Source organism: Pseudomonas sp. S2_H01, assembly GCF_054668305.1.
This window is the reverse complement of record NZ_CP162756.1, coordinates 5,058,066-5,115,232: the sequence shown is the minus strand read 5'-3', so window position 1 is coordinate 5,115,232 and position 57,167 is coordinate 5,058,066. Positions and strand designations below refer to the sequence as shown.

Sequence of the window (57,167 nt, the reverse complement as noted above, 5' to 3'; positions counted from 1 at the left end):
CGCAGTGCCGGCAATCGTCGTCTTGCGACGGGAAACAGGTGAAACGTGAGCCGAGCCGTTGTTCACGGCCATCATCAATGCTTGTATGCAGCGGCCGAGCAGACTGAACAGATCCCCCGCGCCGACCTGACGGTTGGCCGTCTTCAGCACACGCCCCAATGCCGCATCATCATCCCGGCTGGAGGACGAGGAATTAAGCATGTCTCGCAGTGATTCTTCAAACGGGTCGTGCATAGGCACCTCACGTGATGTCACTGGAAGACGCAGCCCGTTTTGCCTGAGTCACACACCACACCATAAACGACGTCGTTTTTTTTCATCAGACCCACCGCAAACGCTTGAACAGCCACATCTGCCCCACCGCAACCACAATCATCAGCGCGCAGGCGAACACGAAGCCATACGGATTATCCGAACCTGGAATGCCGCCAACGTTGATGCCCAGCAATCCGGTCAGGAAGCTCATGGGCAGGAAGATTCCGGTGATGATTCCGAAGCGGTACATGGTGCGGTTCATGCGCTCGTTGAGGCGTCTGTCTTCAGCCTCCAGCACCAGCCCCACGCGCTCTCGGGTCAGTTCCAGCTCCTCCAGATACCGCGTCAGGCTGTTGTTCAATTCGTTCCAGTAATCCGCATCGTCGTCCACGAACCACGGCATCTTGCTGCGCGTCAGCTGCGCATAGATTTCCCGCTGAGGGTGCAGAAACCGACGCATGCCTGCCGCCCTGCGCCGGATGTGAACCATGTTGCCGTGCTCAGGCATGTACCGTTCGTCGGCATCTATGCGTTCTTCCATGTCGTCGACCAGTTCGGTCAGCTCGCTGACCACCGCCTGGACCTTGTCAGTGAGCAATTGCGCGAGATAAACCAGCAATTCGGACGCCGTTTTCGGCCCTTTGCCCTCGTTGAGCAGGTCAATCAACTCATCCGTCGCTCGCAACGAGCGAAGCCGCAGGGAGATCACACGCTGCGCCGCCGCGAAAATCCGCACCGACACCATGTCTTCAGGTTCGGCGCCGGGGTTGAGATTCACTCCGCGCAAAAACAACAGCAACTCATTGTCCGGCAGCGGCAGCAGGCGTGGCCGGGTATTTTCCTCAAGCATCAGGTCGCAAACGAATTCGCTGAGGCCACTCGACGAACGCAGCCACGTCTGCGTCTGCGGGTGACTGCGGTCCCAGTGAAGCCACACACTTTCGTGCGGCTCCAGCTGCAGGCAATCCAGTTCGGTTCGAGCTATTGAACGCGCCCCGCCTTTTCCGTCCAGCACGAAGGCATGAACCAGCCCCCACTGCGCGTTTGTCTCATCGAACATTCACTGTCCTTGGTGTCCTTGCTGTTTTCTGAATGGAGAAACCGGTCAATCCGGCATTTTCAAGGGACTTGGGGAAACGATAATGCCGTTGTTGTCGGCGTACACGTATTCGCCCGGGCGGAAGGTCACGCCGCCAAATGTCACCACCACGTTCAGATCACCCAGCCCGCGCTTGTCGGTCTTGAGCGGGTGACTGGCCAATGCCTGCACACCGAGATCGGTCTGCGCCAGGACATCGACATCGCGCACACAGCCATAGATGACCATGCCTTCCCAGCCATTTTTCGCCGCTTTCTCCGCCAGCAGGTCACCCAGCAACGCCCGCCGCAGCGAGCCACCACCATCGACCACCAGTACTTTGCCTTTGCCGTTCTGGTCGGCTTGCTCACGCACCAGCGAATTGTCTTCGAAACACTTGAGGGTGACGATTTCGCCACCGAACGAATCGCGACCGCCAAAATTGCTGAACATTGGCTCGACTACCTGAACCAGCTCAGGGTAGGCGTCGCACAAATCCGGAGTGATGTAGTGCATGGGTAACTCCTGTCAGTGATTCGTTTCAAGGATGAACCTGGGGCTGGCAGGTTCGGGCGGCTCGCATGTCAGACCATGACGAGCGCCACAATGCTTCCTTATATAGAACAAAATACTGACCGACGAGTCTTGATCACCTGCCGCACACCGTGGCCACTCGAACGGGGGTAGCTTAGCGCCACACGACGCCCATAGGAACGCTTATGGGCGCGCAACTCAGGGAGTTGCCACCCTATTCAGCGTTGATTCAGCATTTAAGGGCGTGATCTGCCGGTTGAGCCAGTCAGCGACCTTTGGCCAGACCTGCGCCTGAGCAGCCTTGCTGACCAGCATCTGCACATGACCGAAATCTTCGCTGAAGCCTTCCTGGCGCCCCAGGCACCAGAATGCTTTCTGCTCCGAGCCCATTTGCTCGAACAGCTCACGACATGCCCACTCGGGGTCCTGATGGTCACCAGCGCCCGCGACACACAGCAGCGGCACCTGCACGTGACGCAGGCCTGACCACCAATCGTCCTTCTTGTCGCCGAAGCGACCGAACAGGCCGTGCCAGCGCATGCTTTCAAGCAGTATGCCCATCGGTTCGTCTTCCGGGCCTCGCTTGAAACGCGGGCCGGACACATGCTCGAAGCGCTTGAGCAGCAGTCGCGTACTCCACTGCAATGGCGGCACCTTGAGCGGCCAGTACGTGCGAGAGACCTGACTGCCGAACAACGCCGCCGAGGCCACCTGCCCTGCGTCCAGGTAGTGACCGCCCAATGCCGCGGCGAGCGTCGTGCCGCCCAGAGAATGACCGATCCAGTGCGGGACCTGCCCGGTCTGCTCACAGACGAACGCCGCGATGGCCGGCAGGTCGTAGCGCGCGTAATCGGCGACCCGGTTGTGCCGGTAGGCTTCATTGCGCGCAGACAACCCGTGCCCACGCATCTCCGGAATCCAGACGTCGAACCCTGCACGTGCCAGATAAGCCCCTAGCCCGATGCCTTTGGGCGAGTACCAGAAACGTCGATTGGAGAAGCTGCCATGCAGCAAGATCACTGGAACGCCGCGTACATCGGGGGCGTTGACCTGCCCCAGTCGGGTGACGGCCAGCTCGACCGTGAAGTCCATGCTGTTGCCGGGTTTCAGACGGTAGACGTCCTCGATCAGGTCGCCACGTCGTTCGGCGCTGATCAAGGCCACTGGAAAAAGATCGCTGCTGCTTTGCATATTGCTCTTGCTTGGCTCTGAGAAAGGCACATTGCCGGAATAGCACGCAGAGGCTGTCCCGGGGCTGAACCCTTCGCTTGGAAAATTCGCATGAAAAAGGGCGGAACCGTTAAGGCCGCCCTTCTTTGGAAAGCCGACCCGTTGAAACGGGCCAGCATCTTACTCGATTGCTCTACCTGCCGGGTATCAGGTTGGCGCATCCTCCTCGGAGAGGAAGAACCAGGTTTCCAGTACCGAGTCGGGGTTCAGCGACACGCTTTCGATGCCCTGCTCCATCAGCCAGCGCGCCAGATCCGGGTGGTCGGACGGGCCCTGACCGCAGATGCCGATGTACTTGCCCGCCTTGTTACAGGCCTGAATGGCGCTGGACAGCAGCTTCTTGACCGCAGGATTCCGCTCGTCGAACAGGTGCGCGATGATCCCGGAGTCGCGGTCCAGGCCCAGTGTCAGCTGGGTCAGGTCGTTGGAACCGATGGAGAAGCCGTCGAAGAACTCGAGGAACTCCTCAGCCATCAGGGCGTTGGACGGCAGTTCGCACATCATGATCACGCGCAGACCGTTTTCGCCGCGTGCCAGACCGTTTTCGGCCAGCAGGTCGATCACCTGACTCGCTTCACCCAGGGTGCGCACGAACGGCACCATGATTTCCACGTTGGTCAGGCCCATCTCGTTGCGCACGCGCTTGAGGGCACGGCACTCGAGCTCGAAGCAGTCACGGAAGTTTTCGCTGATGTAACGCGACGCACCGCGGAAGCCCAGCATCGGGTTCTCTTCTTCCGGCTCATACAGCTTGCCGCCGATCAGGTTGGCGTATTCATTGGACTTGAAGTCCGACAGGCGCACGATGACCTTCTTCGGCGAAAACGCCGCGGCCAGGGTACTGATGCCTTCGACCAGCTTCTCGACGTAGAAACCGACCGGATCGTCGTAACCGGCAATACGCTTGTCGACGCTTTCCTTGATGTCCAGCGGCAGATTCGGGTAGTTCAGCAGCGCTTTGGGGTGCACGCCGATCATGCGGTTGATGATGAACTCCAGACGCGCCAGACCGATACCGGCGTTGGGCAACTGGGCGAAGTCAAACGCACGGTCAGGGTTACCGACGTTCATCATGATCTTGAACGGCAGTTCCGGCATGGCATCGACCGAGTTCTGCTTGATGTCGAAGCCCAACTCGCCTTCGAAGATGTAACCGGTGTCGCCTTCGGCACAGGACACAGTCACGCCCTGACCGTCTTTCAACAGCTCGGTGGCGTTGCCGCAGCCCACGACGGCAGGAATACCCAGTTCACGCGCGATGATCGCGGCGTGGCAGGTACGACCGCCACGGTTGGTGACGATGGCGCTGGCGCGCTTCATCACCGGTTCCCAATCCGGATCGGTCATGTCGGAGACCAGCACGTCGCCGGCCTGAACCTTGTCCATCTCGGACACGTCCTTGATGATCCGCACCTTGCCCGCGCCGATGCGCTGACCAATCGCACGGCCTTCTGCCAGAACGGTGCCCTTCTCTTTCAGCAGGTAGCGTTCCATGACGTTGCCCGAGCTGCGGCTCTTAACGGTTTCAGGACGCGCCTGAACGATGTAGAGCTTGCCGTCGTCACCATCTTTCGCCCATTCGATGTCCATCGGGCACTGGTAGTGCTTTTCGATGATCATTGCCTGGCGAGCCAGGTTGCTGACTTCTTCGTCGGACAGGCAGAAGCGTGCGCGATCAGCGGCGTCCACGTCGATGACCTTGACCGACTTGCCGGCCTTGGCTTCGTCGCCGTAGATCATCTTGATGGCCTTGCTGCCCAGATTGCGGCGCAGGATCGCAGGGCGACCGGCTTCAAGGGTGTTCTTGTGAACGTAGAATTCGTCCGGGTTGACCGCGCCTTGTACGACGGTTTCGCCCAGGCCATAAGCACCGGTGATGAAAACGACGTCACGGAAACCGGATTCGGTGTCCAGCGTGAACATCACGCCCGCCGTACCGGTTTCGGAGCGGACCATGCGCTGCACGCCAGCGGACAGTGCGACCAGCTTATGGTCGAAACCTTGGTGCACGCGGTAGGAAATGGCGCGGTCGTTGAACAGCGAAGCGAAGACTTCTTTCGCCGCGCGGATCACGTTCTCGACGCCGCGAATGTTGAGGAAGGTTTCCTGCTGGCCGGCAAACGAGGCGTCAGGCAGGTCTTCTGCAGTGGCGGAAGAACGCACGGCAACGGCGATGTCCGGATTGCCCGCCGAGAGCGCGGCGAAAGCAGTGCGGATTTCAGCGTTGAGCTTCTCGGGGAATTCGGCTTCCATGATCCACTGACGAATCTGCGCGCCGGTTTTCGCCAGTGCATTGACGTCGTCGACGTCCAGAGCATCGAGCGCCGCGTGGATCTGATCGTTCAGGCCACTTTGCTCAAGAAAATCACGATAGGCCTGAGCGGTAGTGGCGAAGCCACCGGGAACGGAAACGCCTGCGCCCGCCAGGTTGCTGATCATCTCGCCGAGGGATGCGTTCTTGCCCCCCACATGCTCAACATCATGTTTGCCGAGCTTATCGAGGGAAACTACGTACTCTACCAAGGTGATCTCTCCACTAACCGAATTGTTGTTGGGAAAAGCATGGGTGCTGTCATCACAGGAAAAAAGCGACTCGCTCACGTGAGTGGCTCGGCCCCTGAAAATCTTCATCCTTAAAATCAGAACCTTGAAAAAAGGTAGAATGCGGCCAGTCATGGCTCGCAAGCCCGCCTATGATATCCAAGAATCGTCACCAGCTTAAGGCCCAAGGCGCAAATGAAACGATCCGCTTTCTTTATCTCCGACGGCACCGGCATCACGGCCGAAACGCTTGGTCAGAGCCTGTTGGCGCAATTTGAAAACATAACCTTCAACAAGTTCACCAGGCCCTATATCGACAGCATCGAGAAGGCCCGGGCGATGGTCCAGCAGATCAACAAGGCTGCCGAAAAGGACGAGGCGCGCCCGATCATCTTCGACACCATCGTCAATCAGGACATTCGCGAGATTCTGGCGACGTCCGACGGCTTCATGATCGATATTTTCTCGACCTTCCTGGCGCCACTTGAGCAGGAGCTTAGTTCACACTCCTCCTACTCGGTGGGCAAATCACACTCCATCGGTCACAACTCCAATTACATGGAGCGGATCGAGGCCGTGAACTTCGCGCTGGACAACGATGACGGTGCCAGAACCCATTATTACGACAAGGCCGACATCATTCTGGTGGGCGTTTCCCGCTGCGGGAAGACGCCTACCTGTCTATACATGGCCATGCAATTCGGCATCCGCGCGGCCAACTATCCGCTGACCGAAGACGACATGGAGCGCCTGCAACTGCCGGCAGCGCTCAAGCAGCACCGGTCGAAGCTGTTTGGCCTCACCATCGATCCCGATCGACTGACCGCCATTCGTCACGAACGCAAGCCCAACAGCCGTTATTCGAGCTTCGCCCAGTGCGAGTTCGAAGTGCGCGAAGTGGAAAACCTGTTCCGCCGGGAGAACATTCCGAACATCAATTCCACACATTTTTCGGTTGAGGAAATTTCGGCGAAAGTGTTGGTGGAAAAAGGCGTCGAACGACGCTTTAAATAGCGCGTTTGCAAACTGTAGGAGCGCGCTTGCCCGCGAATGCCTTCTGTTTATAACGAATACGTACCTGACAGAATGCTTTCGCGGGCAAGCGCGCTCCTACAAAAGACGAAGCAAAGCGTCAGAAGCTATCGCCCGGCACACGCACCCACCCTTCCATCAACACCCGCGCACTGCGGCTCATGATGGCTTTGTTCACCTGCCATTCGCCGTCGACCAGCGCCGCTTCTGCGCCGACGCGCAACGTGCCGGATGGATGACCGAAACGGACCGCGCTGCGCTCGCCGCCACCGGCCGCCAGGTTAACCAGCGTGCCAGGGATGGCCGCTGCAGTGCCGATCGCCACCGCCGCCGTCCCCATCATGGCGTGGTGCAGCTTGCCCATGGACATGGCGCGCACCAACAGATCGGCATCCTCCACCGTCACCCGCTTGCCGCTGGACGATACGTACTCGCTGGGGGCCGCAACAAAGGCCACTTTCGGCGTGTGCTGACGCTTGGCCGCCTCATCCACATGGGCAATCAAACCCATGCGCACGGCGCCGTACGCGCGGATGGTTTCAAACCTGGTCAAGGCATTTGCGTCGCTGTTGATCGCGTCCTGCAACTCGGTGCCGGTGTAACCGATGTCGCTGGCGTTGACGAAAATGGTCGGGATGCCGGCATTGATCATGGTCGCCTTGAACGTGCCGACGCCCGGCACCTCAAGCTCGTCCACCAGATTACCGGTCGGGAACATCGAACCGCCCGCGCCCTCTTCTTCGGCTGCCGGGTCCATGAACGCCAGCTGTACCTCGGCGGCGGGAAAGGTCACGCCATCGAGTTCGAAATCACCGGTTTCCTGCACCGCGCCGTTGGTCATCGGCACGTGGGCAATGATCGTCTTGCCAATATTGGCCTGCCAGATCCGGATCACGGCAACGCCGTTATCAGGCACGCGGCTGGCATCCACCAGGCCGTTGCTGATCGCGAACGGCCCGACCGCCGCCGAGAGGTTGCCGCAGTTGCCGCTCCAGTCCACGAACGGCGTGTCGATGGACACCTGGCCGAACAGGTAGTCAACGTCGTGATCGGCCTTGATGCTTTTGGACAGGATCACCGTCTTGCTGGTACTGGACGTCGCGCCCCCCATGCCATCGATCTGCTTGGCATAAGGGTCGGGGCTGCCGATCACCCGAAGCAACAGGGCATCACGGGACGGACCCGGTACTTGGGCGGCCTCGGGCAGATCCTGCAGGCGAAAAAACACGCCTTTACTGGTGCCGCCGCGCATGTAGGTCGCGGGAATCCTGATTTGCGCTGTATGAGCCATGGAATCGCTTTCCTTTCGTTCAAACGCCGACACCACCCTTTGGTGGCGTCGGCACGTCGTCAGGCCACGGAGGCCGATTCGAGGAAGTCTTGAGCGAAGCGCTGCAAGACACCGCCCGCTTCGTAAATCGACACCTCTTCGCCGGTGTCGAGACGGCAGGTGACCGGCACGTCCAGACGCTCGCCGTTGTTGCGATGAATCACCAGCGTCAGGGTCGCACGCGGCGTGCGCTCGCCGATGACGTCATAGGTCTCGGTGCCGTCGATACCCAATGTCGTGCGGTTGGTCCCGGGTTTGAACTCCAGCGGCAAGACGCCCATGCCGACGAGGTTGGTGCGGTGGATGCGCTCGAAACCTTCGGCAACGATGGCTTCCACACCTGCCAGACGCACGCCCTTGGCCGCCCAGTCGCGGGACGAACCCTGACCGTAATCGGCGCCCGCAACGATAATCAGCGGCTGTTTGCGCTCCATGTAGGTTTCGATCGCTTCCCACATACGGGTCACCTTGCCTTCCGGCTCGATCCGCGCCAGCGAGCCCTGCTTGACCTTGCCGCCTTCCTGAACCATTTCGTTGAACAGTTTAGGGTTGGCGAACGTCGCGCGCTGGGCGGTCAGGTGGTCCCCACGGTGGGTGGCGTATGAGTTGAAGTCCTCTTCCGGCAGGCCCATTTTCGCCAGGTACTCGCCCGCCGCGCTGTCGAGCATGATCGCGTTGGACGGCGACAGGTGATCGGTGGTGATGTTGTCTGGCAACACCGCGAGTGGTCGCATGCCCGTGAGCGTACGCTCGCCCGCCAGCGCGCCTTCCCAGTAAGGAGGCCGGCGAATATAGGTGCTCATCGGGCGCCAGTCGTACAGCGGATCGACTTTCGGGCCGGTGTCTTCATGGATCGCGAACATCGGGATATAGACCTGGCGGAACTGCTCCGGCTTGACCGATGCCTTGACCACCGCATTGATTTCTTCATCCGTCGGCCAGATGTCTTTCAGGCGGATCTCCTGGCCATCAGGGCCAGTACCCAGCACATCCTTCTCGATATCGAAGCGGATGGTGCCCGCGATCGCGTAGGCCACGACCAGAGGTGGCGAGGCGAGAAAGGCCTGCTTGGCATAAGGGTGGATACGGCCGTCGAAGTTGCGGTTGCCTGACAGCACGGCGGTGGCGTACAGGTCGCGGTCGATGATTTCCTGCTGAATCACCGGGTCCAGCGCACCGGACATGCCGTTGCAGGTGGTGCAGGCAAAGGCGACGACGCCGAAACCCAGCTGCTCCAGTTCGGTGGTCAGCCCGGCCTCGTCCAGATAAAGCGCGACGGTCTTGGAGCCCGGCGCCAGCGACGACTTCACCCACGGCTTACGGGTCAGGCCCAGTGCGTTGGCATTACGGGCCAACAAACCTGCGGCAATCACGTTGCGCGGGTTGCTGGTGTTGGTGCAACTGGTGATGGCGGCAATGATGACCGCGCCGTCGGGCATTTGGCCGGGCGTTTCTTCCCAGGCACTGGCGATGCCTTTGGCCGCCAGATCCGCGGTCGCGACACGGGCGTGCGGATTGGACGGCCCGGCCATGTTACGCACCACACTGGACAGGTCGAAGCTCAGTACCCGCTCGTATTGGGCAGTCGTCAGGCTGTCAGCCCACAGGCCGGTCTCCCTGGCATAGGTTTCCACCAGTTTCACTTGATCGTCTTCACGGCCAGTGAGCTTAAGGTAGTCAATGGTCTGCTGGTCGATGGAGAACATCGCCGCCGTGGCGCCGTATTCGGGTGCCATGTTGGAAATCGTCGCGCGATCCCCCAGCGTCAGCGCCCGAGCGCCCTCGCCATAGAATTCGAGGTACGCACCGACCACTTTCTGTTGGCGCAGGTATTCGGTCAGCGCCAACACCACGTCGGTGGCGGTAATCCCTGGCTGTGGGCGGCCGTTCAACTCGACACCGATGATGTCCGGCAAACGCATCCACGACGCGCGACCGAGCATGACGTTCTCGGCTTCCAGGCCGCCCACACCGATGGCGATCACGCCCAAGGCGTCCACGTGCGGCGTATGGCTGTCGGTCCCCACCAAGGTATCCGGGAATGCGACGCCATGGAGCGTCTGAATCACCGGCGACATTCGCTCCAGGTTGATCTGGTGCATGATGCCGTTGCCCGGCGGGATCACCTCCACGTTCTTGAACGCCTGCTTGGTCCAGTTGATGAAGTGGAAACGGTCCTCGTTGCGACGGTCTTCGATCGCACGGTTTTTGGCGAACGCATCAGGATCGTACCCGCCACACTCGACGGCCAGCGAGTGGTCGACAATCAGCTGCACCGGCACTACCGGGTTGACCTGCGCCGGATCACCGCCCATGTCGGCAATGGCGTCGCGCAACCCGGCGAGGTCGACCAGCGCGGTCTGGCCCAGAATGTCGTGGCACACCACACGCGCCGGGAACCACGGAAAGTCGAGGTCGCGCTTGCGCTCGATCAGTTGCGTCAGCGATGCCTTCAAGGTCAAGGGGTCGCAGCGGCGAACCAGGTTTTCGGCCAGCACGCGGGAGGTGTAGGGCAGCGTTGCGTAGGCACCGGGCTTGATGGCATCGACCGCCGCTCGGGCGTCGAAGTAATCAAGCGAGGTGCCGGGCAGTTGTTTGCGATGTTCAGTGTTCATCATCAGGACTCGGTCACGGTAGTTTCGGAGGGTGGGGCCTGATCCGGCGTAGCGCGCGCCTACAGGTATTCAGGCATCCCCACCGTTCAGCGCTGTTCGATTGGCACGAACGTGCGCTGCTCGACGCCGATGTACTCGGCGCTTGGACGGATGATGCGGTTGTTGGCGCGCTGTTCGAACACATGGGACGCCCATCCCGTCAGGCGCGAACAAACGAAGATCGGCGTGAACAATTTGGTAGGAATCCCCATGAAGTGATACGCCGAGGCATGATAGAAATCGGCGTTGGGAAACAGCTTTTTCTGCTCCCACATGGTCTTGTCGATGGCTTCAGACACCGGGAACAACACCGTGTCGCCGACCTCGTCCGCCAGTTTTCTGGACCAGCCCTTGATCACTTCATTACGCGGATCGTTGTCTTTATAGATCGCGTGGCCGAACCCCATGATCTTGTCCTTGCGCGCCAGCATCGCCAGCGTGCCTTGAGTGGCTTCTTCGGCCGAGGAAAACTTCTCGATCATGTCCATGGCGGCTTCGTTGGCGCCGCCATGCAACGGGCCGCGCAGCGTGCCGATGGCGGCCGTGACACACGAAAACAGGTCCGACAAGGTCGACGCGCAGACCCGCGCGGTAAACGTCGAGGCGTTGAATTCGTGCTCTGCGTACAGAATCAGCGAGACGTCCATCACCTTGCGGTGCAGTTCGCTCGGCGTTTTGTCCAACAGCAGCTTGAGGAAATGCCCGGCAATGGACACCTCGTCGGTCACGCAGTCGATCCGCTTGCCCTCGTGGCTGAAGCGGTACCAGTAACACATGATCGCCGGGAACGCGGCCAGCAGCCGGTCGGTGGAATCGTGCTGCTGATCGAAGCTGACTTCAGGTTCCAGCGTGCCAAGCATCGAGCAGCCGGTACGCATCACGTCCATCGGATGGGTGTCGGCAGGAATACGCTCCAGCACTTCTTTCAAGGCTGGCGGCAAGTCACGCAGCCCTTGCAGCTTTTCCAGGTAACGGTCCAGTTGCACCTGATTCGGCAGCTCGCCGTACAGCAGCAAATAGGCTACTTCTTCAAAACGGGCATCAGCCGCCAGCTCGCGAACGTCATAACCGCGATAGGTCAACCCGGCGCCGGCCTGGCCAACGGTCGACAGGGCCGTCTGCCCAGCCACCTGGCCACGCAGGCCAGCGCCACTCAATACTTTTGCTTCAGCCATTGCTGTCTCCAATCTTATAGTTTTCGGGGAATCGGCAATTCATGTCAGCGCTCACCGGATCATCAGAACGACGCGGGTCTGTAGGAGCGAATTCATTCGCGAAACATTCAACAGGCACAGAGATGCACCGCCTGAACGGACGTCTCGCGAATGAATTCGCTCCCACAGCGTTGTAGACGCCCATCCAAAAATCAGGGTGAACGCTCAGCCCTTCTTCTGCGCAAACAGCGCGTCCAGCTTCTGTTCAAAAGCGTGGTAATCGATGCGGTCATACAGTTCCATGCGGGTCTGCATGGTATCGACAACGTTCTTTTGCGTGCCATCGCGACGAATCGCCGTGTACACGTTTTCGGCGGCCTTGTTCATTGCGCGGAAGGCCGACAGCGGATACAGCACCAGTGAAACCTCCGCTGCCTTCAGTTCTTCGGTGGTAAACAGCGGCGTCGAGCCAAACTCAGTGATGTTCGCCAGAATCGGCGCCTTCACCCGCGACGCGAACAGTTTGTACATTTCAAGTTCTGTGATGGCCTCGGGGAACACCATGTCCGCCCCCGCCTCGATGCACGCCGCCGCGCGGTCCAGTGCGGATTCGAGACCTTCGACCGCCAGCGCATCGGTCCGCGCCATGATCACGAAACTGTCATCGGTGCGCGCGTCGACCGCCGCCTTGATGCGGTCGACCATTTCCTGCTGCGAGACGATTTCCTTACCGGGACGATGGCCGCAACGCTTGGCGCCCACCTGATCCTCAATGTGCATGGCGGCCGCGCCGAACTTGATCATCGACTTCACGGTCCGCGCCACGTTGAACGCCGACGCCCCGAACCCGGTGTCCACGTCCACCAGCAGTGGCAGCTCGCAGACATCAGTGATGCGACGGACATCGGTCAATACGTCGTCCAGGCCGGTAATGCCCAGATCAGGCACACCCAGCGAGCCGGCCGCCACACCGCCGCCCGACAGGTAAATCGCCTTGAAGCCGGCACGTTGCGCCAACAGCGCGTGATTGGCATTGATCGCGCCGACCACTTGCAAAGGATGCTCGCTCGCGACGGCATCACGGAAGCGTTGGCCGGCAGTCGTTCTTGAAGTCATTGTTCACCTCGGGCAGGAGTGGCTTGATGGCGTTGTTCTTGATAGCGCTGTTCGATATTGCGTTTCGATGCGCCGATATGACGGCGCATCAACAATTCGGCCAATTCCCCGTCGCGGTCGGCGATGGCATCCAGAATGCGGTGATGCTCCGTGAAGGCCTGACGCGGGCGATTGGGCGTGGTGGAAAACTGGATACGGTACATGCGCACCAGTTGGTAAAGCTCGCCGCAAAGCATCTGGGTCAACGTGCTGTTGCGCGCGCCCTGGATGATCCGGTAATGAAAGTCGAAATCGCCTTCCTGCTGGTAATACCCCACGCCCGCCTGAAACGCCGTGTCGCGCTCGTGAGTCTCGAGCACACGTCGCAAGTCGTCGACTTCCTGAGCCGTCATGCGCTCGGCAGCGAGTCGGCACGCCATGCCTTCCAGCGATTCGCGAATTTCATAGAGCTCAACGAGTTCGGCATGACTCAGGGACACCACGCGAGCGCCCACATGCGGAACGCGCACCAGCAGGCGCTGACCTTCGAGACGATGGATCGCCTCACGCAGCGGCCCGCGACTGATGCCGTAAGTACGCGCCAGTTCCGGCTCGGAAATCTTGCTGCCCGGCGCGATCTCACCTTTGACGATCGCAGCCTGAATGCGCCGGAAAACGTTCTCCGACAACGTTTCCGAATCGACCTGAGCAATCGCTGCAGTTTCGATGGATTCCAGCATTGTCGACACCTTTCAATGGAATGCGCCTAAATCTAGTCAAATACTCGCTTTCAGTCAAAGAGAAATTAATGATTGTCGACAATCGTCTAACAACCTCGAAGCAGCAGGCGTTTTCCCACAGGCACTGTCCATCCAACCCGTTACTGGCGCCATAAAACCTTCATGCTAGAATGCCGACCGCATTAGCCTGCCTGACCCTGCGATCAGGGACGTCCTTACTGGCCGTGGCTCTCAAGCCAGTCCGAACCCCGAGCTGACGTCGAACAGCTCCTCGTTTCCCTCCACCATGCCAGGACCTATGAGCCGCCATTCCCTACTTCTTCTCTTATGCCTGCTCCTGTCGGGCGTGCTCCGCCCGGATTCGAGCCTGGCAGCCGACAAGACCGTCTATGGACTGAACGAGTACGCTGAACTGGCCGGCATTGACCTTCAAGTCGCGGCAAAACTGGACACGGGTGCCAAAACGGCTTCGCTCAGCGCGCGCGACATCAAGCGTTTCAAACGTGACGGCGAGTCCTGGGTACGCTTCTACCTGGCCATCGATGATGCCCACGAACACCCGATCGAACGGCCTCTGGCCAGGGTCAGCAAGATCAAGCGCCGCGCCGGCGATGTCGATCCCGACGATGAAAAGAAATACACCGCGCGGCCGGTGATCAGTCTCGATGTGTGCATGGGCAGGGCTTCACGCACCATAGAAGTGAACTTGACCGACCGAAGTGCATTCCAATACCCGCTTTTGATTGGCTCCGAAGCGCTCAAACGCTTCGACGCGCTGGTTGATCCAAGCCTTAAATATGCAGCGGGCAAACCCGCCTGCGTCACTGATGCTCAAACCGCAGAGTAAACACATGCGCTCTCTAACCCTTCATCTGAAAATCCTGATCACAGCCCTGGTGGCACTGGGGATCGCGATCACGGCCTATCAGATATTGGTGCTCGGCATCCCGGTGACCGAAGACGAAACCGACGATTTGTGGAACATCGACGCCAAGGTCGAGTTCGTGGCCAACCCGAAAGACTCGGTCAAGGTCCAGATGTACGTACCGCCGCTCTCGCGCGACTACATCAGCCTCAACGAAAGCTTCATCTCCAACAACTACGGCGTGAACGTCAACCGCGCCGACGGCAACCGCAAGGTCACCTGGTCCGCCCGACGCGCCAACGGCAACCAGACGCTTTATTACCGCCTGGTCTTGACCAAGCGCTACGGCGGCGAAAAAGCCAAGATCAAGGGCCCGATTTTCCGTGACAGCATCGCCGTGGAAGGCCCGGAAAAAATCGCTGCCGACGCCCTGCTCGCCCCGATCCGTCAGCACTCGGCCGACGTCGAAACGTTCGTCAGCGAAGCCATCCGACGTGTCAACAATCTGAGCGACGACAACGTCAAGCTGCTCCTGGCCGGCGACACCTCGGTCCAGAACAAAGCCCGTATCACCGAAATCCTGCTGTCCATTGCTCACGTTCCCGTCGAGAAGGTCCACACCATTCGCCTGGTCGCCGACCAGCCGCAGACACCCGAGCTGTGGTTGCGCAGTTTCAACGGCAAGGACTGGCTGTATTTCAACCCCGAAACCGGTGAAGCCGGCCTGCCGCAGGACCGCCTCCTGTGGTGGATCGGCGACGACAACCTGATCACCGTCGAAGGGGGCAAGAAAGCGGCGGTCAGCTTCAGCCTGAACAACAGCGAGATGAACGCCATTCGCCTCGCCAAACTCACCGACGAAAGCACGGACGCCGACTTCCTCGAATATTCGCTGTACGGCCTGCCGCTGCAAACCCAGCAGACCTTCATGATCATGGTGATGATCCCGATCGGGGTGCTGGTCATTCTGATCCTGCGCAACCTGATCGGCCTGCAGACCCTGGGCACGTTCACTCCCGTACTGATTGCACTGGCGTTTCGCGAGACCCAGCTGGGCTTCGGCATCGTCTTGTTCACGATCATTACCGCGCTGGGGCTGTCGCTGCGCTCCTACCTTGAACACCTCAAGCTGCAGATGTTGCCCAGGTTGTCAGTGGTGCTCACCTTCGTGGTCGTGCTGATTGCCGCCATCAGCCTGTTCAGCCACAAGCTGGGGCTTGAACGAGGCCTGTCGGTGGCCCTGTTCCCGATGGTGATCCTGACCATGACCATCGAACGCCTGTCGATCACGTGGGAAGAACGGGGCGGCAGCCACGCGATGAAAGTTGCCATCGGCACGCTCTTCGCCGCTTCGCTGGCCCACATCATCATGAGCGTCCCGGAACTCATCTACTTCGTGTTCACGTTCCCGGCCATTCTGCTGATTCTTGTCGGTTTCATGCTGGCGATGGGTCGCTATCGCGGCTACCGCCTGACAGAACTGGTGCGTTTCAAGGCCTTCTTGAAGGAAGACGCCGAACGGGAAAACGTCAAATGATCGGCTGGTGGAAAACCTGGAAGGCCCTCGAAGCCAAAGGGATCATGGGCATCAACCGGCGTAACGCCGACTATGTGCTCAAGTACAACAAGCGCAGCCTGTACCCGATCGTCGACGACAAGATCATCACCAAGGAGCGGGCCATCGCGGCCGGCATTCATGTGCCTGAAATGTACGGCATCATTTCCACCGAGAAGGAAATCGAGAAGCTCGACGACATCATCGGCGGGCGCAGTGACTTCGTCATCAAACCCGCGCAGGGTGCGGGCGGCGACGGCATTCTGGTGATCGCCGACCGGTTCGAAGAGCGCTTTCGCACGATCTCCGGACGCATCATCAGCCACGAAGAAATCGAGCATCAGATTTCCAGCATCCTGACCGGCCTGTATTCCCTGGGCGGACACCGCGACCGCGCGCTGATCGAGTACCGCGTAACGCCTGACCAGATCTTCAAGAGCATCAGTTACGAAGGTGTGCCTGACATCAGGGTGATCGTGCTGATGGGTTACCCGGTCATGGCCATGTTGCGCCTGCCGACCCGCCAGTCCGGAGGCAAAGCCAACCTGCACCAGGGCGCCATCGGCGTCGGCGTTGACCTGGCCACCGGCCTGACCTTGCGCGGCACCTGGCTGAACAACATCATCAGCAAACACCCGGACACTACCAACGCGGTGGATGGGGTGCAACTGCCCAACTGGGACGGATTCATGAAACTGGCTGCCGAATGCTACGAGCTGTGCGGCCTGGGCTACATCGGCGTCGACATGGTGCTGGATCAGGACAGGGGTCCGCTGATTCTGGAACTCAACGCCCGTCCGGGCCTGAACATTCAGATCGCCAACGACTGCGGCCTGACGCATCGCACGACAGCCGTCGAGCAGCGACTGGCCGAGCTCGCCGCTCAAGGCAGACACGAGAGCCCGGAAGAACGCGTAAAATTCGCTCAGGCATTGTTCGGGCACGTTTGACGGCATGTGATCAATGCGCCTCAACACAGCTCAGACCCGACATGGCCTCTAGGACTCAACCCTCCCGGAGGACTACAATCGCCCTCCGCTGCCACGACTGATTTACCTCGAATGCCAACCTGCTCCGTACACCCGCTTGCCTATCAGGTCGACCCGACCGGGTACTTCTCGATCATTCGCCACGCGCCCGGCGCCGTGTTGCTGGACAGCGGCCGGCCCGAGGCTGAACGCGGGCGCTTCGACATCCTCAGCGCCTGGCCGCTGGAGACGTTGGCGCCGGCGGCCGATGAAAGCGGTACCGCCTTCCTGCAGAGACTGCGTGACCGCCTTGTCCTAATGGGCGAGGCGGATTTACCGAAAGAAAACCCACTGCCGTTTGCCGGCGGGCTGATCGGCTATCTGGCCTACGATTTCGGTCGGCTGCTCGAACCCCTGCCCTCGCAGGCCGTCGACGATCTGCATCTGCCCTCGGCCCGGCTCGGGCTCTACGCCTGGGCATTGATCAGCGATCACCAGTCAGGCACCAGCCAGTTGGTGTTTCACCCGTCACTCGACGACGAAACACGTAATCGACTGATCGGTCTATTTGAGCAACGACCTGGCAAAGACGACGGGCGTTTCCAGTTGGCGGCTCCTTTTGCTCCGGACATCACTGCCGACCAGTATCAGCACGCCATCGAACGCATTCATGCCTATATCCACGCAGGCGACTGCTATCAGGTGAATTACGCGCAACGCTTCCGTGCCGGATACCACGGAGATCCGTGGGCGGCCTATCAGGCGTTGCGTGTCGCCTGCCCCACCCCGTTTGCCGGCTATCTCGGCCTGCCCGATGGCAACGCAGTGCTGAGTCTGTCACCGGAGCGCTTCGTCAAGGTCAGTCAGCGCCAGGTGGAAACCCGCCCCATCAAAGGCACCCGGCCACGGGGCAAGGATGCGGCCGAAGACGCCGCCTACGCTGAAGAACTGCTGTGCAGCCCGAAAGACCGCGCTGAAAACCTGATGATCGTCGACCTGCTGCGCAACGACCTGGGTCGCAGCTGCCGCATCGGCTCGGTGAAGGTGCCGGAATTGTTCAGCCTCGAAAGCTACCCGAATGTCCACCATCTGGTCAGCGCCGTGACGGGCGAGTTGGCAACGGGCAAGGACGCACTGGACCTCATTGGCGGCAGTTTCCCCGGCGGCTCAATCACTGGCGCGCCGAAAATCCGCTCCATGCAGATCATCGACGAACTGGAGCCCAGCCGTCGGGCGCTGTATTGCGGATCATTGCTGTATCTGGATGTGCGCGGCGAGATGGACAGCTCCATCGCCATTCGCAGCTTGCTGGCCAAAGACGGGCAGATTGCCTGCTGGGGCGGCGGCGGTATTGTCGCCGACTCGCAGTGGGAAGCCGAATACCAGGAAACCTTCACCAAGGTTCGGGTATTGATGCAGACGCTGGAATCGCTGTAATGCCCGTCTCAATTTCACGGTAGGCGCAGCCGGCTGGCGCCTACCGAAAATGACCGCGCGATTACAGACTCAACGCCCGGTTCGACGCCTTGATGAACTCCCTTTTCAACGCCTCGAACGAATGCACGGCCGGGAACTGGGGAAATTCCCGTATGACATTGTCGGGCGCATGAAACAGGATCCCGACATCGGCTTCACCCAGCATGGTTGTGTCGTTGTACGAATCCCCCGCTGCGATCACGCGGTAATACAGGCTTTTGAACGCCAGTACCGACTGACGCTTCGGATCTTTCTGGCGCAGCTGATAACTGACCACCCGGCCGCTCTCATCCGTCACCAGACGGTGGCACAGCAAGGTCGGGAATCCCAGCTGACGCATCAGCGGCTGGGAAAACTCGTAGAAGGTGTCAGAGAGAATGACCACCTGAAACCGTTCGCGCAGCCAGTCGACAAAATCCACGGCACCTTCCAGCGGCGAAAGCGTGGCGATGACTTCCTGGATGTCAGACAGCTTCAGCCCGTGTTCGTCGAGAATGCGCAGGCGTTGTTTCATCAGCACGTCGTAGTCGGGGACATCGCGCGTGGTCGCGCGCAGCGACTCGATACCGGTTTTTTCCGCGAACGCGATCCAGATTTCCGGGACCAGCACACCTTCCAGATCAAGACAGGCAATTTCCACAAACCACTCCTTGTGTGTTCAGTCATGCGACGTCAGGGAAGCAGCACTCTAACCAGCTCGACGGGCAGTGCGCAAACTCAGGTTTCAGGCAAATCGCCGAAGGTTTTTGTTACCATCTGCGCCACTACGAGCGCTCAAGCGCCGCATTAAGAGCGCCTACGCGCCGCCACCGATTAGGAAGCCGCCTGATGAGCCATCCCTTCGACGTCGCCGAGATTGCAGCGACCTACGCTAACAAGTCCGCCCAGGACATTTTGAAGTTCGCCTTCCAGCACTTCGGCGATGAGCTGTGGATTTCCTTCAGCGGCGCGGAAGACGTGGTGCTGGTGGACATGGCCTGGAAGATCAACAAGAACGTCAAGGTCTTCAGCCTCGACACCGGCCGCCTGCACCCCGAAACCTACCGCTTCATCGATCAGGTCCGCGAGCAATACAAGATCGCCATCGATATCGTGTCACCTGACCGTGAAACGCTTGAGCCTTTCGTCAAGGAGAAGGGGCTGTTCAGCTTTTACAAGGACGGCCATGGTGAATGCTGCGGCGTGCGCAAGATTGAACCGCTGCGTCGCAAGCTGACTGACGTGAAGGCCTGGGCGACCGGCCAGCGTCGCGACCAGAGCCCGAGCACCCGCAACAGCGTGGCCGTGGTCGAAATCGATAGCGCGTTTTCGACGCCAGAGCGCCCGCTGTACAAATTCAACCCACTGGCGCAGATGAGCAGCGAGGACGTCTGGAATTACATCCGCATGCTCGAACTGCCGTACAACAGTTTGCATGAGCGCGGTTTCATCAGCATTGGCTGCGAGCCTTGCACACGCCCGGTGCTGCCGAATCAGCACGAGCGTGAAGGTCGTTGGTGGTGGGAAGAGGCAACGCAGAAGGAATGCGGGCTGCATTCGGGGAATTTGATCACCAAAGCTTGATGACCGCCGAACCGTAGACGCGTACTGGCCCGCGATTGCGTTATTTCAGCCACAGATCCAATACCGTGGCTGAAAAACCGCGGGCAAGCGCGCCCCTACACATTAATGCCTGTCAATGCTCCGGCAGCACCACGCCGTCGAACAGCTCTTCCAGTTCCTGCTTGTTATGGCACTGGATCGCCTTGGCCATGACATCGCGGGTCAGGTGCGGCGCGAACTTCTCAATGAAGTCGCACATGAAGCCCCGCAGGAACGTGCCGCGACGGAACCCGATCTTGGTAATGCTGGCTTCGAACAGTTCGCTGGCATCCAGCACCACCAGATCGCTGTCCAGCTTGGGGTCGACGGCCATTTTGGCGACGATGCCCACGCCCAGCCCCAGCCTTACGTAGGTCTTGATCACGTCGGCGTCGGCGGCGGTGAACACCACTTTGGGCGTCAGACCGCGATGACTGAACGCTTCGTCCAGCTTCGAACGCCCGGTGAAACCGAACACGTACGTCACGATCGGGTATTCGGCCAGAATTTCCAGCGTCAGCTTGGGCAGCTTGGTCAGCGGGTGCCCCTGAGGCACGACCACGCAGCGATTCCAGGTGTAGCACGGCATCATCACCAGATCGCCGAACAATTCCAGCGCCTCCGTGGCAATCGCGAAATCCACAGTACCGTCCGCCGCCATTTCGGCGATCTGCATCGGCGAACCCTGATGCATATGCAACGCCACGTCCGGGTATTGCTTGATGAAGTTGCTGATCACGGGCGGCAAGGCGTAACGCGCCTGAGTGTGCGTCGTCGCGATCGACAAGGTGCCTTTCTTCTCGTTGGAGAACTCTTGAGCGATCTGCTTGATGCTCTCGACCTTGCGCAGGATTTCGCCTGCCGTGGTAATGATCCGCTCCCCCGCCGGCGTCACACGTGTCAGGTGCTTGCCGCTGCGTGCAAAAACCTCGACGCCCAACTCGTCTTCGAGCAAACGGATCTGCTTGCTGATACCCGGCTGCGAGGTATACAGGCTTTGTGCCGTCGCCGAAACGTTGAGGTCGTGGTGCGCCACTTCCCAGATGTAGCGCAATTGCTGAAGCTTCATATGTGTCCCTCAAAGCCGGAAGACGCCGCAGGCATCAGCGACGGTATATAACTGGATTAATGGTCTGGAAGGCAAAGATAGAACTTTTTATCACTTTTAACCGGTAATGGCACGCTGCTTTTTTCACGCCCCCTGGGTTTCCACCTTTTACGCTCACACATTGGAACGGTTCTGCACCATTGGCACCATGTACACCGGCACCTCGGAAAGCTGTAACACCCTCGCAGCAGTTCGTCCGATCGGTGTATCCCCCTCGGCACCGTGGCTGTGACTGCCGACCACCAGCAGATCGACTTCAAGCCTCTGGGCCTGATCGAGGATCACGTTGGAGGGATCGCCCTGAACGACGCGTACGCTGCGGATCAGCTCAAGGTCCTGGTGATTCTCCTCAAGCTCATCACGAAAGCTGGCGAGCACCCTCAGCTCGATACTTTCGATGACCGTATTCACGCCTTCGCTGTGCAACTCTCTGAGCACGTCCTCAGCCAGATAACTTTGCAGCACGGATTCCGCAAACAGCCCCATAGGCTCGACGACATGGACCACGTGAAGCTCGGCATTGAACGTTTTGGCCAGCGCCAGCGCATGCTGCAGGACGTAGGGCGCATAAAGACCAAGGTCCGTGGCATACAGCATCGAGCGAATCATGTGACCTCCCGGCAGCCATGAAGGCGGAGTCACCATTGAGCGTAGCAGCGCACACGCGAATCGGCGGGTTTGATACAGCTTTCCGGTCTAAAGGTTCACGGTTTTAGCTCATTGCTGATGCCATGCGGAACATGCCCGGTGGCGACCACTTCGCGCGCTTTCTCGCAATGCCCGGGTTGATCGTCGAAAAACACGTCGGCCGCGAAGGCTTCGAGGAAGGCCGATTTTTCCAGCCCGCCCAGGAACAGCGACTCATCCAGTCGGATGTCCCACTCCCGTAGCGTGCGGATAACACGCTCGTGAGCGGGCGCAGAACGCGCGGTGACCAACGCCGTGCGAATGGGGCATGACTCTTCGGGAAACTCGCGCTGCAGCAGGTTCAACGCGGCAAGGAAGGGCTTGAACGGCCCGCCCGGCAACGGCTGACGCGCGGCTTCCCGTTCGCTGGCCTGAAAGGCCTCGAGCCCACCGGATTGATAAACCCGTTCGGACTCGTCGGAAAACAGCACGGCATCGCCGTCGAAAGCAATGCGCAACTCGGCACTGGCGGCGCGCCGGGCACCACCGGAGAGAATCGTTGCCGCCGCAAACCCCGCGTCCAGCGCGCTGCGCACATCCTCCGCGTGAGTGGACAGAAACAGGTGGCTGCCAAAGGCCGCGAGGTACGGAAACGGACTACGCCCTCCGACGAACGCCGCTCGGGAGATGTCCAGACCGTAATGCTGAATCGAATTGAAGACACGCAGGCCGGTGTCCGCACTGTTGCGTGACACCAGAATGACCTCCACGCGGGACTGACTGAGACTGGCATTGAGGCTCAGCAGCTTTTCCACCAGCAGAAAGGCATCGCCGGGCTCCAGCATTTCATCTTCATGATCAATCTGGTACTTGCGATACGCGGCAACCCCGTCTGTCATGTAGATCGCATGACTTTCCCGCAGGTCGAACAACGCGCGCGAAGAGATCGCCAGAACCAGCTTGCCGCCTGCAGTTTTCATGGTCAGATCGTTGGCCATCGGCTACTCCGTCAATTCAATGAGCTCGCGCGCCGACAGAGCGCGCGATTACAGAAAGATTGGCTCTAGCCTCCACGGCGACTGCGATCAATGAAGGCCAGCGCGTGGTACAACGTCCGAATCTTCGGCATGTCACAGCCCGCCGCCAGCGCGGCTGCCAGTGGTTTTGCGTAAATCGCTTCCAACTCCAGCGGGCGCTGTTCGACAAAATCGTGGTGCATGCTCGGGCGATAATCCGGCATGTGCGCGGTAACCTTGAAGAGTTGCTCCGCGTACCCTTCCGGCAGGGTATGGCCGCAGGCTTCAGCGCCCTGCACCACCTCGGCCATCAGACCTTGAATCAATTCGCGGCTGTCCGGGTCTGCCATCAGCGGCGTGGTGCTGGCATTGAGCAGCACTGATAGCCCGTTGTAAGGCACGTTCCACACCAGCTTCTGCCAGCGCGCCTTGTCGAGGTTATCCATTGCCACCGATTCGATACCGGCCGTGTGGAACAGCGCAGCCCCCTCTTCGACAATGTTCTGACGAGTTGCACCTTCGGCTGCGGGCCCGCTGTGGTATCCAATGTTCACGGCGCCGAACGCCTGGTGTGCGATCTGACCGGGACCGGTGCGGTGTACGCAAATGAAGCACAGTCCGCCGAGCAGATGCAGCGAGTCGGGCAACACGGCGCGCAGATCGTCCTCGACGCCCAGGCCGTTTTGCAGCATCAACACCTTGGCGTTCGGCGCGGCGGCCTGAATGATTGCCGGCGCGACACCGTTATTGCCGGTGGTCTTTGCGCCCACCAACAGCCAGTCACAGGCGGGCATATCGTCGGCTGAGGCATACGCCTGAACCGATTCCAGGCTCAACGCACCGTGCACCTGGCTGTCCACGCGTAAACCGTTCTGCGACACCGCGCTGAATTCACTGCGCAGCAGAAAATGCACGTCATAGCCGGCCCGGGCCAGCATCAGGCCGTAGAAACCGCCGATGGCGCCGGTGCCAATGATGCCCACGCGAGGCTTTTTGATGATTTCGCTCATGCTTCCCCCGTTCAAGGTAACTCGTCAGGCGCGCGCGCCAAGGCCTGCTCCAGGCCGACAGTGATAGCTTCAGAGGACATTTTGCTGCGTAACGCGCCGTAAAATTCTCCGTCGCGAATGACGAACAGCGAAGGCAGGTGGAATACGCCGTAGCGTTGCACTGCACCACCGTTCTCCTCGGCATCGATCCAGCACAGCCGGTCGACCGGCAACGATTGCTCCGGCAGGTGATGCCGGGCCCAGCGGCAACTGGAGCAACCCACGCTGGTGAATATAAGCAGCGAGACGCCAGGTAACGCCAGCAGTTGCTGATCGAGGTCAAAATCCGTCAGTTGCAGTTGGTCCACGCCGATCTCTCCAGGGTGCGCTCGTGCGCTGTCGGTCCACAGGGCGCAGTTTACCCACATCAGGCGCCCTGTCGGCTCCGCCTGCGGACAAATGTGCTAGACAATCCCGCGCCTGCAGGAGGAAAGCCACGTTTACCCATTGTCGAAGTACTGGCGAACGCGCTAAGGTTCGGCTCCCCCGTTGCGCTCAATAATGCTCGGCTCCGCCGCACGGGGACGTTGGCGGCCAGCATCCGTGACCTGATGAGTAACACGATGGCTGATTTACCGATTGACGACCTCAACGTTGCCTCCAACGAGACACTGATCACTCCGGATCAGCTCAAGCGCGAAATCCCCCTCACCGCTGCCGCCCAGGCCACCGTGAGCAAGGGTCGCGAAGTGATCCGCAACATTCTTGATGGCAAGGACCACCGCCTGTTCATCGTGATCGGGCCGTGCTCGATCCATGACATCAAGGCTGCCCACGAATACGCCGAGCGCCTGAAAGCTCTGGCGGCGGAAGTGTCCGACACCCTGTACCTGGTCATGCGTGTCTACTTCGAAAAACCGCGCACCACCGTCGGCTGGAAAGGCCTGATCAACGACCCGTACCTGGATGACTCTTTCAAGATTCAGGACGGTCTGCACATCGGTCGCCAACTGCTGCTGGATCTGGCCGAGAAAGGCTTGCCCACCGCGACCGAAGCCCTTGATCCGATCTCGCCGCAGTACCTGCAGGACCTGATCAGCTGGTCCGCCATCGGCGCACGCACCACCGAATCCCAGACTCACCGTGAAATGGCGTCCGGCCTGTCTTCGGCCGTCGGCTTCAAGAACGGCACCGACGGTGGCCTGACGGTTGCCATCAACGCCCTGCAGTCGGTGTCTAGCCCGCACCGTTTCCTGGGTATCAACCAGGAAGGGGGTGTCTCCATCGTCACGACCAAAGGCAATGCCTATGGTCATGTGGTGCTGCGCGGTGGCAACGGCAAGCCGAACTACGACTCGGTCAGCGTCGCACTCTGCGAACAGGCGCTGAACAAGGCGAAGGTCAAACCGAACATCATGGTCGATTGCAGCCACGCCAACTCCAACAAGGATCCGGCGCTGCAGCCACTGGTCATGGAAAACGTCGCCAACCAGATCCTGGAAGGCAACGAGTCGATCATCGGCCTGATGGTCGAAAGCCATCTGAAATGGGGTGCTCAAGCCATCCCTAAAGACCTCGCCGATCTGCAATACGGCGTGTCGATCACCGATGCATGCATCGACTGGGAAAGCACCGAGAAGACCTTGCGCAGCATGCACGCCAAGCTCAAGGACGTGCTGCCCAAGCGCAAGCGCGACTGATCGCTAATCTGGAAACAACAACGCCGAGCAATTGCTCGGCGTTTTTCATGACAACATTTACGGCTTCAATCCACGGTTCAGATCTTGGCGGCCTGACGCTGATTGCGCTCCATGTAGCGCTCAACGTAAGAGCACGAGGGAATGACGGTGTAGCCCATGCTTTCTGCGTAATCGAGCGCCACCTCAGTCAGTGCCGCCGCAATGCCTCGTCCCCGCAACGCGTTGGGAACGAACGTACGATAGATGTCCAGGGTCTGTTTCCCCAGGTCCATGTACGTCAGATAGGCTCGGTGACCGTCGATGTTGATCTCGAACTGGTGACCGGTCTGGTCATGGTGGATGGACAACGCCTCGCTCATCACTACTCCTCGCGGGTCTTGGAATTGGACCCCTACCTTACCCATCTTTGTCCGGCGAAGGAACCTCTACAGGCAAGTATGAAAACCACCGCGCGCCGACCGCCTACGGGCCTGTGCGCGCAATACTGCCTTCTACGCCACCCTGTGCCTGATTTGGACACCGAGAAGAGCCTGGCTGTTCTCAAACAAAGAGCACCTGCAAATAGTAGGCGCCATTATCGAATCCGCTCAAGTGAATCAACAGGAAAATGCACTGCCGCACATCTGACCGGACAGCACGATGGAACCTGACGTCGCCGGGTAATGTCCATTGAGACGTCAATGGTTCGGCAAAGTCACTTTGAGCACCAAAGAACAAGCATCATCGCCGATCATCGTCTATACAAAAAAAGGCTGTAACGCGGTTCAGCGCAGCTTGGCCGGGGCCAGCGTCCCGATGATTGACCCGGGTCACGTTATTGACGCGAGCAGGGTCAACCGTCCACGGCTGCCCCACTGGCAGGTGTATTCGCCTGACAGGGCTGGGTTTTTTCCAGACAAAAAGCGTGAAGAAGTGCGCGGAACACTTTCAAAGCAAAGAATTTTATGCGGTTCTTGCGCTTAGTCCGTTTACTTACTACAAACAATGGGTAGTATGTACGCCGGTCATTTTCTCATTTTCGAGAGATGATTAATTTGATAGAAGTCCTTTAAGGGGAACACGATGAACAACGTTCTGAAATTCTCTGCTCTGGCCCTGGCCGCAGTTCTGGCTACCGGTTGCAGCAGCGCCTCCAAAGAAACCGAAGCTCGTCTGACTGCAACTGAAGACGCAGCTGCTCGTTCGCAAGCTCGTGCTGATGAAGCCTATCGCAAGGCTGATGAAGCTCTGGCTGCTGCTCAGAAAGCTCAGCAGACTGCTGACGAAGCCAACGAGCGCGCTCTGCGCATGTTGGACAAGGCAAGCCGCAAGTAATAATCCCTCGGGATTATTGATAAGCCGATCCGGTTTCGGATCGGCTTTTTGTTGCCTGATTTCCTTACCCGGGACGCTTGCGAAACCGTTTCCCGGCACGGTCTTCAGGCAATAAAAAACCCGTTCACCCTGCCCTGCGTCGCAGAGCGTGGTGAACGGGTATCAGCGTCAGGTCAGGCAGTTTACGTTTACTGCAGCGTGACCGGCGTGTTGTTAACGGCCGCAGCCGCCGTTCCTGGCACCGCGATCTCTACCGGCATGCCGTCTTCGGCAGCGACCACATCACGTACTTCATCCCAGTTGATCCGCAGGTTGTTGGCCAGGTCTTCACGCTTGAGCAGCGCGTTGATGACAGCCGTGTGCTTGTCGACCACCGACGGGTTGCCGCTCTCATCCAGCGGCGTGTGCGCTTCGAGGTACACCTTGCCACCGCTGATGCCGAACTTGTAGGGCTCGTTCATGATGCGCACGGTCGTGCCAACGGGAACCATGCCGGCCATTTCCAGCACGTTGTTGTTGTACATGCGGAAGCAGCCGTGGCTGGTGCGCATGCCGATCCCGAATTTTTTATTCGAGCCGTGGATCAGGTAACCCGGCAGGCCCAGACCGAACTTGAAGGGCCCGAGCGGGTTATCAGGCCCTGCCGGCACCACGTTGGGCAGGATGTCGCCATCGGCGGCATGTTCGGCCTTGACCGACGCCGGCGGCGTCCAGGTCGGGTTGGGTGTCTTGGCGGTCACCTTGGTTGTGGAAACCGGCGAACCCCAGCCTTCACGTCCAATACCCAGCGGGAAGGTGTACACCACATTCTGGCCTTTCGGGTAATAGTACAACCGGTACTCGGCGAGGTTGATGACGATCCCTTCACGCGGGCCCGGCGGCAGAATGAAGCGGGTCGGCAGAACGACCTGCGTCCCGGCGCCCGGCAGCCAGGCGTCGACGCCGGGGTTGGCCGCGATCATTTCCAGATAGCCCAGGTCGTACTTTGTGGCGAGGTCGGCGAAGGTGTCTTCGTACTTGGCTGTTACGGTCTGGACCGCGCCGATGATGTCTTCGCCGGGTGGCGGCAACGGAAACTCCAGAGCGGAGACAGGGCCGGCCGCACACAGTGCAGCAAGCGACAGACAGCGGGCGAAAGCTGGAATGCGCGACAACATCCGGGGAATCCTTGGGTAAACGGGAGGCTTTAATGAGGGCGATTGTACACGCACCCAAGGCCCTTCGGGAGTAGGCGCGACCGCTTACTCGCCGGTGTCCAGTTCAGGCCAGATGGGATTCCATCCGCGGCGCTGTGCGTCGATGATCGCCCGGCACAACGGGCACAGACGCTCATCCTGGTAAATGGCCTGCTCAACGCTGGACCAACGCGGCTGTGCAGGCAGCAGGCTTCCGCACAAAGTACGGTCGGCAGAACCGGCCAGTTCCAGTTGCCGGGCGGCCAGATGCACTCGAACTTCCTGGCACGCGAACAGGTCGAGCTGCTCATCGGGCTCGATCAGTTGATAGGCATAAAGGGACCAGGCGGGACGGCGCGGCATGAGGGGCTCCAGTTCGGGGGCGCCACATTAGCCGAAAGCCTTGTTTTGGAAAAGGGTCGGCTTGAGATTGTGACGCTCAAGGCTTTCAGCCCGGTTCGCCAGCAAGCCGGCGCCTACATGTTCTGCAACGTGCAGCAGCCTGAAAGATCGCCGTGCCCGCTCTGTGGTGCCCAAACCCATCTTAAGCGGACTCAAAGACCGAGAACTCGATCCATCAGGCCATGGCACGTTTAAGCAGATGTAGGAGCCGGCTTGCTGGCGACCAGGCCCGACAGGGCATCAAAGTAATCATCCCCAGCCAAACCCTTGAGCCAAACCCTCAAGCCACCCCCTAAAGCAACGGCTTCAACACCGGCCAGACATTCTCCAATAACCGACCTTGCGCATTCGCCGCCGGGTGCAGGCCGTCCGCCTGGGTGTACTCGGGAACGCCGCCAACGCCCTCCAGCATGAACGGCACCAGCGCGACCTTCTTCTCAGCGGCCAGGTTGCTGTAGACCTCCTTGAACGCCGTCGTGTAACGCGCCCCGTAGTTCGGTGGAATCTGCATGCCCAGCAGCAACACCTTGGCCCCGGCTGCGCGTGAGCTGTCGATCATCGACGCAAGATTTTGTTGCAATTGTGCAGGAGGCTGGCCGCGTAACCCATCGTTACCGCCCAGCTCCAGGATCACGAGATCCGGTTTGTGCGCTGCAAGCAGCGCCGGAAGCCGCGCCTGCCCGCCTGCGCTGGTGTCGCCGCTGATCGACGCGTTGACCACTTTGTCCTTGTACCCCTGCTCCGCCAGGCGCTGTTCCAGCAAAGAGACCCAGCCTAGACGGGTATCCAGGCCGAAAGCCGCGCTGATACTATCGCCAACGATCAGCACCGTGCCTGCCATCGCTCCTTGAGACAACAGCAGCAACCCCAGGCCAGCACTTAAAAACCACGCACGCATCGGATTCTCCATGAGCGAAAGTATTCTCAGTGCTCGGAACCTCAGCAAAGTGGTCCCAAGCACCGAAGGTGACTTGACCATCCTGCACGAACTCTCCCTGGAACTAAACAAGGGCGACACGCTGGCCATCGTCGGCGCTTCGGGTTCGGGCAAATCGACCCTGCTGGGCCTGCTGGCCGGCCTGGACTTGCCCAGCGCGGGCGCCGTGACGCTGTCGGGGCGCAATCTCAGTGAACTGGATGAAGATCAGCGGGCCAGAGTTCGCGCCGAACACGTGGGCTTCGTGTTTCAGTCATTCCAGCTGCTCGACAGCCTCAATGCGCTGGAAAACGTCATGTTGCCCATGGAGCTCGAGGGTCGCAAGGACGCCCGCGAACAGGCACGGCATCTGCTGGAACGGGTCGGCCTGGGCCAACGACTGACCCACACGCCTCGACAGTTGTCCGGCGGCGAGCAGCAACGGGTCGCCATCGCCCGCGCCTTTGCCGCTGACCCTGACGTGCTGTTCGCCGACGAGCCCACCGGCAACCTTGACAGCCACACCGGCGAGCGGATCAGCGACCTGCTGTTCGAACTGAACCAGGAGCGCAACACCACGCTGGTGCTCGTGACCCACGATGAACGTCTGGCCCATCGATGCCGGCGCCTGATCCGACTTGAAGGTGGCCGTCTCGTCACCCCTATGGAGCCTTGATGGCACGTCTGCCGTTTGCCCGTCTGCTCAGCCTCGCCGCCCGCCAGTTGCTGCGCGATGCCCGCGCGGGAGAGCTGCGGGTGCTGTTTTTTGCCCTCGTGGTCGCCGTGGCGGCCAGTACCGCCATCGGTTATTTTGGCTCGCGCCTGAACAGCGCGATGCTGCTGCGCGCCACTGAATTCCTCGGCGCCGACCTGATCCTCAGCGGCTCGACCCCGGCCAGCCCCGAGCAGATCGAAGCGGGAACTGCGCTTAAGCTCGACCATTCGCAGATCGTGATCTTTTCCAGCGTGGTGGCAACCGACAATGGTATTCAGCTGGCGAGCGTGAAGGCGGTGGATGCCGCTTATCCGTTGCGGGGCGAGCTGAAAAGCGCCGATGCGCCGTATCAGCCGGAGGTCACCGGTGGCGAGCCGAAGGCAGGCGAAGCCTGGGCGGAAGCGCGCGTGCTGGCGGCGCTCAATCTCAAGGTGGGTGACAGCATCGATGTCGGCTCCACCACACTCAAGCTGACGCGCGTCCTGACCTACGAGCCCGACCGAGCAGGCAATTTCTACAGCCTGACGCCACGCGTGATGATCAACATGGCTGACCTTGAAGCCACCAAGGTCGTACAGCCTGGAAGCCGCGTCAGTTTTCGCGACCTGTGGCGGGGCACGCCGGAAAACCTGGCGGCGTATCGCAAAGCTATCGAACCTGCCTTGGCCGCGAATCAGAAGATCGACGACGCCCGCGATGGCAACCAACAGATCGGCGGTGCACTGGGCAAAGCCGAGCGCTACCTGAACATGGCCAGCCTCGTGGCTGTGCTGTTGGCAGGTGTTGCGGTCGCGCTGTCTGCCGCCCGTTTTGCCGTGCGACGGTTCGATGCCAGCGCCTTGCTACGCTGTCTGGGCTTGTCACGCAACGAAGCTCTGGTGCTTTTCAGTCTGCAACTGGCGATGCTCGGCATCGTGGCCAGCGTTGCAGGCGCCCTGCTCGGCTGGTTCGCCCAGATGGGCCTGTTCTATCTGCTGGAAAATCTGCTGCCGGCCGCCGTGCCACCGGGAGGCTGGTTGCCTGCGCTCGCCGGCATCGGCACCGGTCTGGTCGCACTGGCCGGTTTTGCCCTGCCGCCGCTGGCGGCGCTGGGCCGCGTTCCACCGTTGCGCGTGCTGCGCCGCGACATGCTGCCGATTCCCGCCAGCACCTGGCTGGTGTATGGCGCGGCATTGCTGGCGCTGGGCCTGATCATGTGGCGTTTGAGCCTGGATCTGGTACTGACGTTCGCCCTGCTCGGCGGTGGCCTCATCGCCGCCGTGGTGCTGGGCGGCGTTCTGCTGATCGCCTTGCAAAGCCTGCGCCGTTTGCTGGCCGGGGCTTCGTTGCCTTGGCGCCTGGGCTTGGGGCAACTGCTTCGGCATCCGATGGCGGCAGCCGGGCAGTCCTTGGCGTTTGGGCTGATCCTGCTGTCGATGGGATTGATCGCCCTGCTTCGCGGCGAACTGCTGGACACCTGGCAGAACCAGTTACCCAAAGATGCCCCCAACTATTTCGCCCTGAACATCCTGCCCGCCGAGCGTGACCGCTTCGCCGAGCGCATGGGTCAACTGTCGACCCACAGCGCGCCGCTGTACCCCATGATTCCGGGGCGCCTGATGAGCATCAATGGCGAGCCGGTCAGCAAGTTCGTGACCAAGGACTCACGCGGCGAAAACGCCACCCAGCGTGATCTCAACCTGACCTGGTCGGCCCACCTGCCCGAAGGCAACAGCATCACGGAAGGCCAGTGGTGGACCAGCGACCAACCGCCCACCGCCGATGAGATCCCCGGTGTATCGGTTGAAACCAAGCTGGCCAAGAGCCTGAACATGAAACTGGGCGATACGTTGAGTTTCGTGATTGGCGGCGCGAATCATGAGGTCAAAGTCACCAGCCTGCGCGACATCAACTGGGACACCTTCCAACCCAACTTCTTCATGATCTTCCAGCCCGGCACGCTCAAGGACGTTCCGACCACCTACCTGACCAGCTTCTACCTCGCACCTGGCAACGACCAGCAGATCGTCGAGCTGTCGCGCGCCTTCCCCGCAGTGACCATCCTGCAAGTGGAAGCGTTGCTGGAACAACTGCGCAGCATCCTCGATCAGGTCACGCTGGCGGTTCAGTACGTGCTGTTGTTCGTCCTCGCCGCAGGCCTGGCGGTACTGTTCTCCGGCTTGCAGGCCACCCTTGACGAGCGCATTCGCCAAGGTGCGCTGCTCAGGGCACTGGGCGCTAACCGGGCGCTGCTGATCAAGGCACGGCGCATCGAGTTCGGCCTGCTGGGCGCGGTCAGTGGCGTGCTGGCAGCACTGGGCTGCGAACTGGTCAGCTTCGCGCTCTACCGCTACGCCTTCAATCTGGAATGGCACCCGCACGTCTGGCTGCTGGTCCTGCCATTGATCGGCGCGGCGCTGGTGGGCGGCGCAGGCGTGTTCGGCACACGCCGGGCGCTTAACGCCAGTCCGCTGACCGTCCTGCGCGAAGGCTGACCGCCAAGGGTTGACCGGGGCGATGCCGACAGCAAAGATGTCGGCATCGCCCCCGGCCGCTCATCCTTGAGGCCGACCCTCGAACAGCGACCATCGAGAAATGCTTTGAGCACCAATATCAGTACCCGCGAAGGCCACACCGCCCTCAAGCAAGAACTCGATCACCTGTGGCGCGTCTACCGCCCGGAAATCACCCAGAAAGTCGCCTGGGCGGCGTCCCTGGGTGACCGCAGCGAGAACGCCGACTATCAGTACAACAAGAAGCTGCTGCGTGAAATCGACCGCCGCGTGCGCTACCTGCGCAAGCGCCTGGAAGACATGCGCGTGGTGGATTATTCCCCAGAACAGGAAGGCCGGGTGTTCTTCGGTGCGTGGGTCGAAATCGAGAACGATGACGGCGACACCAAACGCTTTCGCATCGTTGGCTACGACGAAATCTATGGACGCATGGACTACATCTCCATCGATTCACCCATGGCCCGGGCGCTGCTCAAAAAAGAGCAAGGCGATGAGGTGATGGTGCAGACGCCCACCGGAGAAGCAATGTGGTACATCAACCGCATTTCCTACGAAAACCCGTCAGACGCTGCGCCAGTGCCCGAACAGAGCGAGTAGCGCAGATGCATTCGGCGAGCCAGCGCATCAGCGTAAGCCCCTTCGCAGAGGCTCACGCGATCTTGAAACGTATCAGTACTTCCAGGTCAGCGAAGCCGTGACGTTGCGAGGCGCGCCGTAGTTGCTGGCGGTGCCGCTGTACAACGACGTCAGGTACTTGCGGTCGGTGACGTTGTTGAAGTTCAGCGCCGTGCTCCAGTTGCTGTCAATGTCGTAGCTGGTCATCAGGTCGACCAGTGCGTAGGCGTTCTGGCGGATAACGCTGATGTTGTCGTTCTGAATGCCGCTCTGCCAGCTGACGCGGGTGCCGATGCGGGCCTGCGGCAAGCCCGGCAGACGATAGGTCGCCATGCCACGGAAGCTGTGCGTCGGAACGTACCGGCGCGACTTGTCACCGTCTTCATTTTCGATATGCACGTAGGTGTAGCCTGCCAGCAGGTCGAGGCCTGGCAGGGCTTCGCCCGACGCTTCGAGCTCGATACCGCGGCTCTTGTAGTCCCCGGTAGGGTAGCGGTACTGAGAGCCGACCTGCAGCGCTTGATCCAGCGCGACCACGTTGCTCTGCTCGGTCTTGAATACCGCCGCCGTCAGGTTCAGGCGCTCATCCAGCAGGCTGCCTTTGACACCCGCCTCCAGGCTCTTGCCTTCGAGCGGGTCCACCGGTTTTCCATCAATACCGGCGTAGCCGTATTGCGGGTTATAGATTTGCGTCCAGCTGGTGTAAAGGCTCCACTCCTTGTTCAGGTCATACACCAGCCCGGTGTACGGCGTGACCTTGCCGTGCTCGCGCTGCGCGTGATCGACGCCATAACTCTCGCCCGTACCGTCAGTGCTGAGCATGCGCGCGCCGGCAATCCAGTGCAGGTCATCCGCCAGACTGAAGCGGGCGCCGGCGAACAGGCTCTTCTGCCGGTCAATGATGTTCTGGGTGTTGATGTCGCTGGTGTAGAGGAATTGAGGTGGCGCCTCGGTGCCGGCCAGAATGCTGGCGAACGAGGTGTTGTAATACCCCGCTTGCGCCGCATCGTACTCGCGCGCCTTCTGGTGCGTGCGGCCATAGCTGGCGCCGAAGGTCAGCTCATGGTCCCGCCCGAACAGGCTGAAGGGGCCAGAGACTTTCGCTTCGCCGATCAACTGGTGCGATCTGCCGGAAGTTTGAGCGGCGAAAGCCAGTGCATCGTCGTCGGTGACGCTGGCGACATACAACATGCTGCTGTTCTGGTATTCGGTGATGGCGGTGCCGGTGAGCGTGGCGTTCCAGCCGTTGCCAAAATCATGCGTCAGTTCGGCAAAGACGCGCTGCGTATGGATGTCCCAGTAGGACCACGGCTGGCCGACGTTTGAGCTGCGACTTGAGTAATGAATAGGGTTGTTGCTGCTGTCGACCAACGGCAAGTTGCCCCAGGTGCTGCCGTTCGAGTCGCTGTTGTGCTGAGAGAATCCGACCGTCAGGGTGTCGGCGTCGGACAGGTCGAATGCCAGCAAGCCCGCCGCGACGTTCTTCTCGTGGCTGTAGCGGTCCATCCACGAATTTCCTTTTTCATGGGCGTAGATGAAGCGGCCGCGCACGTTTCCGGTGTCCGTCAGCGGGCCCGAAACATCCACGTCAACACGACGGGTGTCCCAGGAACCCACGCTGGTGTCGATCTGTGCCTGGAATTCCTTCGTCGGTCGCTTGCGCACAAAGTTGACGGTGGCCGACGGGTTCCCCGCCCCGCTCATCAACCCGTTGGCACCGTGCAACACGTCGATCTGCTCGTATTCGGCCATGTCCAGATCACCGTTCAGGATGGTCTGGGTGAACGGCATGTTCATACCGTCGAATTCGAAGCTGTTGATTTCAAACCCGCGGGAGGTGAATTCCGTACGGTCGGTTTCACTCTGCTCCACGGTCACCGACGGTGCGGAACGGAGGGCGTCCTTGACGCTGTTCATCTTGTAATCGTTGATCTGGTCACGGGTGATCGTGGTGATCGCCTGTGGCGTTTCCTTGTTGGTCAGCCCCAGCTTCGTGGTGCTGGAAGACGGCCTCCCGACGTACCCTACGCTTTGCGCGTCATCCTGAGCGGCAACGTCCTGAATTTGCGTGGCAGGCAGGGTCATTTCATCGGCGGCCTGCGCGAGGGAAACACTGCTGACGGCACTGGCAAGAAGCAAAGTGGCGGAAACACAACGATTCAAGGTCTCGGTTCCTGATAGCGTAAAAAAAGAAACCGGATTCTGAATCAGAGTGATAATGATTACTATATGTGTCACCAACATTTATTCACATGTTTTTCACAATTCACCTCGAACCCATTGCGCGGTGTCTGCCACGTAATGCTTATGAAGGGTTCGTGGCCGTCTGGGCGGAGAAGCCCGACGTAAAGCGGTCACGCAATCATCCCGCCAGCGCGGCCTTCCTTGAATGGACTATCCGGTCTTCACGATTGGCGTGAAGCGCAGGCCTGGTGGATGGACAGTCTACGGCGCCGAGACGGACCCAGGCGCACAGTAAGCCCGCCCATCCACGGCGATGATTGGTCAGTGACGGATCTGGCGCAGGGATCATGGTCATCGACAGGCTCGTAGGCGAAAAAACGCGAATGAAGAATTCTGCTGTCGAAGGTGGCTCACAACGGTTTTTTCGCCTGTTTCATGCGCGCCATCGCGACAAGCTGCTAACGTGTGGCGCCACTACGAACGCATTGATAACCGACGACACCAAGGACAGACATGTTCGAATTTATCTTCCTCGCCGTTCTCATCGGCAGTGGCGGTACCGCCTTGCTGGACCTCTGGGCACAACTGCTCAAAAGAACCCTCGGTATGCCCACCCCGCCATGGCATCTGGTGGGACGCTGGTTTGCCGGGATGCGCCATGGCCAGTTCGTGCACCGCAACGGCATCGGCAACTCGCCGCCAGTCCCGAATGAGCTGAAGATTGGCTGGGCCATGCATTACGCCGTCGGGATCATTTTCGCGGCCGCGTTGCTGATGATCTGGGGCGTGCAATGGGCGCACGCTCCGACATTTTTCCCAGCGCTGATCGTGGGGCTGGTCACGATCGGCGCCGGCTGGTTCATCCTGCAACCCGGCATGGGCGTTGGCGTTGCGTGCAACAAGGCTCCCAACCCAACCGTGGCACGCTTGCAGAATGTCATCGGCCATGTGGTATTCGCGACAGGCATGTATGGGGCGGCGTTGTTGGTGGGCTGAATGACGGGTGGCCCTAACGGCGTCTTATCGAGATGAACCTCTGCCCTGCCTGCGGGCTCTGAGTCTTCAGGGCCGACAAGGCTGATTCTCTTCATCTTCAAGGAGCACCCCATGACTCAGACCGCATTGGTCGTCGGCGCCAGCGGCATTGTCGGCAGCGCAACCACCCAACTGTTGCTTGCGGACGGCTGGCAGGTCGCCGCCCTCTCCCGCCATCCTTCGCAAGCTGCGGGGGTGATTCCCGTCGCCGCCGACCTGCAGGACCCGGCGTCGGTAAAGCAAGCGCTCGAAGGCATCAAGCCGAACCACGTCTTCATCACCACTTGGTCGCGTCAGGCCACCGAGGCGGAGAACATCAAGGTCAACGCGGGCATGGTGCGCAACGTGCTGGATGCGTTGAGCCCGGGCAAAAGCGTCAAGCACGTCGCCCTGGTGACCGGTTTGAAGCATTACCTCGGCCCGTTCGAGGCGTACGGCAAAGGCTCGCTGCCGCAAACGCCGTTTCGTGAAGAACAAGGGCGTCTGGACATCGAGAACTTCTACTACGCCCAGGAAGACGAAGTGTTTGCCGCCGCCAAGCGCGACGGTTTTACCTGGAGCGTGCACCGTCCGCACACCGTGACCGGCGTTGCCGTGGGCAATGCCATGAACATGGCGACCACACTGGCCGTGTATGCCTCGATTTGCAAAGCCACAGGCAGGCCCTTCGTGTTCCCGGGCTCACGCGTGCAGTGGGACAGCCTCACCGATATGACCGACGCACGCCAATTGGCCAAGCAGCAGTTGTGGGCAGCCACGACGCCTGCGGCAGCGAACCAGGCGTTCAACGTCACCAACGGCGACGTGTTTCGCTGGAAATGGATGTGGACCCGGATCGCCGACTATTTCGGCCTGCACCCTGCGACCTACCCGCCTAGTGTCTCGCCACTGGAGACTCAAATGGCCGAGGATCAAGCGGCCTGGACCGAGATCGTGCGTGAGCACGGCCTGAAAGAAGCGGACATCAACCGTCTGATCTCGCCTTGGCACACCGACGCGGACCTGGGGCGCCCCATTGAAGTGATCACCGACATGTCGAAAAGCCGCGCATTGGGCTTCAAGGAGTTTCAAGCGAGTGATCAGGCGTTTTTCGACGTGTTCGACGAGCTGCGCAAGCAGCGGTTGATTCCGTAACGTCGCCTGCCCCCGCGTGAGTCAGCTCGTTCCCACAGGTTAATGATCGTTCCCGCGCTCTGCGTGGGAATGCCGGACAGGACGGTCTGCGTCCAGGCTGACGCGGAGCGTCAATGACTGCGTTACCACGCGGAGCGTGGGGACGATCATCAAAACCTACACCTGCGAAACCAGGCATCCGACGTCAGCAATCAGCGCATTGACCTGATCGCCACTTGCCTTGGCGTCGGTGTAATACACCGTCACGATCAACGGCGGACGATTCGGCGGCCAGATCACGGCAATGTCATTGCTCGCGTTGTTCGACCCCGAACCGGTCTTGTCCCCCACCCTCCAGCCCTTGGGCAACCCGGCACGCAGTTTCTTGTCGCCTGTTGTGTTGCTCACCAGCCAGGCGATCAGTTGGTCCCGCGAAGCACCGGACAGTACATCCCCCAGGATCAGCGTACGCAGGCTCTGCAACATCGCAATCGGCGTGGTCGTGTCCTGGGGATCACCCGCCCGGTTTTCGTTCAGATCCGGTTCGCGCCGATCAAGCCGGGTGACCTGATCGCCCGTCGAACGCAACCACGCGGTCAACGCAGGCGGGCCGCCGAAACTGTCCAGCAGCAGGTTGGCCGCCGTGTTGTCGCTCAACGTCACGGCTGCCTCGCAGATCGAACCCACGCTCAACCCACCCTCGCCTGTGTGTTTTTCCGTGGTCGGTGAGTACGGCACCAACTGATCCTTGCCGTACACGATCACACGTGAAAGGTCTTCTTCCTTGCGGTCGACCCGCGCCAGCACATACGCAGCGGCGAGCGCCTTGAACGTGCTGCACATCGCGAAACGCTCATCGCCGCGATGGGCGATCAGGCGTTGGCTGCCCGTGTCGAGGATGGCCACACCCAGGCGACCGCCGTGGCGACGCTCCAGCTCAGCCAGTCCCTGTTCAATTGAAGAGGATGATGCAGTGCCGAGATCGGCAGCCAGTAAGTTGAAACAATAAAGCGAAGGGATGGCCACCAAAGAGGCGCCAATCAGTTTTCTGCGGGTAATCGACATACACTTCCTTGTCTTGATGGATGGACAACCTGATAACCGTGCGGGCCAGCCCTGTACCTTGGGCGCCGTCAGGTCACGGTGATCAACGCATTCAGGCAGGTACGCCCAGCATGATGTGCGACGCCCGGTAACGGCGTACGTATCGCGACCGACGCACATCATCCGGTCAGACAGCGAATCATTTCAACCCTCAATTTGTGCCCGAACGAGCATCCTGGTGGGAGGGTGAACCTCGACCGAGCATCAGCCACCCGGGGTGTCGAGGGCCGGCCCGGCCATCACCGGTGGCGACTGAACGTTGACACCGAACGCACCCAGGAAATCAGCCGCAAGGTCGTCGGAGACTCATGCTCCTCGTGGCTTGCAGCCAGTTCGCCAGCCAGCGAGGCCAGTGACTGTGGCAGCAGCCACGACACCTCCTGCTCGGTGGCGTGCATCAGGTTGGGATCGTCTTCTTTTTCGAACGCTGGCCATTCACTCATCGCAGTGACTCCCGTCAAACATGTTCTGCACTCGCATGGATGTTTACAGATCGAGCACCAGCGGCCCTGAGGCCGGGACTGCGCAGCAGATCAGCACGTGGTCGGCCGCCGGCATTTCGGGGGGCGGGACCGGGTAATGCACCTGGCCACTGACGAGCCGGGTCTTGCAGGTGCCGCAGGAACCACCGCGGCAGCTGTATTCGGGTTCAAGGCCCCGGCTCTCAGCCAGTTCCAGCAACGTCCCGCCATCGGGTTGCCAACGCGCTTCCTTGGCAGATCGCTCAAACAGCACGGGCACTGAAACCGTGGCAGCAGGCGGCTGCTGGATCCCGGCCGTCTGTTGGTCGCGGGTGCGCTGCAGGGTCGACGGGCCGAAGGTTTCGGCATGGATTCGCTCATCGCGTACATGCATCGCCCTTAATTCGTCATACAGCCCCTGTGTGAAGCTTGCAGGTCCGCAGACATAAAAATCGAAGTCATCGAACGGCAACAGCGCCTTGAGCAGGTCCAGGTCAATACGACCCGCAAGGTGATAATCCTTGCTTAGACGCGCGTCGCGCTCGGGCTGGCTCAGCAGACGGACAGCCGTCAGTTGATCTCCGGCGTTGGCAACCAGTGTGTCCAATTCTTCGCGAAATGCCAGATCCGCCAGACGACGTGCACTCTGAATGAACCAGGTCGGCCGCATGCGTCGCACGCGTTTGCCTTCATAAATCACCTCGCGCAGCATCGACAGCATCGGTGTCACGCCAATGCCGGCGCCCAACAACACCAGTGGCCGGCGTTCCCGCGGGTCTACTACAAAGCTGCCTTGCGGCGCCCGCGCCTCGATCAGGTCGCCGACCTTGTACGCGTCGTGCAAGTGCGCCGACACCAGGCCATCACGCTTGACGCTGATGCGAAAGAAATCATCGGACGGCGCGCTCGACAGGCTGTAGGTGCGGATCACCGGTTTGGCGTGCCCCTCCAGGGTCAGTCGCAACGGCAGGTGCTGGCCGGCCTTGAAGGCGGACAAACCGGCGCCATCGACGGGCTCGAAATAAAACGAGCGGATGCCTGCGCTTTCGTCGGCGATTCGCGTCACCCGCAGCGGACGCCATTGGTCGCGCAATGCATCGGCCTGAAGACGCGCAGCGGTCTGCTCCCAATCGCCGGTCATCAGGCTATTGGGCGAGAAGCCCTGGAACTGCCAGCGCGAACGCAACGCCTGAGGGCGTCTAACCACGGCCTCGACCTTGACCTGCCAGAGTCGCTCGGCGCCCTGAAAGGCAGCGATTTCCGGCCCGTCGAGGATCACTGTGGTACGGCCCACCAGTTGCAGCAGATCACCGGTGGTGAAATCGATGAACACCAACCCGGCTTTCGGGTTAACGAGGAAGTTGCCCAGCGTATTGAAATGCAGGTTCCCGGCGAAGTCGGGAATGGTCAGCACGTCGCCCTCGACCCTGACGAAGCCCGCCTGCCCGCCGCGATGGGAAACGTCCACCGAGCGGTGTGGCTGATCGCCTTCAAGGTCCACGTAGCTGGCGACGAAAAAAGTATCGGCAGCACGAATCGTTGCCACAGCCGCATCGTCCAGCGTGCTCATGCGTTCAATCGGCGCACGCGCCTTCAGGTCAGGCAGCGCGGTCTGTTTGAGTTCACGCAGCTGAATGTATTGCGGGCAATTGCCGAACGAGTGCTCCACCTGCACCGAGAACCCCTGATCGCTCACGGACTGGATATGCCCGTTGATGCGGTTGCGCCGACGGGTGCGCAGGTCAATGCCCAGCATGCCCACCGCCGCCCCCGGTACGAAGTGCGCGCCCATGGGGTCGTCGCTGTCAGGCAGGCGGGAAAATTGCAAATGCCGTGGATCGGGTGACGCAATGAAGCCTGCGTGGGCGTCCATCAGGCTTGCCCAAGGCCAGCCCTCATCGTCCACCGCACCGATGAAAATGTAGGGCAGATGCGCATAAAACTCACGGTGCTGATCGGGCATGTAATCACGAATGACTTTCTTGCCCATCACGCCCATGCGCTCGGCGACGCCGACGTGAACTTGCATTTCCAGCTCACCGGAATGCCAAGGTGAGGGTCTTTCAGAAGGGACATCGTTCATGACACAGACTCCCACTATCAGAGGGCCTCGCTCTGCCCGACGGGCGCAGAGGCCTGATTTGTCAGCGAACAGACCGCCAGCAAACAAACCCCTACGGCCTTCGGCCAGAATCAAAAACAGCATCGAACTCCGTCAGCCGTTTCCCGGCACCCCGGAGGTTCCCGTCGAATCAGACCACCAGGCCTGCTTTAGTCCGGGGCATCGGGACAAAGCCGTTGAGGCCTTCGATGCGCGCCAGCCAGGCACGGACGTTCGGGTATTCCTGCAGCGAAACGTTGCCTTCCGGCGCATGGGCGATGTAACTGTAGCCCGCAACATCCGCGATGGTGGGGTGATCAGCCGCCAGGAATTCGCGACCGTCCAGGTGCGTCTCGATCACTTTCAGCACAGCGTGAGCGCGGTCGATAGTGTCCTTAGGGTCGAAACCTGCACCGAATACGGTGATCAGACGTGCGCGGGCCGGACCGTTGTTGATCTGTCCAGCGGCAACCGCCAGCCAGCGTTGCACTTCTGCGGCACCGGCCGCATCGGCGGGGAGCCATTTGCCCGAGGTGTCGTACTTTTTCGCCAGATACACCAGGATCGCGGTGGAATCGGCGATGATCGTGCCGTTGTCGTCAATGACCGGTACTTGGCCGAAGGCATTGATCGCCAGGTATTCAGGGGTCTTGTGCGCGCCCTTGGCCAGATCGACGAATTCAATCTGAGGGTCGAGCCCCAGCAGCGACAGCATCAACTGGGCACGATGAGAGTGGCCGGACAACGGGAAATGATAGAGCTTGATGGCATTCATGGGTTTGGCTCCTGAGGCTGTCGTGAAGTAAGGGTCAGCGCGGAAGCGGTGTTGCCGCCTGAGGGTTCACCGCGCCGATGGGTGAATAGTGAGCCACGACGCCAAAGAGCAGAATCACCACAAAAGGCAATCCAGCATTTCACCCCATGAAATGATCCGTCAGCAACAGCGCACTGGTCAGTGCTGCAGTACCGGGTGCTGACGCATGCGTTCGACGGCGAAGTCGACAAAGCTGCGCACGCGGGCCGACGCACGCCGTCCCTCCCGATACACGAGGTGTACCGGTAACGGAGCGGGCTCGAACCCTTCCAGCACACTTGTTAGCCGGTCCGCCTGGAGATGCCCGTGAACTTCATAGCCCAGGCAAGACGCGAGTCCCGCGCCGTTGATGGCAGCGCCGATAACGCCGACTTGGGTGGTGCAGCGCAGGTTCGGCTTCAAGGCCACGCTGCGCAGTGAGCCGTCGCGCTGAAATCGCCACTCGAGCATGCGGTGGCTGGCGCTGCAAAACACCAGGGAGTGCGCCGCGAGGTCGGTCGGCGTCAATGGCGCGCCGTGCCGCTCCAGATAAGCAGGGCTGGCACAGATCATTTGGCGTACCGTTCCGACCTTTCGCGCCACCATGTAGGCATCGGGTAAGGCGCCGATGAGCACGGCGACATCGACACCCTCCTCGTGCATGTGGGGAAAGCGATCCTGATAGACCACCGACAGTTCGATACCGGGCCAGGCGTCCAGATAATCAAGAATCACCGGCATCAACAGCTGGTCCCCGAACAACAGTGGCGTGACCAGTGTCAGCAAACCACGGGGCTCGACGTGCAGTCCGTTGGCCGAGGCATCGGCTTCGTCGGCCGCGCGCAGCAACCGCGCGCATTCGCTGGCGAACAGGCGCCCCGATTCGGTCAAGGTCACGCCCCGCGTACTGCGCGCCAAAAGCCGTGTGCCCAGACGCGCTTCCAGCGCGGCCAGCGAGCGACTGACCGTCGCTTCGGAAACGCCCAGTCTGCGCGACGCCGCCGCCAGCCCCTGCTCGGCGACCACGACGTCGAAAATGGTCATCTGCTGGTGGCGATCCATCAGCGATGACTCCTGCCTGCCGCCTTGATTGCCGGGTCCTGCATCATGCGTTCGGCGCAATAATCGACGAACGTGCGCACCTTGGCCGACACCTTGCGCTCCGCCTGGTAGCACACGTGTATCGGCAAGGCAGGCTCTTCGAACGCTTCGAGCACCAGTTCCAGTGCCCCGCTGGCCACCTGACTGGCGACCTGATACGACAGAACGCGGGTAATGCCCCAACCCATGGTCACCGCGGTAATTGCCGCCTGATTTGCCGACACGGTCAGGCGCGACTGGAGATCGACGTGCACCGGTTTGCCTGCGTCCATGAACTCCCAGCGTCGCAGCAACACGCTGGCGTGAGAAACCACCAGCCGATGCTGTTTCAAGTCTTCGGGATGCTGCGGACGCCCGTGGGCGTCGAGGTAGGCAGGCGATGCGCACAGCACGCGACGCACTTCCCCGACTTTGACGCCATGCTGGGTACTGTCCATGAGATGGCCGATGCGCACCGCGACGTCGATCCCCTCCTCGACCATTTGCGTCACCCGGTCCAGCAACAGCGCGTTGATGCTCACCCCGGGGTATTGCTGCAGATACCCCACCACCAACGGCATGACGAACAGTTCGCCGAAGAGCATTGAGGCGGTGATCGTGAGTTGGCCGACCGGCGCGGCGATGCTGCCCCCGGCAGACTCTTCGGCCTCTTCAAGCTCGCTCAGAATGCGTCGGCAATCGGTGAGGTAACGCTGCCCCGCTTCGCTCAGGTGCACACTGCGTGTGGTCCGCGACAACAGCAAGGTGCCGATGCGTTTCTCCAACGCGGCGACAGCTCGGGTGACACTGGGCGCCGACATGTTCAGACGCCGGGCGGCCGTGGCAAAGCTGCGCTCTTCGCACACGGCAATGAAGACCTGCATTTCCTGAAATCTGTCCATGGATGGGCTCGGCTATACGCTGTTCTTGTAAGTAGTTGCGATAGTAGCGTTTTGAACCGAGAAACGGGCAACTCCTCCGGAGCCTGGCGAATTTCGACTGCGAATTTGACGCAGGCTCAACGACGAATGCGGAGTCCTGGACTGACCCGAAAAATGGACGTTGTGCCCTGCACTATTGAAACATTCAGAAATATCCTCTTGACGAGACCCATGCTTCTGAGCGTTCATATTGGCGCACGGTCATACTCTATTTTTTCGCTTTTTTGCTCCTCGGGGAACACTCATGGTTTCGTCGGTTCTTGCTGCGTCGCTCTCGCGTCGCCGCATTCATTACAGCTGGGTCATTCTGGCCGTCACCTTTCTGACCATGCTGGTGATGGCTGGAGCGGTCGGTGCTCCCGGTGTGTTCATCAAGCCGCTGGAAGCGGAGTTCGGCTGGGACACTGCCGAAATATCCTCGGCGCTGGCGGTGCGCTTTGCCCTGTTTGGTCTGGTTGGACCGTTCGCGGCCGCCTTCATGAATCACTTCGGCGTGCGCAAGGTGGTGCTGACTGCGCTGACCCTGGTCGCCAGCGGCATGGTCCTGTCGCTGTTCATGACGCAGTTCTGGCAGTTGGTGGTGCTGTGGGGATTGGTGGTGGGCTTCGGCACCGGTCTGACGGCCATGGTGCTGGGGGCAACGGTGGCCACACGCTGGTTCTCGCAACGCCGTGGCATGGCGATGGGCCTGTTATCGGCCAGCTCTGCCACCGGTCAACTGGTGTTCATGCCGATGCTCGCCAACCTGACTGAGCACTATGGCTGGCGGACCGCGCTGACCTGCATCTGTGTCGCCATCGTGATTGCCGGCGTTGCCGTGCTCGCACTGATGCGCAACCGTCCCGCCGACCTGCAACTGCCGTCCTATGGCGAAACCGACATACAGCCGCTGGTGGCGAGCACTCAGACGTTCGCCGAGTTGCTGACGACGCCGCTCAAGGTATTACGGGACGTCTCCGGGACCTGGACGTTCTGGGTGCTGTTCATGACGTTTTTCATCTGTGGGGCCAGCACCAACGGCCTGATTCAGACCCACTTCATCAGCATGTGCGGTGATTACGGCCTTATCGCTACCACTGCCGCAGGCATGCTTGCCGTGATGGGGATTTTCGATTTTGTCGGGACCATCGGTTCAGGCTGGTTGTCGGATCGCTTCGACAACCGCTGGCTGTTGTTCGCCTATTACGGGTTGCGTGGGGTGGCGCTGATCATCCTGCCGTTCTCGGACTTCACGGTCTACGGCCTGTCGTTCTTTGCCCTGATCTACGGCCTGGACTGGATCGCCACCGTACCGCCAACGGTGAAGCTGACGGTGCAGAAGTTCGGGCCTGAGCGTGCCAATATCGTCTTCGGCTGGATTTTCGCCGGCCACCAGCTAGGCGCCGCCTTTGCCGCCTTCGGTGCCGGATGGACACGCACGCACTTCGCCAGTTACCTGCCGGCCTTCTTTATATCCGGCCTGCTGTGCGTCATTGCCGCGCTGATCGCGCTGTCCATCCTGCCTGTCCTGAAGACGCCCAAGGCTCAGACTCACTGACGCGCGAGTATCCAGAGGCCGAACCCCAACGCCATAAAAGCCCATGCCAGCAGCGGGTGGAACACCACCCGCCAGGCCAGCGCACGAGGCTCGAAGCCGACCCCGTGCACGTAGCCTGCGGCCACACCCCACATGATCAGCATCAGCACGCTGTGGGAGTAATGGCCTTGGGCATTGAGCATCGATGCCGGGTGGATCAGCAGCACCAGACTCAAGGGCACCGCCATCAGCAGGGACAAGACCCGGCCGACGGCATGCCTGAAAGGAGCGGCCAATGCCTCAGCGGTCACGACCGTTCTCCCGAGAGCGGGCGTCCGCAGCCTCCAGCCACAACGCGTTGATGATGCCGAAGCTGCAGGCCAGCAAGACGCCAAGAATCCAGGCGAAATACCACATGACGATTCTCCTTAATAAAGACCGTGAGGGTTGTGCTCGATGTGCGCGGTGGTGACCTTGCCCCACATTTTGGCGTAGCACCACAGCGTGTAGCAGAGGATCAGCGGCACGAAGATCGACGCGGCGATGAGCATGATGATCAGGGTTTTATGGCTGGACACTGCGTCCCATACGGTCAGGCTGGAGGCCGGGTCCAGGCTCGATGGCATGACGAAGGGAAACAGCGCAAAGCCTGCGGTGCACAGCGCGCCGACAATCGCCAGGCTGCTGCCCAGAAAGGCCGTTCTACCCTGCCCCGCACTGGCACCGAGCAACGCCAGCAGCCCGCCAAAGATCCCCAGCAACGGCGCAATGACGGTCAAAGGATGCGCGTGATAGTTGGCCAACCAGCCAGGGTTGGTCGCCGCGACGGTCTTGGCCAAAGGGTTCAGCGCGGCGCCAGGGTCAAACGTCGACGTGATGGCCAGGCCCTGAATGCCGCCGAACAGCAGCCAGGCACCCGCACCGATGAACGCCAGCAAGAACACCAGAGACAACCCTTGCGTGGCACGCCGCGAACGATGGGCAATCGCGCCTTCGGTGCGCATCATCAACCAGCTGCCGCCATGCAGGCCGAGCATGCTCAGGCTGACCACACCGGCCAGCAATCCGAACGGGCTCAGTAACTGCCAGAAATTACCCTGATAGCTGGAGCGAAGCGTGTCATCGAACTGGAACGGCACGCCCAGCAGCAGGTTGCCAAAGGCCACGCCGAACACCAGCGACGGCACCAGGCCTCCGACGAACAGGCCCCAGTCCCAGCTTTGCCGCCATCGGGTGTTTGCAAGCTTGCTGCGGTAATCGAAGCCCACCGGGCGCATGAACAAGGCGAACAGCACCAGCAGCAGCGCCCAGTACAGCCCGGAAAACGCCGCCGAGTACACCAGTGGCCAGGCGGCGAACAGCGCGCCGCCGGCGGTGATCAACCACACCTGATTGCCGTCCCAGTGCGGCGCGATGGTGTTGATCACCACCCTTCTTTCAGTGTCGTTGCGACCGACAAAAGGCATCAGCATCGCTGCGCCCAGGTCGAACCCGTCGGTCAGGGCGAAACCGATCAGCAGCACGCCGACCAGCACCCACCAGATCAGTTTGAGTGTCTCGTAATCGAACATCGTGCGTTCCTCAGGCCAGCGTCGGTTGGGGTGCGGCGGACACGTCAGCGTCACGTCGTTCGAAGTGATAACGACCGGTGTGCAAACTGCTTGGGCCGAGTCGGGCGAACTTGATCATCAGGTACATCTCGATGACCAGCAGCACGGTGTAAAAACCCACCAGTGCCAGGATCGAGCCCAGCACGTCCCCCGACGACAGCGTCGACGCCGACAGGTGCACCGGCAGCACTTCACCGATGGACCACGGCTGACGACCGTGCTCGGCCACCCACCAGCCGGTCTGCGTGGCGATCCACGGCAGCGGCAGGCTGAACAGCGCCCACTTGAGCAACCAGCGTTTGCTGGATTCATTCTTGCGCGCCGAGGCCCAGAAGGCACAGGCAAACAACAGCAGCATCAACACACCGCTGAGCACCATCAGGCGGAAGGTCCAGAAGATCGAGGCGACGTGAGGAATGGAATCCAGAGCCGCCTGATGAATCTGTTGCTCGCTGGCGTCCACCACCTTGTCGGTGTACTTCTTCAGCAACAGGCCGTAACCCAGGTCTTTCTTCACATCATTGAAGGCAGTAAGCGTCTGCTGGCTCTTGTCGCCGGCGCGCAACTTGCCCAGCAGGTCGTACGCGACCATGCCGTTGCGGATGCGCGCCTGATGTTCGCTGACCAGGTCCTTGATGCCGGTGACCTGCTTGTCCACCGAGCGCGTGGCGATGATGCCCATCACGTAGGGGATCTTCACCGCGTAATCGGTGCGCTGCTCCGCCTGATTCGGCAGGCCGAACAAGGTGAACGCCGCGGGCGCCGGTTCGGTTTCCCACTCGGCCTCGATAGCGGCGAGCTTGGTTTTCTGCACGTCACCGATTTCGTAACCGGATTCGTCCCCCAACACGATCACCGACAGAATCGAAGCCATGCCGAACGCCGAGGCAATGGCGAACGAGCGCCGCGCAAAGCCAATGTCACGGCCTTTGAGCAAGTACCAGCTGGAAATCGCCAACACGAAGATCGCACCCGTGACGTAGCCGGAAGCAACGGTATGAACAAACTTGACCTGCGCGACCGGGTTGAACAGCAGGTCGCTGAAGCTGGTCAGCTCCATGCGCATGGTGGTGAAGTTGAATTCGGCGCCCACCGGGTTTTGCATCCAGCCGTTGGCAATCAGAATCCACAAGGCCGACAGGTTGGAACCGATCGCCACCAGCCAGGTGACGGTCAGGTGCTGCACACGGCTCAGACGGTCCCAGCCGAAAAAGAACAAGCCAATGAAGGTCGACTCAAGGAAGAACGCCATCATGCCTTCGATGGCCAGCGGCGCGCCGAAAATGTCGCCCACGTAATGGCTGTAATACGCCCAGTTGGTGCCGAACTGGAATTCCATCGTCAGGCCCGTGGCCACCCCCAGGGCGAAGTTGATGCCGAACAGCTTGCCCCAGAACTGGGTCATGTCCTTGTAGACCTGTTTGCCGGTCATGACGTAGACCGACTCCATGATCGCCAGCAGAAAGGCCATGCCCAGCGTCAGCGGGACGAACAGAAAGTGGTACAGCGCGGTCATTGCGAACTGCAGTCGAGATAAGTCGACGACTGATTCCGAAATCATTTTGGGTTCTTCTCAGGAGGTTCGGGAGGGGCGCCCAGTACATGCAGGCCGGCTTGCACCCCGTCGTCCCTGACGTCGACCGGAGCGTCGAACCAGACGCTGCGGATCCCCATCAGCAAGACGAGTTTGATCAACAGGATCAGACCGATCTCTTTCGCCAGCGGGTGTTTGAGGAAATCGAAAGGGCCGGGCATGTTGAGGACTCGTCGGGGTGCGGGGTATTTTTCCTACAGCCATGTCCGAGACCCTTGATCTGGATCAAACAACGGGGCAAGCGCTGGTGTGGCAGAACGCCACAGGGTTGCGCCCGGCCGGATGCGTCCTCCGGGCCTTCAGGCGCTCGACCCACGCAACCGACCACCCGCAACACCACAGGATGAACGGCAGATAAACCGCTCAAGTGCCGGATTTTGCAGCCGATATCGTGGATGTACGAAGCAGTCTGGTCGTGTTCCTTTGCCGATGTCCGCCCGGAATCGGAACACCTTGCGACTGCAGCCATGAGGTAGCTGTCCATGACACCCCCTGTTCTCCGTCGCCTGGCCCGCCGCGTGCTTGATCACGCCGTATGGCTGTGCCTGAGTGTTTTGGGTGTCCACGCCGATCCGATTCGCATCGTCACCGAAGAGCTGCCGCCCTACAACATGACCCGCGCCGGTCAGCTGACCGGCATGAGCACCGAGGTGGTGCAGGCGGTATTGAAGGAGGTGAACGTTCAGGCAAGCATCCAGTCGATGCCGTGGGCGCGCGCTTACGACCTGGCGCTGCACGACCCTGACGTCCTCATCTACTCCATCACCCGCACGGCCGAGCGCGAGCACCTGTTCAAGTGGGTCGGCACCATCGCCTCTTCGCGCTGGTACATTTATTCCTCGTCTGCCCATCCGGTCAGCCTCATGGACCTGAACGACGCGCGCGACTGGCAGACCGCCACGGTCAATGAAGACGTCGGCGAGCAATACCTCATGAGCCAGAAGTTCGTGCTCGGCCAGCAATTGCAGTCCAGCAACCGTTACGAACTCAACTACCAGAAACTGCAAACCGGGCACGTCGACCTGTGGATCTCCGACGAATTGAATGCCGACTACCTGGCCCGCCAGGTTGGCGACGATCCTGACCGCACGCTGGTGCAATCCTTGCGTGTGCCCGCGCTGGAAGAAGCGGGAGGGTTCAACATGGCTTTCAGCACCGGGACGGCGGATGCTACTGTTCAGCTGTTTCAACAAGGCCTGAAAGCCATCCGTGAGAACGGAACCTACGATGCTATTGCGCGGAAATGGAATTGAGCATGCTCGCAGAGTCCGAATCGACACGCCCTGAACACCTCGCCGCGCGGCCTCGCAACGGCTCGCTGGCGCGCCGGTTGGTGATAGCGACCCTGGCGTTTTGTGTGCTGTTTACGGTTGCCACGGTCGCGGTGCGCACCTGGTTTGCCTGGAGCAACAACCTGGCGACCATGAACGCCGAGTTGAACCTCATCGATCAGGTGTTTCAGGGCACGCTGTCCAAGGCCGTGTGGGAAATGGACAGCGAAGCGCTGCAGGCCCAGATTGACAGCGTCGCGCTGGCCGCCCCCGTTGGCCGTGTCGAGCTGCGCATCCTTCGCCCAGGCCGTCCGGCGGAGGTGCTGGAGCGTCAACATCCGGGGCATTCGGGCTCGATTCTCGCCCCGGCGTTGCATCGCCAGTTGATGGTCACGCCCTACCCCGGCGCCAACGAAGTGGTCGGCGAGTTGACCATCGAAGGTGATGAGAGCCTGCTCTGGAAGCGCCTGTGGAAAGAAGTCGGGATCATCATGCTGACCCAGATCATCCAGTCCCTGGCCCTTGCCGGTCTGATCATGGGCATGTTCAACCGGTCGGTCACCCTGCACGTACGCCGCATCGCCCGGCATCTGGAGCAACTGACGCCGCAAAACCTCAAACAGCACCTGTCCCTGGAGCGCCGGAGCAACGCCAGCGACGAACTGGACCTGCTGGAGGCCGGGGTCAACGATTTGCAAGACAAGCTGGCCAACCACCTGGAGCGTCAGACCCGCGACGAAATCGCCCTGGCCGCCAGCCGTGACCAATTGGCCGAACTGGTGGAACAACGCACGGCGCAACTGAAAGCGGCGAACATCCGTCTCGAAGCCCTGACCCGTTTCGACCCGTTGACGGGCCTGGCCAACCGCCGGCACTTCGACGAGCTCAAGGAGCTGGAATTCAACCGGGCGTTGCGCCACCAGCAGCCGTTTTCGGTACTGATGTGCGACATCGATTTCTTCAAACTCTATAACGACACCTATGGCCATGCCGTGGGCGATCAGTGCCTGCGCGACGTCGCATTGACCATGAGCGCGCTGTTTTCCCGATCAGGGGAGCTGGTGGCGCGTCTGGGCGGGGAAGAATTCGCCGTGCTGTTGCCGGGGCAAAACCGGCAGCAGGCGCTGGCGTCCGGCGAGCGACTGCGTGAACTGCTCGAAAACCAGAGACTGCCCCACAGCGCGTCAGTGGTGTCGCCCTACGTCACGCTGAGCATCGGCATCGCCGAACTCGACGCGGCGACGATGGATCGCTTCGATCAATTACTCCAAAGCGCCGACAAGGCTCTGTATCGGGCCAAAAGTCAGGGCCGTAACCGGTGCGTGATCTGATCAGGGAGGGTCTGACATGAGCAATACCCCATATTCGGTTAAACAGGGCTGGGGCGCTTTCGCAGCCACGGTGCTGGTGCTGCTCTGCCTGCAGGCTCAGGCCGAGACGCTGCAGGTGGTTACCGAAGACTCCTCGTACAGCGAACTGCGTGACGGCAAAGTGGTCGGCGTCGCCAGTGAAATTGTCGAGAAGACCCTGGCCAAGGCCGGCGTCACCGATTACCACATGGCCCTCTATCCGTGGGCGCGCGCCTACGACATGGCGCGGCTGGAGCCCAACGTGCTGATTTATCCGATCATCCGCAGCGCCGAGCGCGAGCCGCTATTCAAGTGGGTGGGTGAACTGGATCAGGTCACCCCGATGTTCTACAAACTGCGTGAGCGTCGCGACGTCGTGGTCAAGAGCCTGCAGGACGCTAAAAACTACACGGTCGGCGTGGTGCGTGATGACTCTCGTCAGGAATACCTCGAGGGCAAGGGGTTCAGCAAAATGGTGGTCTCGGCCAACAACCTCGACAACCTGCGCAAGCTGCTGAGTGGCCAGGTCGCACTGGTGCCGTTGCCGGAACGCGAGGCGCGGGAGCAGTGCGAAGACCTGCACATTGCCTACGAAGACCTGGAAAGCGTGTACACGATTGATGAGCTGTCGAAAGGGCTTTACGTCGCCCTGAGCCTCAAGACGCCCGACGACACGGTCAAACGCATCACCGCCGCCTTCGCACACTTGAAAGACGACGGGACGCTGGCGAAGGTCATGGCACAGTAGGCCCAGGCTGGCCGAGTCTACCGCGCGCGGGCCTAAACCATCGGCAGGCTTTTGAAGATGTCCAGTTGTTCGGCCTCTGACGCGAACGCCGCCAGCACCGGGTAGGACTCGGCACTGATCAGATCAGGCACCACCAGTTGAATGAACGACCAGCCCACGGCGATGCTGATGCCATCCTGGCCGATGTCCTGACTTGCACTCAACGGCCGCTCGGTCAGCTCTCGCTCAAGTTCCGCGCACGCCGTTTTCAATTGCCCACTGACCCGCTCGACCCACGGTGCATGCTGAATCTCGGCCGGTCGCAGGTTGCGTTCATAGTAAATCTGCACGGCTTTCTCGTAAGCCACCAAGGCGAGACCGGTCAGACGCAGGGTCCGGGCACGCTCCGCCAGTGCCACAGGCATCAGTCCATTGCCCGCGCCCTTCAGACACTCCACGTAGTCGAGAATCAGGCTCGACTCCATAAGCACCAAACCGTCATCGGTAATGAAAGTGGGCGCCTTGATCACCGGATTGAGCTCCCTGAAGCGCTCCATGCCTCGAAACACCGACACCGACTCGTGTTCGAACGCTACGCCCATGCGTTTAAGACTGACCGCGACCCGCCGAACGTAAGGCGAATCCAGCATACCGATGAGTTTCATCCGACAAGCTCCTGTCAGTTGGCGATATCAAGATAATTGCGCGTTTGCGCAACGACGTTTCGCAGGCTAGCAAAAAGGCTCTGGCGCGCAACGCTGGATGCTGAAAAAAGAATTTATCGTCCTGACAGCTCGTCTACGCTGTTTCACAAAGTCTTCACAATCGTTCTGAAAAACTCCGCGCGATCTACGCCTCCCTCATTAATCCGCCTGTCACCGACAGGTTTGTCCGACGTGCCGGTCGCAAGGATAGGACCGCTTTGGCGCACGTGTGGGCCATGTTTCGAGTAGTGCTTTATATGGAAATGCGTTCAACGCTGAAACCCGTCACCTCCACTCGCCTCGTCATGCTGTTCTCCCTGTCTCTGGTTGCCTTCTACAACCTGGCGACATGGCATGCCCTGATCGGTTTGACCCAGCTGCAAGGCATCAAGGCGGTCGCGTTCTATGCCTCTTTTGCGTTCTTTCTCTGGGCAGCCATTACGCTGCTGCTGACGCCCTTCTCCTTCAAACCCACACTCAAGCCGGTCCTGAGTCTGGTGGCACTGTGCTCCGCGTCGGCCGCCTACTTCATGAACACCTACGGCATCACGATCGACACCGTGATGATGCAGAACGTGCTGGAAACCAACCCCGGCGAGGCCGAGGCCCTGATCAGCGGCAAGCTGTTCCTCTACCTGGGCTTGCTGGGTGTCTTGCCCATCGTATTGATCTGGATGACGCCGGTGACCTACCGCCGCGTGCTGCCCGGCCTGGTCAACAAGGTGCTGGTGTGCATCGGTTGCGTGCTGGTGATCGCCGCCTCCGTCGGGCCGTTCTATTCCACCTATGCGCCTATTTTTCGGGATGAAGACAAGCTGACCCACTTCATCAACCCGACCAATTACATCTACGCCATCGGCAAGCTGACCAAGCAGACGGTCGCCATCAAGGAAACCGTCAAGATCCAGGCCGTGGGTGAAGATTCGGTACTCAGCGCAGAAGCCCGGCAGCGGCCGAAAAAGAGCCTGATGATTTTCGTCGTGGGTGAAACCGCCCGCGCGGACCATTTCTCGCTCAACGGTTATGCACGCGACACCAACCCGGAATTGAAGAAGCAGGACATTCTCAACTTCACGCAAGTGTCCTCGTGTGGCACCTCGACGGCGGTGTCGGTGCCGTGCATGTTCTCCAAGTTCCCGCGCAGCGATTACAGCGACAAGAAAGGCAAGACCTACGAAGGCCTGCTGGACATGCTGCAGCGTGCGGGGCTGAAGGTCGTGTGGCTGGACAACAACAGTGACTGCAAGGGCACCTGCCTGCGCGTGCCGCACAGCGACATTCCCAAAACCCAGCCGAGCCCGTTCTGCGACGGTCAGAACTGCCTGGACGAATCGCTGCTGGTGGGCTTGCAGGACTACATTGATTCGCTCAAGGACAACGCCATCATCGTGCTGCACTCCGACGGCAGCCACGGTCCGGAATACTACAATCGTTACCCGAAAACCATGGAGCGCTTCACGCCGGTCTGTCACACCAACCAGCTGGGCAGTTGCACGTCAGACGAGCTGAAAAACGTCTACGACAACACGATCCTGTACACCGACCACTTCCTGTCGCAAACCATCGAGCTGCTCAAGCGCAATCAGGACAAAGTGGACACCTCGATGATCTATGTTTCGGACCATGGCGAGTCGCTGGGTGAAAACGGTGTTTACCTGCACGCTGCGCCGTATGCCATCGCCCCGAGCGCGCAGACCCACGTGCCGATGGTCATGTGGTTCGGCAACCAGACGCTGGAAGACGCCAGCATCGACCGCAGCTGTCTTGCGGCGAAACAGAACCAGCCCGACCTGAGCCATGACTACCTGTTTCATTCGGTGCTAGGCTTGCTCGGCGTCAACACCACTGAATACCAGCCAGCCCTCGACATTTTCCACAGCTGCAAGCGCAGCAAAGGATGACCTGACATGCCCCTTCAGAACCCGGTGAACCACGCAGCAATACCGGTGTTCTGGAGGGATGCGCAGTTGCCTTTCATTGAGGCGCGATCCATCGCCGATGGCCGCAAGGTCTGCTATTCACGCCATTCCCACGACGTGTTTTCCATCGGCGCCATCACCTCCGGATTCAGCACGTACCTGCACGAAAAGACCGACCAGCGCATCAGCACCGGCACGGTCGTATGGATGAATCCCGGCGACGTTCATGCCTGCAACCCCATCGATGATCAGCTCTGGTCGTACATCATGCTGTACGTCGATGCACAGTGGCTGGGCCGGGTTCAGCAGGCGTGTGGCATCAATGGGTTTCGCCCGATTCCGGGCATCTCCAGTAGCGATCCGACGCTTTTTTCCGCGCTGCTCGATCTGCACCAAACCTTGATCGACCCGGCGCTGGACGCGCTGGAAAAACATGAAGCCGCCATCGTCTTTTTCACCCTGATGCAGCAGCGGCCAGGGGGTGCGGACGTACCGCTGAAGAAGGTCAACGCCAAGGTGGAGCGCGCGGCGCAGTACATCAATCAGCACTTTTCGCGCGCCATCCGCCTGGAAGAAATCTGCCAGGCCGCCAACCTGTCGGAGGCGTACCTGATTCGTGCTTTCGAGCAGCATTACCACATGACGCCACACGCCTACCTGATCAACCGGCGCATTCAGCATGCGCAGGCGCAACTGCGCGAAGGCGAGCCGATTGCCGACATCGCCCAGCAAAATGGGTTTTCCGATCAGGCGCATTTCCAGCGTGTTTTCAAAAAGCACCTCGCTGCGACGCCGGGGCAATACCGTCAGTGATTCAGACGTAGAGCAAAGAGATTGCGCACCCGGTCAGCAACGCCGCCATGCTGCGGTTGAACACCCGGATGCGTTGCGCACTGCGCAAGTACGGCCCCAGGAAGGCACCGGCATAGGCCCAGCAGGCGACCGACACGTAGCAGACAACGAAGTAGACCAGTGCGAACAAACCGATCAACCGCGCTTCGCCATCCGCGACAAACGCCCCCATGCCCGCCACCGCCGCGAGCCATGCCTTTGGGTTCAGCCACTGCATCGCCGCGCCATGCCAGAACGAAGGATGCCGGGTGGGTTTGTCGACGTTCAGATGGCCGTCGTCGATCGCCAGTTTCCACGCCAGATACACCAAAAATCCCATCCCCGCCCAGCGAATGAGGTCGGTCAGCATCGGGTACTGATGCAGCACCTCGTGCAGGCCGAAGCCGGTGAAGATCAGCAACACCACAAAGCCGACCGTCGCCCCCATCACGTGCCGCAAACTGGTGACCAGCCCGAATTGCGCCCCGCTGCTCAGCGCCACCACATTCACCGGCCCGGGTGAAATGGACGCCGCCAGTGCAAACGCCGCCATGGAAATCGTCAGGTTCATTACCGCCATTCTCCGTTCAATGAATGAACGGGGACGTTAAAGAAGCGGGCGCACGGCGTATTGAAGAAAACTGACCAGTCCATCCGCGTCCACCCTTAGCTCAATCGCTGGCCTGGGACAGCGGGCGCGCCACCTGTTCCAGCGACTTTCGTTCCGACGCCACGCCCCAGATCGCTTGCACAATCGCCGCCAACAGCATCAACGCTGCGCCAATCAAGTAGCCCACGAATACCGGGCCGCGTTGATGACTGTCGATCAATTCGCCAAACAGCATCGGACCGACAATCCCGCCAAGGGCGGTGCCGAACGCATAAAACACGGCGATCGCCAACGCACGAATCTCCAGCGGAAAGGTTTCGGCCACGGTGAGATACGCCGAACTGGCCGCCGCCGACGCGAAGAAGAAAATGACCATCCAGGCGATTGCCTGCTGGGTGACGCTGAACACACCCTGCTCGAACAGGTAACCGCTGATGCTGAGCAGCACCGCAGAAACGGCGTACGTGAGGCTGATCATGATGCGCCGCCCGACCACGTCGAACAGTCGTCCCAACAGCAGAGGCCCGCAGAAGTTACCCAAGGCCAGCGGCAGCACGTACCAGCCAATTGACGCCGACGGCACTTGGTAAAACTCGGTCAGGACCAGGGCGTAGGTGAAAAAGATTGCGTTGTAAAAAAACGCCTGGGCGGTGAGCAGCGTCAAGCCCACCAAAGCGCGCTGCCGGTAGGTGTTGAACAAGGTGTCGAAGATCTCGCCCAGTGGCGTATGGTCCCGGGCGTGAAGGCGCAGCTTCTCACCGGTGGGCGGCGATAACGCATGACCTTGTTGGCGAAGGCGGTCTTCGATGCCCTCGACAATCACCCTCGCCTCCTCGGCCTGACCATGAATCAGCAGCCAGCGTGGACTTTCCGGCAACCACAGGCGCATCAGCAGGATCACCAACCCCAGCACGGCACCTATCCCAAAGCATAAACGCCAGCCGAGATCGCCACCGACCCAACCTGGGTCGAGCAACAGTATCGAGCCGCCCGCCCCCAGCGCCGCGCCAATCCAGAACGTGCCGTTGATGGTCAGGTCGACCCAGCCGCGAAAGCGCGCCGGGGTG

At 60.5% G+C, this 57,167-nt stretch carries 54 protein-coding genes (2 of these 54 cut by a window edge); 19 read left to right on the top strand and 35 right to left on the bottom strand.

Features of this window, described 5'->3' with window-relative positions; translation table 11 throughout:
* From AB4N84_RS22750 to ppsA, 5 genes are all read right to left on the bottom strand, one after another.
* Positions 1-234 carry the 5' portion of a CrfX protein gene (locus AB4N84_RS22750; protein WP_074749760.1) on the bottom strand. It extends 30 nt beyond the left edge of the window, so the window shows 234 of its 264 coding nt (coding positions 1-234); its start codon is at positions 232-234; its stop codon lies off the left edge, out of view.
* 85 nt (positions 235-319) lie between these two features.
* Positions 320-1,315: a zinc transporter ZntB gene (locus AB4N84_RS22745; RefSeq protein ID WP_074749759.1), complete on the bottom strand. Its 996-nt coding sequence runs from the start codon at positions 1,313-1,315 to the stop codon at positions 320-322.
* 45 nt (positions 1,316-1,360) lie between these two features.
* Positions 1,361-1,849 (bottom strand): ribonuclease E activity regulator RraA, encoded by a 489-nt coding sequence (rraA, locus tag AB4N84_RS22740; RefSeq protein WP_074749758.1) that lies wholly within the window; start codon positions 1,847-1,849, stop codon positions 1,361-1,363.
* Between the two features lie 216 nt (positions 1,850-2,065).
* Entirely contained in the window at positions 2,066-3,058 is a 993-nt protein-coding gene (locus AB4N84_RS22735; protein ID WP_460043284.1) for an alpha/beta fold hydrolase, read from the bottom strand.
* A gap of 186 nt (positions 3,059-3,244) precedes the next feature.
* Positions 3,245-5,620 carry a phosphoenolpyruvate synthase gene (gene ppsA, locus AB4N84_RS22730; RefSeq protein ID WP_460043283.1) on the bottom strand — a complete coding sequence of 792 codons (2,376 nt, stop codon included), beginning with the start codon at positions 5,618-5,620 and terminating at the stop codon, positions 3,245-3,247.
* Between the two features lie 213 nt (positions 5,621-5,833).
* Here ppsA and ppsR point away from each other — a divergent pair, with 213 nt between their 5' ends.
* Positions 5,834-6,652: a posphoenolpyruvate synthetase regulatory kinase/phosphorylase PpsR gene (gene ppsR / locus AB4N84_RS22725; RefSeq protein WP_074749755.1), complete on the top strand. Its 819-nt coding sequence runs from the start codon at positions 5,834-5,836 to the stop codon at positions 6,650-6,652.
* Positions 6,653-6,770: 118 nt separating this feature from the next.
* Here the strand turns inward: ppsR and prpF are convergent, their stop codons facing one another.
* From prpF to AB4N84_RS22700, 5 genes are all read right to left on the bottom strand, one after another.
* Positions 6,771-7,961, bottom strand: coding sequence for a 2-methylaconitate cis-trans isomerase PrpF (gene prpF, locus AB4N84_RS22720; protein ID WP_460043282.1), 1,191 nt, complete (start codon positions 7,959-7,961; stop codon positions 6,771-6,773).
* Positions 7,962-8,020: 59 nt separating this feature from the next.
* Positions 8,021-10,615, bottom strand: coding sequence for a Fe/S-dependent 2-methylisocitrate dehydratase AcnD (gene acnD, locus AB4N84_RS22715; RefSeq protein ID WP_460047105.1), 2,595 nt, complete (start codon positions 10,613-10,615; stop codon positions 8,021-8,023).
* 86 nt (positions 10,616-10,701) lie between these two features.
* The gene (gene prpC / locus AB4N84_RS22710; RefSeq protein ID WP_460043281.1) at positions 10,702-11,829 is read right to left on the bottom strand and encodes a bifunctional 2-methylcitrate synthase/citrate synthase; all 1,128 of its coding nucleotides are present in this window, start codon (positions 11,827-11,829) and stop codon (positions 10,702-10,704) included.
* A 204-nt stretch (positions 11,830-12,033) separates the two neighbouring features.
* Complete coding sequence (gene prpB, locus AB4N84_RS22705; RefSeq protein ID WP_460043280.1) at positions 12,034-12,924, bottom strand: methylisocitrate lyase; 891 nt, start codon at positions 12,922-12,924, stop codon at positions 12,034-12,036.
* Positions 12,921-13,643, bottom strand: coding sequence for a GntR family transcriptional regulator (locus AB4N84_RS22700; protein WP_074749751.1), 723 nt, complete (start codon positions 13,641-13,643; stop codon positions 12,921-12,923). The genes prpB and AB4N84_RS22700 overlap by 4 nt, the downstream gene beginning before the upstream one ends.
* A gap of 298 nt (positions 13,644-13,941) precedes the next feature.
* Here AB4N84_RS22700 and rloA point away from each other — a divergent pair, with 298 nt between their 5' ends.
* The 4 genes from rloA to pabB all read left to right on the top strand — a co-directional run bounded on the left by rloA (position 13,942) and on the right by pabB (position 18,468).
* Positions 13,942-14,490 carry a retropepsin-like aspartic peptidase RloA gene (rloA, locus tag AB4N84_RS22695; protein WP_074749750.1) on the top strand — a complete coding sequence of 183 codons (549 nt, stop codon included), beginning with the start codon at positions 13,942-13,944 and terminating at the stop codon, positions 14,488-14,490.
* A gap of 4 nt (positions 14,491-14,494) precedes the next feature.
* Positions 14,495-16,045, top strand: a complete 1,551-nt coding sequence (gene rloB / locus AB4N84_RS22690; RefSeq protein ID WP_460043278.1) for an osmotic stress tolerance membrane protein RloB — start codon at positions 14,495-14,497, stop codon at positions 16,043-16,045.
* Positions 16,045-17,013 carry an alpha-L-glutamate ligase-like protein gene (locus tag AB4N84_RS22685; protein WP_167362027.1) on the top strand — a complete coding sequence of 323 codons (969 nt, stop codon included), beginning with the start codon at positions 16,045-16,047 and terminating at the stop codon, positions 17,011-17,013. Before rloB ends, AB4N84_RS22685 begins: the two co-directional genes overlap by 1 nt.
* Before the next feature lie 111 nt (positions 17,014-17,124).
* On the top strand, positions 17,125-18,468 hold the full coding sequence (gene pabB, locus AB4N84_RS22680; protein WP_460043277.1) for an aminodeoxychorismate synthase component I: 1,344 nt from the start codon (positions 17,125-17,127) through the stop codon (positions 18,466-18,468).
* A gap of 61 nt (positions 18,469-18,529) precedes the next feature.
* Here pabB and thrH read toward each other — a convergent pair whose 3' ends face one another.
* Entirely contained in the window at positions 18,530-19,147 is a 618-nt protein-coding gene (gene thrH / locus AB4N84_RS22675) for a bifunctional phosphoserine phosphatase/homoserine phosphotransferase ThrH (RefSeq protein ID WP_460043275.1), read from the bottom strand.
* A 188-nt stretch (positions 19,148-19,335) separates the two neighbouring features.
* Here thrH and AB4N84_RS22670 point away from each other — a divergent pair, with 188 nt between their 5' ends.
* Entirely contained in the window at positions 19,336-20,070 is a 735-nt protein-coding gene (locus AB4N84_RS22670) for a phosphoadenylyl-sulfate reductase (RefSeq protein ID WP_074749745.1), read from the top strand.
* Between the two features lie 112 nt (positions 20,071-20,182).
* On the opposite strand, the gene cysB is transcribed toward AB4N84_RS22670, so the two are convergent.
* The 5 genes from cysB to AB4N84_RS22645 form a co-directional block, all read right to left on the bottom strand.
* Entirely contained in the window at positions 20,183-21,157 is a 975-nt protein-coding gene (gene cysB / locus AB4N84_RS22665; RefSeq protein WP_062382408.1) for an HTH-type transcriptional regulator CysB, read from the bottom strand.
* A 153-nt stretch (positions 21,158-21,310) separates the two neighbouring features.
* Positions 21,311-21,805 (bottom strand): universal stress protein, encoded by a 495-nt coding sequence (locus AB4N84_RS22660; RefSeq protein ID WP_460043273.1) that lies wholly within the window; start codon positions 21,803-21,805, stop codon positions 21,311-21,313.
* A gap of 95 nt (positions 21,806-21,900) precedes the next feature.
* Positions 21,901-22,803, bottom strand: a complete 903-nt coding sequence (locus AB4N84_RS22655; RefSeq protein ID WP_460047104.1) for a 5'-nucleotidase — start codon at positions 22,801-22,803, stop codon at positions 21,901-21,903.
* 83 nt (positions 22,804-22,886) lie between these two features.
* Complete coding sequence (locus AB4N84_RS22650; RefSeq protein WP_460043272.1) at positions 22,887-23,849, bottom strand: putative 2-dehydropantoate 2-reductase; 963 nt, start codon at positions 23,847-23,849, stop codon at positions 22,887-22,889.
* A gap of 11 nt (positions 23,850-23,860) precedes the next feature.
* On the bottom strand, positions 23,861-24,238 hold the full coding sequence (locus AB4N84_RS22645; RefSeq protein ID WP_460047102.1) for a thioredoxin family protein: 378 nt from the start codon (positions 24,236-24,238) through the stop codon (positions 23,861-23,863).
* Positions 24,239-24,451: 213 nt separating this feature from the next.
* On the opposite strand from AB4N84_RS22645, the gene AB4N84_RS22640 reads away from it, so the two are divergent.
* Complete coding sequence (locus AB4N84_RS22640) at positions 24,452-25,528, top strand: 3-deoxy-7-phosphoheptulonate synthase (protein WP_460043270.1); 1,077 nt, start codon at positions 24,452-24,454, stop codon at positions 25,526-25,528.
* Between the two features lie 77 nt (positions 25,529-25,605).
* Here AB4N84_RS22640 and AB4N84_RS22635 read toward each other — a convergent pair whose 3' ends face one another.
* Positions 25,606-25,887, bottom strand: a complete 282-nt coding sequence (locus tag AB4N84_RS22635; RefSeq protein ID WP_074749740.1) for a GNAT family N-acetyltransferase — start codon at positions 25,885-25,887, stop codon at positions 25,606-25,608.
* A 703-nt stretch (positions 25,888-26,590) separates the two neighbouring features.
* On the opposite strand from AB4N84_RS22635, the gene oprI reads away from it, so the two are divergent.
* Positions 26,591-26,842: an outer membrane lipoprotei OprI gene (gene oprI, locus AB4N84_RS22630; protein WP_003199355.1), complete on the top strand. Its 252-nt coding sequence runs from the start codon at positions 26,591-26,593 to the stop codon at positions 26,840-26,842.
* Positions 26,843-27,030: 188 nt separating this feature from the next.
* On the opposite strand, the gene AB4N84_RS22625 is transcribed toward oprI, so the two are convergent.
* The 3 genes from AB4N84_RS22625 to AB4N84_RS22615 form a co-directional block, all read right to left on the bottom strand.
* On the bottom strand, positions 27,031-27,999 hold the full coding sequence (locus AB4N84_RS22625; protein ID WP_460043268.1) for a L,D-transpeptidase family protein: 969 nt from the start codon (positions 27,997-27,999) through the stop codon (positions 27,031-27,033).
* 84 nt (positions 28,000-28,083) lie between these two features.
* The gene (locus tag AB4N84_RS22620) at positions 28,084-28,380 is read right to left on the bottom strand and encodes a hypothetical protein (protein WP_074749738.1); all 297 of its coding nucleotides are present in this window, start codon (positions 28,378-28,380) and stop codon (positions 28,084-28,086) included.
* Between the two features lie 331 nt (positions 28,381-28,711).
* Entirely contained in the window at positions 28,712-29,317 is a 606-nt protein-coding gene (locus AB4N84_RS22615; RefSeq protein ID WP_074749737.1) for an arylesterase, read from the bottom strand.
* 10 nt (positions 29,318-29,327) lie between these two features.
* Here AB4N84_RS22615 and AB4N84_RS22610 point away from each other — a divergent pair, with 10 nt between their 5' ends.
* The 3 genes from AB4N84_RS22610 (at position 29,328) to greB (ending at position 33,139) form a co-directional block, all read left to right on the top strand.
* Entirely contained in the window at positions 29,328-30,011 is a 684-nt protein-coding gene (locus AB4N84_RS22610) for an ABC transporter ATP-binding protein (protein WP_074749736.1), read from the top strand.
* Positions 30,011-32,524 carry an ABC transporter permease gene (locus AB4N84_RS22605; protein ID WP_074749735.1) on the top strand — a complete coding sequence of 838 codons (2,514 nt, stop codon included), beginning with the start codon at positions 30,011-30,013 and terminating at the stop codon, positions 32,522-32,524. Before AB4N84_RS22610 ends, AB4N84_RS22605 begins: the two co-directional genes overlap by 1 nt.
* Before the next feature lie 105 nt (positions 32,525-32,629).
* The gene (greB, locus tag AB4N84_RS22600) at positions 32,630-33,139 is read left to right on the top strand and encodes a transcription elongation factor GreB (RefSeq protein WP_460043266.1); all 510 of its coding nucleotides are present in this window, start codon (positions 32,630-32,632) and stop codon (positions 33,137-33,139) included.
* Positions 33,140-33,211: 72 nt separating this feature from the next.
* Here greB and AB4N84_RS22595 read toward each other — a convergent pair whose 3' ends face one another.
* Positions 33,212-35,320, bottom strand: coding sequence for a TonB-dependent siderophore receptor (locus AB4N84_RS22595; protein ID WP_460043265.1), 2,109 nt, complete (start codon positions 35,318-35,320; stop codon positions 33,212-33,214).
* Positions 35,321-35,854: 534 nt separating this feature from the next.
* Here AB4N84_RS22595 and AB4N84_RS22590 point away from each other — a divergent pair.
* Together AB4N84_RS22590 and AB4N84_RS22585 are read left to right on the top strand one after the other, a co-directional pair.
* The gene (locus tag AB4N84_RS22590) at positions 35,855-36,337 is read left to right on the top strand and encodes a DUF2938 domain-containing protein (protein ID WP_074749733.1); all 483 of its coding nucleotides are present in this window, start codon (positions 35,855-35,857) and stop codon (positions 36,335-36,337) included.
* A 111-nt stretch (positions 36,338-36,448) separates the two neighbouring features.
* A complete protein-coding gene (locus AB4N84_RS22585; protein WP_460043264.1) occupies positions 36,449-37,510 on the top strand; it encodes an SDR family oxidoreductase in 1,062 nt (353 codons plus the stop codon).
* A gap of 156 nt (positions 37,511-37,666) precedes the next feature.
* Here the strand turns inward: AB4N84_RS22585 and bla are convergent, their stop codons facing one another.
* The 6 genes from bla to AB4N84_RS22555 form a co-directional block, all read right to left on the bottom strand.
* Positions 37,667-38,554 (bottom strand): class A beta-lactamase, encoded by an 888-nt coding sequence (gene bla / locus AB4N84_RS22580; RefSeq protein WP_460043263.1) that lies wholly within the window; start codon positions 38,552-38,554, stop codon positions 37,667-37,669.
* 278 nt (positions 38,555-38,832) lie between these two features.
* On the bottom strand, positions 38,833-39,036 hold the full coding sequence (locus AB4N84_RS22575; RefSeq protein WP_074749730.1) for a hypothetical protein: 204 nt from the start codon (positions 39,034-39,036) through the stop codon (positions 38,833-38,835).
* A gap of 43 nt (positions 39,037-39,079) precedes the next feature.
* On the bottom strand, positions 39,080-41,137 hold the full coding sequence (locus tag AB4N84_RS22570) for a 2Fe-2S iron-sulfur cluster-binding protein (protein ID WP_460043261.1): 2,058 nt from the start codon (positions 41,135-41,137) through the stop codon (positions 39,080-39,082).
* Positions 41,138-41,306: 169 nt separating this feature from the next.
* Entirely contained in the window at positions 41,307-41,930 is a 624-nt protein-coding gene (locus AB4N84_RS22565) for a glutathione S-transferase family protein (protein ID WP_074749729.1), read from the bottom strand.
* Between the two features lie 177 nt (positions 41,931-42,107).
* Positions 42,108-43,010 (bottom strand): LysR family transcriptional regulator, encoded by a 903-nt coding sequence (locus AB4N84_RS22560; protein WP_460043260.1) that lies wholly within the window; start codon positions 43,008-43,010, stop codon positions 42,108-42,110.
* The gene (locus AB4N84_RS22555) at positions 43,010-43,930 is read right to left on the bottom strand and encodes a LysR family transcriptional regulator (protein ID WP_074749727.1); all 921 of its coding nucleotides are present in this window, start codon (positions 43,928-43,930) and stop codon (positions 43,010-43,012) included. The genes AB4N84_RS22560 and AB4N84_RS22555 overlap by 1 nt, the downstream gene beginning before the upstream one ends.
* A gap of 283 nt (positions 43,931-44,213) precedes the next feature.
* Here AB4N84_RS22555 and AB4N84_RS22550 point away from each other — a divergent pair, with 283 nt between their 5' ends.
* Positions 44,214-45,506 (top strand): MFS transporter, encoded by a 1,293-nt coding sequence (locus AB4N84_RS22550; RefSeq protein ID WP_460043258.1) that lies wholly within the window; start codon positions 44,214-44,216, stop codon positions 45,504-45,506.
* Here AB4N84_RS22550 and AB4N84_RS22545 read toward each other — a convergent pair.
* Genes AB4N84_RS22545 through cydP form a run of 5 tightly spaced genes read right to left on the bottom strand, consistent with a single transcriptional unit; the run spans position 45,500 to position 48,850 of the window.
* Positions 45,500-45,796: a cyd operon YbgE family protein gene (locus tag AB4N84_RS22545; RefSeq protein WP_460043256.1), complete on the bottom strand. Its 297-nt coding sequence runs from the start codon at positions 45,794-45,796 to the stop codon at positions 45,500-45,502. The genes AB4N84_RS22550 and AB4N84_RS22545 overlap by 7 nt on opposite strands.
* Positions 45,786-45,902 carry a cytochrome bd-I oxidase subunit CydX gene (cydX, locus tag AB4N84_RS22540; RefSeq protein WP_074750231.1) on the bottom strand — a complete coding sequence of 39 codons (117 nt, stop codon included), beginning with the start codon at positions 45,900-45,902 and terminating at the stop codon, positions 45,786-45,788. The genes AB4N84_RS22545 and cydX overlap by 11 nt, the downstream gene beginning before the upstream one ends.
* Positions 45,903-45,913: 11 nt before the next feature.
* Positions 45,914-47,056, bottom strand: a complete 1,143-nt coding sequence (cydB, locus tag AB4N84_RS22535) for a cytochrome d ubiquinol oxidase subunit II (protein WP_460043255.1) — start codon at positions 47,054-47,056, stop codon at positions 45,914-45,916.
* Between the two features lie 10 nt (positions 47,057-47,066).
* Positions 47,067-48,656 (bottom strand): cytochrome ubiquinol oxidase subunit I, encoded by a 1,590-nt coding sequence (locus AB4N84_RS22530; protein ID WP_460043253.1) that lies wholly within the window; start codon positions 48,654-48,656, stop codon positions 47,067-47,069.
* Positions 48,653-48,850 (bottom strand): cytochrome oxidase putative small subunit CydP, encoded by a 198-nt coding sequence (gene cydP / locus AB4N84_RS22525; protein WP_074749722.1) that lies wholly within the window; start codon positions 48,848-48,850, stop codon positions 48,653-48,655. The genes AB4N84_RS22530 and cydP overlap by 4 nt, the downstream gene beginning before the upstream one ends.
* A gap of 321 nt (positions 48,851-49,171) precedes the next feature.
* On the opposite strand from cydP, the gene AB4N84_RS22520 reads away from it, so the two are divergent.
* From AB4N84_RS22520 to AB4N84_RS22510, 3 genes are read left to right on the top strand one after another with little or no spacing between them, the layout of a single operon-like run.
* Complete coding sequence (locus tag AB4N84_RS22520; RefSeq protein WP_460043252.1) at positions 49,172-49,942, top strand: substrate-binding periplasmic protein; 771 nt, start codon at positions 49,172-49,174, stop codon at positions 49,940-49,942.
* A gap of 2 nt (positions 49,943-49,944) precedes the next feature.
* Complete coding sequence (locus tag AB4N84_RS22515; RefSeq protein WP_460043251.1) at positions 49,945-51,291, top strand: GGDEF domain-containing protein; 1,347 nt, start codon at positions 49,945-49,947, stop codon at positions 51,289-51,291.
* Positions 51,292-51,307: 16 nt separating this feature from the next.
* Complete coding sequence (locus AB4N84_RS22510) at positions 51,308-52,057, top strand: substrate-binding periplasmic protein (RefSeq protein WP_460043249.1); 750 nt, start codon at positions 51,308-51,310, stop codon at positions 52,055-52,057.
* A 32-nt stretch (positions 52,058-52,089) separates the two neighbouring features.
* Here the strand turns inward: AB4N84_RS22510 and AB4N84_RS22505 are convergent, their stop codons facing one another.
* Positions 52,090-52,701, bottom strand: a complete 612-nt coding sequence (locus tag AB4N84_RS22505) for a glutathione S-transferase (protein WP_460043247.1) — start codon at positions 52,699-52,701, stop codon at positions 52,090-52,092.
* Between the two features lie 275 nt (positions 52,702-52,976).
* On the opposite strand from AB4N84_RS22505, the gene AB4N84_RS22500 reads away from it, so the two are divergent.
* Together AB4N84_RS22500 and AB4N84_RS22495 are read left to right on the top strand one after the other, a co-directional pair.
* The gene (locus AB4N84_RS22500) at positions 52,977-54,641 is read left to right on the top strand and encodes a phosphoethanolamine transferase (protein WP_460043245.1); all 1,665 of its coding nucleotides are present in this window, start codon (positions 52,977-52,979) and stop codon (positions 54,639-54,641) included.
* Between the two features lie 6 nt (positions 54,642-54,647).
* Complete coding sequence (locus tag AB4N84_RS22495; RefSeq protein WP_460043244.1) at positions 54,648-55,472, top strand: helix-turn-helix transcriptional regulator; 825 nt, start codon at positions 54,648-54,650, stop codon at positions 55,470-55,472.
* A 1-nt stretch (position 55,473) separates the two neighbouring features.
* Here the strand turns inward: AB4N84_RS22495 and AB4N84_RS22490 are convergent, their stop codons facing one another.
* A complete protein-coding gene (locus AB4N84_RS22490; RefSeq protein ID WP_460043242.1) occupies positions 55,474-56,061 on the bottom strand; it encodes a LysE family translocator in 588 nt (195 codons plus the stop codon).
* Between the two features lie 100 nt (positions 56,062-56,161).
* Positions 56,162-57,167 carry the 3' portion of an MFS transporter gene (locus AB4N84_RS22485; protein WP_460043241.1) on the bottom strand. The gene runs 464 nt beyond the window's last position, so the window shows 1,006 of its 1,470 coding nt (coding positions 465-1,470); the start codon falls outside the window, past its right edge; its stop codon occupies positions 56,162-56,164.

Bases quoted from the DNA above. Each gene is read 5' to 3' on its own strand.
- AB4N84_RS22745 (WP_074749759.1), bottom strand. From the start codon at position 1,315: ATGTTCGATGAGACAAACGCGCAGTGGGGGCTGGTTCATGCCTTCGTG.
- AB4N84_RS22640 (WP_460043270.1), top strand. From the start codon at position 24,452: ATGGCTGATTTACCGATTGACGACCTCAACGTTGCCTCCAACGAGACA.
- AB4N84_RS22590 (WP_074749733.1), top strand. From the start codon at position 35,855: ATGTTCGAATTTATCTTCCTCGCCGTTCTCATCGGCAGTGGCGGTACC.
- AB4N84_RS22490 (WP_460043242.1), bottom strand. From the start codon at position 56,061: ATGAACCTGACGATTTCCATGGCGGCGTTTGCACTGGCGGCGTCCATT.
- AB4N84_RS22660 (WP_460043273.1), bottom strand. From the start codon at position 21,805: ATGATTCGCTCGATGCTGTATGCCACGGACCTTGGTCTTTATGCGCCC.
- AB4N84_RS22610 (WP_074749736.1), top strand. From the start codon at position 29,328: ATGAGCGAAAGTATTCTCAGTGCTCGGAACCTCAGCAAAGTGGTCCCA.
- AB4N84_RS22625 (WP_460043268.1), bottom strand. From the start codon at position 27,999: ATGTTGTCGCGCATTCCAGCTTTCGCCCGCTGTCTGTCGCTTGCTGCA.
- AB4N84_RS22495 (WP_460043244.1), top strand. From the start codon at position 54,648: ATGCCCCTTCAGAACCCGGTGAACCACGCAGCAATACCGGTGTTCTGG.
- AB4N84_RS22615 (WP_074749737.1), bottom strand. From the start codon at position 29,317: ATGCGTGCGTGGTTTTTAAGTGCTGGCCTGGGGTTGCTGCTGTTGTCT.
- rloB (WP_460043278.1), top strand. From the start codon at position 14,495: ATGCGCTCTCTAACCCTTCATCTGAAAATCCTGATCACAGCCCTGGTG.
- AB4N84_RS22520 (WP_460043252.1), top strand. From the start codon at position 49,172: ATGACACCCCCTGTTCTCCGTCGCCTGGCCCGCCGCGTGCTTGATCAC.
- AB4N84_RS22555 (WP_074749727.1), bottom strand. From the start codon at position 43,930: ATGGACAGATTTCAGGAAATGCAGGTCTTCATTGCCGTGTGCGAAGAG.
- AB4N84_RS22565 (WP_074749729.1), bottom strand. From the start codon at position 41,930: ATGAATGCCATCAAGCTCTATCATTTCCCGTTGTCCGGCCACTCTCAT.
- pabB (WP_460043277.1), top strand. From the start codon at position 17,125: ATGCCAACCTGCTCCGTACACCCGCTTGCCTATCAGGTCGACCCGACC.
- rraA (WP_074749758.1), bottom strand. From the start codon at position 1,849: ATGCACTACATCACTCCGGATTTGTGCGACGCCTACCCTGAGCTGGTT.
- oprI (WP_003199355.1), top strand. From the start codon at position 26,591: ATGAACAACGTTCTGAAATTCTCTGCTCTGGCCCTGGCCGCAGTTCTG.
- AB4N84_RS22575 (WP_074749730.1), bottom strand. From the start codon at position 39,036: ATGAGTGAATGGCCAGCGTTCGAAAAAGAAGACGATCCCAACCTGATG.
- prpF (WP_460043282.1), bottom strand. From the start codon at position 7,961: ATGGCTCATACAGCGCAAATCAGGATTCCCGCGACCTACATGCGCGGC.
- AB4N84_RS22560 (WP_460043260.1), bottom strand. From the start codon at position 43,010: ATGGATCGCCACCAGCAGATGACCATTTTCGACGTCGTGGTCGCCGAG.
- cydX (WP_074750231.1), bottom strand. From the start codon at position 45,902: ATGTGGTATTTCGCCTGGATTCTTGGCGTCTTGCTGGCCTGCAGCTTC.
- AB4N84_RS22700 (WP_074749751.1), bottom strand. From the start codon at position 13,643: ATGCTGGAATCCATCGAAACTGCAGCGATTGCTCAGGTCGATTCGGAA.
- AB4N84_RS22510 (WP_460043249.1), top strand. From the start codon at position 51,308: ATGAGCAATACCCCATATTCGGTTAAACAGGGCTGGGGCGCTTTCGCA.
- rloA (WP_074749750.1), top strand. From the start codon at position 13,942: ATGAGCCGCCATTCCCTACTTCTTCTCTTATGCCTGCTCCTGTCGGGC.
- cydB (WP_460043255.1), bottom strand. From the start codon at position 47,056: ATGTTCGATTACGAGACACTCAAACTGATCTGGTGGGTGCTGGTCGGC.
- AB4N84_RS22670 (WP_074749745.1), top strand. From the start codon at position 19,336: ATGAGCCATCCCTTCGACGTCGCCGAGATTGCAGCGACCTACGCTAAC.
- prpB (WP_460043280.1), bottom strand. From the start codon at position 12,924: ATGACTTCAAGAACGACTGCCGGCCAACGCTTCCGTGATGCCGTCGCG.
- AB4N84_RS22605 (WP_074749735.1), top strand. From the start codon at position 30,011: ATGGCACGTCTGCCGTTTGCCCGTCTGCTCAGCCTCGCCGCCCGCCAG.
- cysB (WP_062382408.1), bottom strand. From the start codon at position 21,157: ATGAAGCTTCAGCAATTGCGCTACATCTGGGAAGTGGCGCACCACGAC.
- AB4N84_RS22550 (WP_460043258.1), top strand. From the start codon at position 44,214: ATGGTTTCGTCGGTTCTTGCTGCGTCGCTCTCGCGTCGCCGCATTCAT.
- AB4N84_RS22530 (WP_460043253.1), bottom strand. From the start codon at position 48,656: ATGATTTCGGAATCAGTCGTCGACTTATCTCGACTGCAGTTCGCAATG.
- AB4N84_RS22515 (WP_460043251.1), top strand. From the start codon at position 49,945: ATGCTCGCAGAGTCCGAATCGACACGCCCTGAACACCTCGCCGCGCGG.
- AB4N84_RS22570 (WP_460043261.1), bottom strand. From the start codon at position 41,137: ATGAACGATGTCCCTTCTGAAAGACCCTCACCTTGGCATTCCGGTGAG.
- acnD (WP_460047105.1), bottom strand. From the start codon at position 10,615: ATGAACACTGAACATCGCAAACAACTGCCCGGCACCTCGCTTGATTAC.
- AB4N84_RS22735 (WP_460043284.1), bottom strand. From the start codon at position 3,058: ATGCAAAGCAGCAGCGATCTTTTTCCAGTGGCCTTGATCAGCGCCGAA.
- bla (WP_460043263.1), bottom strand. From the start codon at position 38,554: ATGTCGATTACCCGCAGAAAACTGATTGGCGCCTCTTTGGTGGCCATC.
- AB4N84_RS22585 (WP_460043264.1), top strand. From the start codon at position 36,449: ATGACTCAGACCGCATTGGTCGTCGGCGCCAGCGGCATTGTCGGCAGC.
- AB4N84_RS22620 (WP_074749738.1), bottom strand. From the start codon at position 28,380: ATGCCGCGCCGTCCCGCCTGGTCCCTTTATGCCTATCAACTGATCGAG.
- AB4N84_RS22650 (WP_460043272.1), bottom strand. From the start codon at position 23,849: ATGAGCGAAATCATCAAAAAGCCTCGCGTGGGCATCATTGGCACCGGC.
- ppsR (WP_074749755.1), top strand. From the start codon at position 5,834: ATGAAACGATCCGCTTTCTTTATCTCCGACGGCACCGGCATCACGGCC.
- cydP (WP_074749722.1), bottom strand. From the start codon at position 48,850: ATGCCCGGCCCTTTCGATTTCCTCAAACACCCGCTGGCGAAAGAGATC.
- AB4N84_RS22635 (WP_074749740.1), bottom strand. From the start codon at position 25,887: ATGAGCGAGGCGTTGTCCATCCACCATGACCAGACCGGTCACCAGTTC.
- prpC (WP_460043281.1), bottom strand. From the start codon at position 11,829: ATGGCTGAAGCAAAAGTATTGAGTGGCGCTGGCCTGCGTGGCCAGGTG.
- AB4N84_RS22655 (WP_460047104.1), bottom strand. From the start codon at position 22,803: ATGAAAACTGCAGGCGGCAAGCTGGTTCTGGCGATCTCTTCGCGCGCG.
- AB4N84_RS22505 (WP_460043247.1), bottom strand. From the start codon at position 52,701: ATGAAACTCATCGGTATGCTGGATTCGCCTTACGTTCGGCGGGTCGCG.
- AB4N84_RS22500 (WP_460043245.1), top strand. From the start codon at position 52,977: ATGTTTCGAGTAGTGCTTTATATGGAAATGCGTTCAACGCTGAAACCC.